A 52687-nucleotide genomic window follows, 5' to 3' on the forward strand; every position below is an offset into this window, starting at 1 on the left:
CCCGGCTGCGCACGGTGCCGCCCGTATCGCCGACCTGCGAGGCCGTCGATCCCGAGATCCCCGAGTCCGGCGCCGTCTATGCCACGCTCGATGACCTGCGCCACTGTGCCGGGCTGGCGCTGGGCAGCCCGACGCGCTTTGGCAACATGGCGTCGCCGTTGAAGTATTTCCTGGATACCAGCAGCGAGCTGTGGCTCAACGGGGCATTGATCGACAAGCCGGCCACGGCCTTCACCTCCACGGCCAGCCTGCATGGCGGGCAGGAAGCCACCCTGCTGAGCATGCTGATTCCGCTGCTGCACCACGGCATGGTCTATGCCGGCGTGCCCTACAGCGAGACGGCGCTGCTCGCCACCACCAGCGGCGGCACGCCCTATGGCACGAGTCATGTTGCGGGCGGTCGCAACGAGCGCGATGTCGACGAGACCGAACGCCATCTGGCCAAGGCGCAGGGGCGGCGCATCGCTCGGCTGGCCAGGGCGCTGCATGCGGAGACGAGCCATGCCTGAAGCAGAGCGTGGCGTCATCGACCGACGCACCCGACAGGCGCGCCTGGGAGTGATCATCAGCCTCGTCGTCCTGTTCTGCCTGGTGGGGCTCGGTGGCTGGCAGCTCCGGGCCAGCGAGTCGGTCGGCTGGGCCCCGATCCTAGTGCGGATGCTGCCCCTGATCCTGTTCCTGCCCAGCGTCCTGACACGCCGCCCGCGCGGCCACCTCTGGCTGGCCTTCGTCAGCGTGCTGTATGTCGCCCAGGGCATCACCATCGCCAACCTGCCCGATCGGTTCTGGTGGGGTGTGCTGGAGTGCCTGGCGGCCGCGGCGCTGGGCATCTCCAGCCTGGCCTACGCGCGCTGGCGGCGGCGTCAGTGCGCCGCCTGAGGCCTTCCAGCGCGCTGATCCTGGCGATGCTCGGGCTGAGCATCGTCGCCAGCCTGCTTCACTGGCCGCTATGGCCGGCCGCCATCCTCAGCTGGCTGGCCACGTTGCGCCTGGCCCGCCAGCTGCCCAGTGCCTCGCGGCGCCAGGCACTGTGGCTGGGGGGCGCCGGCGTGGGCTTCTGGGTGGTGGCCCTGTGGCGCGGCACGCCTGCCTCCCTGCTGCAGGCTCTGGCCATCAACCAGACGCTGCTGATGATGTTTGCCGGCGTGAGCTTCCTGTCGATGGCGGCACCACGGCCGCAGGCTGCCGACGCCCGGCACGACGGTGCCCGGCACGACGGCAGCCTGCTGGGCACGCTGGTGGGCGTTCACCTGTTCGGGGCCGTGATCAACCTGTCGGCGCTGTTCCTGTTCGCCGATCGCATGCAGTTCGAACGGGGGCTTTCCCGACGCCAGGCCATGGTGCTGGGTCGTGCCTTTCCTGCCGCGGCGGCCTGGTCGCCCTTCTTCGTGGCCATGGGGGTGGCACTGACCTATGCGCCGGGGCTGGAGTTCACCGCGCTGCTGCCCTGGGGGCTGGCCTGCGCGGGCGTGCTGCTGACCCTGACCGCCCTGGATGTCCTGCGCGTCGAGGGGCCGTTCCAGGGCTACCCGCTGTCGCCGGGGACCCTGCTGCTGCCGGGCGTGCTGGCGCTGGCCGTGCTGCTCTGGCACAGCTGGCGACCGGAGATGGGCATCCCGCTGATCATCAGCGTGGTGGCACCTGTCGCTGCCCTGCTGCTGGCGCCCCGGGGCGAGCGCCAGGTCCGCCTGCGACAGCAGCTCGATCACGGCCTGGCCCGCCTGATGCCGCAGTTCGCGCTGTTTCTGGCGGCGGGCGTGCTCTCCAGTGGTCTGAGCGCGCTGCTGGCCAGCTGGCCGGACGGACCGGTGCTGCCCTTTGCGCATTTCGGTCACCTGCAGGCCTGGCTGACGCTGGGGGTCATCGTGTCGCTGGCCTTCGTCGGCATCCACCCGCTGGTGGGTGTGACCACGCTGGCGCCCCTGCTGGCTTCCCTGCACCCCGAGCCGACGCTGCTGGGCATGGTGTTCCTGATGGGCTGGGCGCTGGGCACCGGCAGCAGCCCGCTGTCGGGAAGCAACCTGGTGCTGTGCTCGCGCTACGGCGTGGCGCCTCGCGAGATGCTGTGCTGGAACCTGCCCTATGCGGTCGTCGGCTGGCTGGCCTGCGGGGGGATTCTGGCACTCCGGGCCTGGCTCGGCTGAGCAGCCTTATCCCGACTCGCCTATGGTAAGAGCGAAGCCCGCCGATGCGGGTGATCGGCAAGCGACTCGGAGGCGAGCATGAAAGGACTGCGAATCCTGTGGCCCGTGCTGGGCCTGGTCGGGCTGCCCGCCACGGCCGGCGCCGACCCCATCGATGATGCCATCATCTACCGGCAGTCCGCCATGGAGGTCATGGCCTGGCAGCTGCAGCCGATGGCCGACATGGCCAGGGGCGAGACCCCCTATGATGCCGAGACCTTCGCCGAGCGCGCCCGGCATCTCGAGGCGCTGGCTCCCCTGCCCTGGGAAGGTTTCATCGAGGGCTCCTATTCACGCGGGGGCACGGCGGCCTCCGCGACGATTGCGGCGCAGCCGGAGGATTTTCGCGGCAAGGCCGAGGCCTTCGAGCAAGCCGTCCGGGCGCTGACGCAGGCCGCCGGTGACGGCAGCTTCGACGCGGCCAGGGCGGCCCTGGTGGACGTGGCCCGCTCCTGCAAGGCCTGCCACGACGCCTATCGCGAATAGCAAGGCGGGCTCACAGCCACTCCAGGATGGCGGTCAGGGCCAGCACGGCGATTGACGCGCTGGCCCAGGCTCGCCAGCCCGATACCGGCTGGTCATCGCCATCCCGCACAGGCCGGGCCAGGCGCTTGCGGCCGCTGAACATGGCGCCGACCAGGGCCTCGCCGCGCAGGCGATGCAGCAGGATCGCCAGCAGATGAATGCCCACCAGCACAAACAGCAGGTTGCCGTTGACATGGTGCAGGGTCACCAGCCAGGCGATGGCGTCGGCCTCGAAGCGCCTGGCCAGCGGCGCGGAAAATAGGATGCCGTCGCTCATGAACAGGCCGGACGTCGCCTGTAAGGTCAGTGATACCAGCAGCAGCAGGGTCATCCAGCCACCGAGTGGATTGTGACCGACATAAAGGTCGGGCCGGCGCCGGAACCAGCTCGCGGTATAGCGCCAGACCGTCCGCGGCGATCGACAGAGCTCCCGCAGCCGGGCATGACGGCTGCCGACGAGGCTCCACAGCCAGCGAAAGACCAGCAGCGCCAGGATGGTGTAACCGGCCCGCGCGTGCCATTCGACCGGAAAGGCCAGCGGCTGGCCACTGGTCTTGATGGTGTACCAGGACACCAGGATCGCGGCCACCAGCGACCAGTGAAACAGGCGGACGGGCAGGTCCCAGGCCTTGTATACCTTCATGGGGGCTCCTTCCTGTAGCCAGATGGCGCTTTAATCAGCAAAATACAATGCAGCGCGCCCATGCGGCGCCGATGATGACCCATGGACTGAATGGAGTATAGGCGTGTCACCTGCGTTGCATTCCTGGCGGCATGCCGCGATCCAGACCCTTCCGGTGATGTTCGGCTACCTGCCCCTGGGGGCCGCGTTCGGGGTGCTGTACATGCAGCTCGGCCTGCCCTGGTGGGGGGCGCCGCTGATGTCGCTGTTCATCTACGCCGGTGCCGGCCAGTTCCTGGCCGTGACCCTGCTGGCCAATCATGCCGGTCTGGTCGAAGTCGCGGTCGCGTCGTTCATGCTCAACTCGCGGCACCTGTTCTACGGCCTGTCGCTGCTCAAGCGGTTTCGCGGGGCCGGCTGGCGCAAGCCCTACATGATCTTCTCGCTGACCGACGAGACCTATTCGCTGCTGACCAGCCAGGCCCGCCAGCAGGATCTCGGCGTGGCGACGCATCGACTGGCGGCCCGCATCGGGGCGCTCAACCAGCTGTGGTGGGTGCTGGGCACGCTGCTTGGCACCCTGGCCGGCGCCACCTTGAACATCGACGGACGGGGGCTCGACTTCGCGCTGACGGCCCTGTTCATCGTGCTCACGCTGGAACAGGCCGCGCGCCTGCGCCAGGCCCTGCCCTTCCTGATTGCGCTGACCACCGGCCTGGGTGCCATCCTGCTGCTGCCGGAACGACACCTGCTGCTGGGCGCGATCGGTGCCGCCAGCCTGCTGCTGCTGGTGCACTACCGGCTGCACCGTCAGCCACAGGAGGCACGGACATGAGCGACCTCGAGTTACTGGCCTTCATCGGTGTCTGCACCCTGGCGACCTTCCTGACCCGCGTGCTGCCCTTCGTGGCGCTGTCACGCCAGGCCGATCATCCGTTGATACTGCACCTGGGGCGCTACCTGCCGCCGGCGGTCATGGCGATCCTGGTGATCTACGCTCTGCGTCACCTGGCGCCCTGGAGCGCGGGACAGCTGAATGTATCACCGCAGGGCGTACCGCTGATCCTGGCCTCACTGGCCGTCGTTTTCCTGCACCTGTGGCGTCGCAATGCGCTGTTGTCGATCGTCGGGGGAACCGGCCTGTACATGGTGCTGATCCAGCTGGTCTGGCCCTAAAACGGCGGTTGTCGTGCACGCATCCTGAGCCAGGTCACGGTCGGGCCACAACAGTGTCGATGAGCCGTTTTTCGGGTTGAGCCCGCCAGCATCACGGGCGATGATGAAGGGAAACTTCAGGAGAGCACCATGACTACCGACATTGCCGACGTGCGTCGCAACTACAGCGGGGATCACCTCGATATCCGCAACAGCCCCGACTCGCCGGTCACGCTGTTCGAGGACTGGCTTGCCCAGGCGTTGAAGCAGGAAAACGACGACGCCAATGCCATGACGCTGGCCACCGTCGACAGCCTGGGCATGCCGCATGCCCGCATCGTGCTGCTCAAGGGAGTCGATGAACACGGGCTGGTCTTCTATACCAGCTACCAGAGTCACAAGGGCGCGGAGCTGGCCAATGTGCCGCATGCCGCCCTGGTCTTCTGGTGGCCGGTACTGCAGCGCCAGGTTCGCATCGAGGGGCGCGTCGTCCAGGTCGAGGACGGCGAGTCGGATCGCTACTTCCAGAGCCGCCCCCGGGCCAGCCAGCTGAGTGCCTGGATCTCCCAGCAGGGCGTGGAGATCCCCGATCGCGAATGGCTGGAAGAACGGCGCCATCGCTTCGAGCAGCTCTATACCGATCAGTCGATCGACCGTCCGCCTCATTGGGGAGGCTACCGGGTCGTGCCGGAGGTGTTCGAATTCTGGCAGGGACAGTCCGATCGGCTGCATGACCGGCTGCGCTATCGTCGCCATGACAACGACTGGATCAAGGTTCGCCTGGCACCGTGAATCCTGGCCCCGTCCATCGGGCGGGTCGCCTTCCCTTGCCCGGTTCGACGGTTCTCGCTCCATGAAAAACGCCCGGCCATTCGGCCGGGCGTTTTGCGTGAAAGCAGGTGTCGCAGGCGACAATCAGCTGTCGATGCCCTGCGTCCACTGCTTGACCACGTCCGGGTGCTCGTCGACCCACTTCTGGGCGTTCTCGTAGGGGTCGGAATCTTCCTTCTGATTCATCAGCATGACCTGACCCATCTGCTCCGGGGTCCAGTGGAAGTTGTCGAGCAGCTGGTAGACCGCCGGCATGTCTTCCTTCAGGCCCTTGCGCGCGATGCTGTGGATCTCCTCGGCGTCGCCATAGACGTTCTTGGGATCGTCCAGATACTTGAGGTCCCAGCGTGCGAACATCCAGTGCGGCGTCCAGCCGGTCACCACGATATCCTGCTTGTTCTTGATGGCAGCCTGCAGGGCGGCGGTCATGGTCGCGCCGCTGCCGCTCTGCAGGTCCATGGTGTCGTCGAGGCCGTAGGCGTCGATGGCATCCTCGGTCAGCCCCATCAGGCCGGCACCCGGATCGATGCCCACGATCTCGTCATCGACCATGTCCGCCTTCTCGGGCTTGGCCAGCTGGTCGATGGAGTCGATGTCGGTGTAGGCCGGCACGACCAGACCCAGCCGGGTGCCCTCGAGGTTGGCGCCGAGATCGACCAGCTTGTCCTTGGTCTGCTTGTAATAGTTCTCGTGGGTCGTCGGCAGCCAGGCGGCGACCATGCCGTCGGCGTCGCCGTAGGCGACGGCCTGCCACATGGCGGCGGCCGACAATGACGACAGCTTGACGTTGTAGCCCATGTCCTCGAGCACGGCGCGCACCACATTGGTGGAGGCGACTTCGGATGCCCATTCGACATAGGCCAGGGTGACATCACCCTTGCTGCCTTCCTGTGCCTGGGCCAGCCCGCTCACGCCGAGGCCGGCGATCATCATGAGCGAACCGAAACGAACGGCACGGGACATGGTATTGACGGTCTTCATCACTTTCCCCTTCTTGTGGTCTTGAGAATGACGACGACCCCGGCCGGCGGAGCCGCCTCGTGGCCGATCGGAGGATCGGCCACGAACATGGCGTCTTACTGCGCCTTCTTGGTCTTGCGGAAAGATTGGGTCAGCCGGTCCAGAACCATGGCCAGGATGACCACGGCGATGCCCGCCTCGAAGCCGTCGCCCGGACGCAGGCGCTGGATCGCCTTCCAGACCTCGTTGCCCAGGCCGTCGGCGCCGATCATGGCGGCGATGACCACCATCGACAGGGCCAGCATGATGGTCTGGTTGATGCCGGCCATGATGGTCGGCAGCGACAGTGGCAGCTGAACCTTGACGAGCTTCTGGCTACGGGTCGAGCCGAAGGCGTCGGCGGCCTCGATCAGCTCCTTGGGCACCTGGCGAATCCCCAGCGTGGTGAAGCGGATCGCCGGCGGCATGGAGAAGATCACCGTGGCAAAGATGGCCGACACCGAGCCGATGCCGAAGAACGGGATCGCCGGGATCAGGTAGACGAAGGCCGGCATGGTCTGCATGAAGTCCAGCACCGGCATGATGATGGCGTAGAAGCGGTTGGAAATCGCCGCCAGAATGCCCAGCGGGAGCGCGATGACCACGGCCACCAGGGTGGCGATGACCACCAGCGTCAGCGACTCGATCATCGGGTCCCAGAGCCCCAGATTCCAGATCAGCGCCAGGCCGAGTGCCGAGCCGACGGCCAGGCGAACGCCGGACATTCGCCAGCACAGCAGCGCGATCAGCGCGATCAGCGACCAGGCCGGCATCCACATCAGCGCATCGTTGAGCGAGTTGATGCCGCCCTGCGTGACATGGGAGATGCCGCGTGTCACCGCGGAGAATTGGGTCGTCAGGTAGTCCAGTCCGCCCTCGATCCAGTCGCCGAGCGGAAGACGGGGGATATCGATAGCCATCAGCGTTCTCCAGATTCAGCCAGTTCCGCCAGCACGGCGCCCTTCACCACCACGCCCAGCAGGCGCTGATTCTCGTCGACCACGGCGATGGGGCGGCTCTTTTCATTGAACATCGCGAACAGGTTGTTCAACGGTTCATCGGGGCCGACACGCGGAAAGTCGTCGTGCAGGATCGCCTTGATGGACTGCTCCCCGTCCTTGGCGGCCTGGTCGGCGGCATCCGCGTCCACGAGGCCGAGCAGCTTGCGCTCGCGTGTCGTGACATAGATGGAGTCGAGCCCGTTTTCGCTGAGCTTGCGCAGCACCGTGCGCGGGCCGTCGTCCTCGCGCGCCGTGGCACGGACCGGGCGCATGGCATGCCGCGCGGTCAGAATGCGCGACATGTCGACCCCCTCGATGAAGCGAGCCACGTACTCGTCGGCCGGGTTGGTGAGGATATCCTCGGGCGTGCCGATCTGCACGATCTCGCCATCCTTGAGCAGGATGATGCGGTCGCCGATGTTCAGGGCCTCGTCGAGATCGTGGGTGATGAAGATGGTGGTCTTCTTCATCCGGTGCTGCAGCTCCAGCAGCTCCTGCTGCATGTCCTTGCGGATCAGCGGGTCGAGGGCCGAGAAGGCCTCGTCCATCAGCAGCACGCTGGAATCGTTGGCCAGCGCGCGGGCCAGACCGACGCGCTGCTGCATGCCGCCGGACAGCTGGCTCGGCATGGCGTCTTCCCAGCCATCCAGCCCCACCTGCTTCAGGGCGTCACGGGCCTTCTGGGTACGTTCGGCCTTGTCGACCCCGCGGATCTCCAGGCCGTACTCGGCGTTGTTCTGCACCGTGCGATGCGGAAACAGCGCGAAATTCTGGAAGACCATGGAGAAGTGCCTGCGGCGACACTGCAGCAGCTCCTTCTCGTTGAGCTTGGGGATGTTTTCCCCATCGATGATGATGTCGCCTTCGGTGGGCTCGATCAGCCGGTTGAGACAGCGGATCAGGGTGGACTTGCCGGAGCCCGACAGCCCCATGATCACCAGCAGCTCGCCCTCCTTGACGTCGAAGCTGATGTTGGAAAGGCCCAGGGTCTGGCCGGTCTTCTCGAGGATCTCGGGCCGCTTCAGGCCCTGGTCGCGCAACTCGAGTGCCTTCTTCGGCTGGCTGCCGAAGACCTTGCTCAGGCCGCGTACCTGGATCTTGGTCGTTTGGGATTCGCTCATCGACTTCGCCTGTTTTCGTCGTGACCTGTCTCGTCGCGGGATAGGCGATGGCAATGGATTCTGCATTGCAATCGCTTATCCCTGCTCTCATAACGATTACTTATAATTTACGGCGCATCATACATTCTTATTGAAAGGGCTTCAAATCAGAATAGCTGATGATTGATCAACGGTTCAAAAAAACACTGGCTCAACCATGCGCCTGTGCGACGAGCGAGGTCCTCAGACCCTTGGGTTTTCCAGACGGTGGCGTTGCCAGTCGCTGGTGGGTTCGTTGAGTCGCAGGGCAGCGTCGACCACCTGCTCCTCCATGTTGTAGCGGCAGGTGAAGCCGAGTTGCTTCATCAGGGCGCGCATCGGGCCGTTGTCGATCATGATCTTGCCGATCATTTCCAGGGTGCCGAGCCCCCGGCAGTAGCGGATCATCTTCTCCATCAGCAGCCGCCCCAGCCCGTGGCCGTGCAGGTCGTCGCGGATGATGATCGAGAACTCGGTGCGAATGTTGTCCGGGTCGTTCCAGACCCGGACGACCCCCAGCATCTCCTTGCTGCCGTCATCGCGCTGATGCTCGGCGATGAAGGCCATCTGGCGGTCGTAGTTGATCTGGGCCAGGCGTGACAGGTCGCGCTGGGTCAGGTCGGCCTTGTTGTGGAAATAGCGATAGCGAATGCTCTCCTCGGAGAGCTGGGCATGGAAGCTGGTGATCAGGGGAGCATCCTCGCCGCGGATCGGGCGGATCTCGACGGGCATGCCGTCGTTGAGGGTGACCCACTCTCGCAGTTCCTCGGGATAGGGCATGATGGCATGGCGCGCCGGCCTGCCGAGGTCCATGGCGAAGTCGACGGCCACCAGGCCATCGCGGTTGAGCAGCAGCGGGTTGAGCTCGAGACCACGCAGTTCCGGCAGGTCGGAGGCCATCTGCGAGAGCTTGACCAGCAGCTGGCAGAGCCGGTCGATATCGCGCTCGGGGTCGCGGGAATGCTCATGGATCAGGCGTGCGGCGTGGGTGCGCTGGATGAGCTCGTCGGCCAGGGTCATGTTCAGTGGCGGCAGCGCGACATGGCGGTCGGCGAGCACGTTGACCTTGTAGCCGCCGATCCCGAACACGATGACCGGACCGAAGGTCGCGTCCCGGGTGATGCCCGCGCAGAGCTGCATGGAGTGCTTGCCGCGCTGCATGCTCTGCAGGCAATACTCGTGGATACGGCTTTCCGGAAACTTCTCGCGAACCTTGTCGCCGAGACGGCGGATGCCGTCGGCCACCTGCTCCGGGCTCTCCAGGTCCTGCAGCAGGCCGGCGGAGAGCTTGTGGGGATGACTGCGATAGCGAAACGGCACGCAGTTGTGGTCGTGTACCACCTTCAGGGCCATGCGGCCGTCCAGCTGGGCCGCGGCGTCGGCGCCCTCCTCGGGAGTATTGATGTAGCGGCTCGGTGCCGCGGGGATGCCGTAGGCCGCCAGTACCTCCGCGGTCTCCTGATGAGTCAGGCGGTCGCGGTCGCCGGCCTTGGCTTCCTCGATCAGGCGGTGGCAGCGGGTTCGGATGTCCGGCGTGGTCGTGAACGGCAGGCTCGGCGGGGTCTCCTGCAGCAGCGCCTGCACGCGCTGGTAGTCGACCATGTGCATGAAGGCCTTGATGGCCTTCTCGGGCGAGATGTACGTCGGAATCCCTGCCAGGTTGCATTCGTGGCGGGCGCTCAGCGCTTCCTCGAGCCCCATCCAGCTGGTCAGCAGATTGCGCTTGAAGCGTCGGCGGTTGGCGACCAGCGCCTGGGCGGTGGTGCGCGACGGCGCCAGGCGCGTGGGGGCGTGGACCACCAGCACGGCATCGGTATTGGCGTCGGCGGCGACGATTTCCAGCGCCTCGACGAAGCGCTCGGGGGTGGCATGCCCGCCCAGGTCCACCGGATTGCGTCCCGGCAGGCTGAGGTCGAACTCTCCGACGGTGAGCGCCTCGCGGGTCTCCGCGGTGAAGTCGGCCAGGCGCCCGCCGGCGCTGATCAGCTTGTCGATGGCCAGCAGGGCCGGTCCCAGCCCGTTGGCGACGATGGCCAGGCGATCGCCGCGCAGCGGCTTCATGCGGGTCAGTGTCTCGAGAGCGTCGAACAGCGCGTCGGAATCGTCCACCCGGACCACCCCGGCCCGCGACAGGGCGGCATCGATGATCACGTCACGATTGGCCACGCCCGGCGTCGGCGCGACCGCGGCGAGATCGGACTGCGGTGTGCGCCCGCTCTTGATCGCCAGCACCAGGCGGTTGCGGGAGGTGTCGCGCAGCGCGGTCATGAAGTGCTGGGCATCGTGGATGCGCTCGAGGTGCAGCAGCATGGCCTGGCAGGGCGAGTACTGATTGATGTAGTCGATCAGGTCGGGGAGCATCACGTCGACGCTGTCGCCGAGCGTCACCAGGTGCGAAAAGCCGATGCCCCGGCCCGCCGCCCAGTCGATCATGGCGTTGCCGAGCATGCCGGACTGGCCCAGGTAGGCCACGCGTCCGCGCTTGATCGGCTGGCTGGCATAGCTGGCGTTGAGCCGGCGTCCCGGCACGATCATGCCCATGCACTCCGGGCCCAGCACGCGGATGCCCGAGCGCCGCGCGGCGGCCAGCATGCGCTCGCGGATCGAGCCGCCGTCACGTCCGGCATCGTCCAGGTAGGCGCCGCCCGAGAGCACCATGGCCGCCCTGACGCCGACGCGGCCCAGCTGCTCGATCAGTGGCGGTACGGTGTCGACCGGCGAGCAGATCACCGCCAGGTCGGGCACCTCGGGCAGGTCGGCGACATGCCTGACGCAGGTCCGGCCATGCACCGACGCATACCCCTTGGGGTTGACCGCCCAGATGGTGCCGGGAAACTGGCTTTCGGTCAGGTTGCCGATCACCAGCCCCCCCATCGAGTGGGTCTTTTCCGATGCACCGATGACCGCGATGGAGCGCGGTTCGAAGAAATACCGCAAGAAGCGCGTGCTCACGAGTGTCTCCCTTGCCCCGAGGTTGTTCCCTGTGTACGACTTATTGACAGTGTCGTGCAAGCCTCGCCGACCATTACCTTGTTATGGCCTTCAGCCGGAGACCCCCATGATCACTGCCTTCATCACGCATCCGCACTGTGATCTGCATCACATGGGGCCGGAACATCCGGAAAGTCCCAAGCGCCTGGAAAGCATTCGTGCCCACATGGCGCTGGCCGGCGTACTCCAGCAGACCATGCAGTCCGAGGCCCGCCCCGCCACCGACGAACAGATCACGCGCATCCATCCGGCGCGTCATCTACAGGCCCTGAAACGCTGCGTCCCGGAGCAGGGGCTGATCAACCTCGACAACGACACCTTCATGAACCCCGACAGCCTCGAGGCGGCCCGGTTCGCTGCCGGCGCGGCCATCACCGGGGTCGATCGGGTGATGCGCCACCAGGCCGACAACGTCTTCTGCGCCGTGCGCCCGCCGGGCCACCATGCCGAGATCAGCGAGGCGATGGGCTTCTGCTTCTTCAACAATGTCGCCGTGGCCGCCGCCCACGCCCGGGCGCGCTACGGTATCCGCCGGGTGGCCATCATCGATTTCGACGTCCACCAATGTAACGGCACGATCGACATCTTCGGCGGTGATCCCGACACCCTGGTGTGCACCAGCTATCAGTATCCCTTCTATCCCTGGCGGTACCTGCGTGCCAGTTTCGACAACGTCATTGACACGCCGCTCGAGCCCGGGTGCGATGGTCCGGCGTTCCGGCGGCTGGTGGAACGCGACTGGCTGCCCGCCCTGCAGGCCCATCGCCCCGAGCTGATTCTCGTCTCGGCCGGCTTCGACGCGCATCGCGACGATCCCCTGGCGGACATCTGCCTGGACGATGTCGATTACCACTGGATCACCACGCTGATCATGGATGTCGCTCGTGTCCACGCGCAGAACCGCCTCGTCTCGGTGCTCGAGGGCGGTTACTCGCTCGAGGCGCTGGGTCGCAGCGCCACATCGCATGTCCGTGCCCTGCTGGGCCAGCCTTTCGCGCAGGGGTGAATTGGCGTTTCCCGAAATCGGGAAACGCCGAGGCGCCATGGTCGTTCGTGGTCATGCCAATAGCGGGATTCGGCAGCGAATGGGTGCCGGGCTGTGGTAGCATCGAGGAAACTAAGTTTCCTATCGTGAACAGCCACCATGTCAAACACCGATCAGGATGCCGCACTGCGCATCGCTTCCGGGCGCAAGCCCTTCGTCGAACCCCTGCAGCTGGGCGAGCGGCTCAAGGAGATTCGCCTGGCCAATCAATGGACGCTGGAGGATGTCAGCCAGCGAACCGGGCTGGCACGCTCGACCCTCTCGAAGATCGAGAACCATCAGATCTCGCCGACCTTCACGGCCGTGCAGAAGATGATTCGCGGTCTGGACATCGACCTGCCGCAGCTGCTCAGCGCGCCCCGGGCCCAGACCCGCACCATGGGGCGCCGGGACCTGACGCGCGGCGGCGACGGGCAGCGTCACCCCACCCCCACCTACGAGCACGAGCTGCTCTCCCATCAGCTGGCGCAGAAGCGCATGATTCCCTTCAAGACCATCGTCCGGGCCCGCGACTTCGCGGCGTTCAGCGAGTGGGTCCGTCACGACGGCGAGGAATTCCTGATCGTGCTCGATGGCAGCATCATGCTCTACACCGAGTTCTATGAACCCGTGCGCCTCGACCAGGGAGACAGCATCTACTTCGACAGCGACATGGGCCACGCCCTGGTCTCGCTGAGCGAACAGGATGCCACGGTGCTTTCGGTCTGCACCCGAGCCGACGGCACCTGAGCCGCCGAGCCAGAGCGCCCTCGACACCAGATGCTCAGATGGCGAGCGTGCGGGTCAGCGACGGCCACAGTTCGGCGAAATCACGCTCGAGTCGGGCGTAGTCGTCCTCGATCCAGCGGGCCAGCTCGCCCATCCGGTCGGGCCCCCGCAGGCGACGACCGATGCCCCGCAGGGCACGGCAGGTGAACTCCAGGTCGGCATACCGCGACAGCCAGTCCTCGGTGATCAGGGCGGGCACCATACCGGCGAGCCGATCCGGCGCGGGCCGCTGGCCCAGCACCCGATAGCAGCGGGCGATCAGGGCCGGGTCGGCGATGTCCCGGGCCAGGAAGTGGTCCCAGACCATGTCGAGCGCGATGCCGGCATAGCGGCGCCCGTCACGTGGCGCCCGGGCCCGGGCCCGGCACACCACCGGATGCCGATCGACGCCGGCATCCACGCGACGATGATGGCGAATGCCCTCGGCGGTGGCCGCACTCCAGGCCTGCAGATCGCGCCCCTTGACGCCGTCGGCGATCAGGTTGCCGTAGAGGAAGTCATCCGAACCGCCGCGGGCCAGCCAGCCGTGCGCCAGGAAGTTCATGACGTCAGCCTAGAGGCAGTTGGTGGGCTTGGGCAGCCCGGCGAGCCGGGCCGCTACCTTGGCGGGGCTATCCGGAAACAGCCGCATCAGATGCAGCGAGCGGCCCTTTTCCGGCCCGAGCCGTTGCCCGACCGCCTTGACCAGCGGGCGCATGGCCGGGGCCATCTCGTAGCGCCGGTAGAAATCCCGCAGGATATCGAGGATCTCCCAGTGCTCGGCAGTCAGCGTGCGCGCCTCCTCGGCCGCCAGGGCCTCGGCGACGGCGGGCGTCCAGTCCTCCAGGTGAACCAGATAGCCCTCGGGGTCGAGTGCCACGTCGCGACCCTCGACGGTCAGGTGGCGGGCGATGCTTGTGGTGGCCATCAGTACCAGCTCACGGTGCGTTGGGTTTCCGCGGTCAGGGCCACGAAGCCGGCCATGTCCACGGGAATGATCCAGTCGGCCTGCCGTTCGGCCAGGCCGCGTGACGTCAGATCCTCCTGCAGCGCGTAACAGCGCCCTTTCAGGGTCTCGAAGCCGGCAGACTGTGGCGGCACGGCCCCGTAGACGCCCGACTCGATGAGCAGCAGGCGGTCCTCGGGGCCCATGGCGCGCAGCACATCCTGGATCAGGCGGCTGCTGGCCGGGGAGCGGTTGAGCAGGTGCAGTAGCATGGCGCGTTGCAAGCCCGGAGTCAGAAGTTGAAGACGGGTGAAGCCGCCGCGATCACCGCGGGCAACTCCTCGGCGGCCACGGACCGAGCCGGCCATGGCAGCTCCGCCGTGGACAGCCCGCGTTCGGCCAGCGAGGTCGCGTCGACGCGCAGGTCCTCGATGTCGTACATGGCGAGCATGTCGAGCGTGGGGTGCGTGCCCTTCTGCCCCAGCGGCCCTGCCGTCTGTCCCGGGCGCAGCGCCTCGACGCCATCCCCCATGAAAAGCAGCGTGACCGCACGGCCGAAGGCGGCGGCCACCAGGGCCACGTCCAGCCCTTCACGCAGCCAGCTGCCGTCATGCGGCGCATGACGCAGAATCACCAGCAGTGGCATGTCAGCGGTGTCGTCGCTCATGCGGGCTTCTCCTCAGGGGGCGAAGGTCACCAGACGGTCGTGGGTGATGCCCGCTTCGACCAGCTGGCCGATCCCGGCCAGCACGAAGGGGGGCTCGACCGAGAAGGCGGGCTTGCCGTGGCGCTGTGCCTCGCGTTCATCAAGCAGGCCGCGGCGCAGGGCGGCGGCCACGCAGACCAGCAGTTCCGTTCCCTGGTCATTCGCCAGGCGTACCCAGGCGTCGACCAGATGGGGCTCGTCCTGAGGCGGCGCCGCCAGGCGTGACGCATTGTAGACGCCATCGTGATAGAAGAACACGGTCTCCAGCCGGTGCCCCTGCGCGATCAGCGCCTCGCCGAAGCGCAGCGCGGAATGGGTGGCCGCCTGGCTGTAGGGGCCGCCCAGCACGACCAGCGCATAGCGCAGCTTGCCTTGTTCGCTTGCCACTCCTGCCCTCCTGCCTTTCTTTCATGCAACGGCCCCGCCGACGAAGGCGGGGCCGAGCTCGACATACTCCGGGTCGCGTCAGTCGTCGCTCATCACGCCCAGCAGCGACAGCAGGCTGAGGAACAGGTTGTAGATGGAGACATACAGCGTCACCGTGGCGAGGATGTAGTTGGTCTCGCCGGCACGGTGCACGATCTCGCTGGTCTGATAGAGGATCACCGCCGAGGAGAACAGCACGAAGCCGGCGGACACGGCCAGCGCCAGGGCACCGATGTTGAAGAGCATCGCCACGACCATCGCGATGACCAGCACGATGGCGCCGGCCATCAGGAAGTTGCCCAGGAAGCTGAAGTCCTTGCGGGTCACCAGCGCCACGGCGGACAGGCCGATGAAGGTGGCACCGGTCATGGCCAGTGCGGTCATCACCAGCTGGGCGCCGTTGGGGATCGACAGATAGAGGTTCAGGATCGGCCCGAGCGTGAAGCCCATGAAGCCGGTGAAGGCGAAGATGGCCAGCAGTCCGGCGCTCGAGTCCGCGGTCTTGTGCACCAGGAACATCAGGCCGTAGGCGCCCAGGAAGAAGATCAGGATGTTCATCTGACCCACGCCCAGCGCCATGGCACCGGCGGCGGTCACTGCCGAGAACAGCAGGGTCATCGCCAGCAGCAGGTAGGTGTTGCGCAGTGTCTTGTTGGTCGCCAGTACCGACTGACTGCGGTCTGTCGCATGCGAGGAGGGATAGGCCATGGGGTACGGCTCCTGTCGTTTCGATAACGGCAATGATTGGACCCAGCATGCCCACTCGCGGTTCCCCGCGCAAGCCTCTCTCCCCGGCCCGAGAGGCCTCACGGCACCCGGGGCTCGGCACGCCGGATGTGTGCCGAGCCGGTGACAATCGCCAGCGCGTCGTCAGGGCGCCTTGTCACCCTCCAGGTTGAGCTTCAGGGCGATGCCGGCGTCCAGGGCCACGTTGTTGACCTCGAGGGCATGCCGGGTCATTTCCGCCTCCAGACGCTCGAAGGCCTCGGGATCATCACGCTGCATGGCCCGCAGTTGATTCTCGGAGAGATTGCGGGAGCCGATGAAGTCCCTGCCGGTCTTGCGCAGTGCCGTGCCGGCATCGCCGGCAACCATTTCATGAAAGGTGCTGTCGATCTCGCCGGCATTCTGCAATGTAACTTCCATGGCGGTCTCCTTGTGCCGTTTCATGGCGTGCCGGGCACGCCGTAACAGCGTCACTCCGCCCTGGTGACGCGTGCTTCATAGTGTGCGGGGACATTACCGATTTCAGGCTGAAAGCCCGGCTCGGTCACGGTCAGTCGGGCATCGGCCTGGTCGGAGCGCCGATGGATCAAGACGTCGCCCGCGGCGATCTCGTGAATCGCCTCAAGGATGACTCGATCGGCCTCGACGGTCCCGTGCAGGGGCCCCAGACGCTCGCCGGAGCCCTTCTCGATGAACAGCGTGTCATTGTGCGGGGTTTCGGTAGGCATGGCCTTCTCCTTGGCAATCGCGACACGTCACAGCGTGTCATAGAGCGCATCGACTTCCTTCTTGGCCTGCTCGCGTTCCAGCCCGTGGCGCTCCTGCAGCTTGCCGACCAGCTTGTCGTACTCGCCGCCGATCACGTCGAGGTCGTCATCGCTGAGCTTGCCCCAGCGGCGCTTGACCTCGCCCTTTACCTGATTCCAGTTACCTTTGACCTGATCACGGTTCATGATCGTCTCCTTGTCGAGGATGTCCGTCGGTTGCGGGCAGCCATCCCGGCTGCACGGTCTCAACGTAGCAGTCCTGTCGACGCCGCGCCTACCCCGTGATGCAAGAAAGTCTCGATATTGTCTCTCGCTGCTGATCCTCGGAAGCGGGACAACGCAAGGCGCCGAAGGAGTTGACGGCAAAAGAAAAAGTGGTAATATACAGCGCCGTGAGCCGGAGGGATGGCAGAGCGGTTGAATGCACCGGTCTTGAAAACCGGCGAAGGTTAACGCCTTCCCAGGGTTCGAATCCCTGTCCCTCCGCCAACCGCCTATATCAAGGGCGGTTTTTTTGTGTCATGCCATCGCATCCCCTCCTATAAAATCAGCCACTTACCTGCATTCCTTGTATTAAGGCGTATCACCGTCTATCGTCCAAGCATAAATCCTATGTTGGGTACGAAGTGGGGTAAGCGCCATGCCGAGGAAAGCCAGAGAGTTAGCACCCGTCGAGGTGAAGCGCCTGACCACCCCTGGTCTATATGCCGTGGGCGGCGTGGCCGGCCTGCATCTTCAGGTGACGAAATCCGGCGCCCGGTCGTGGATTCTGCGCACCACCATCGCTGGCAAGCGTCGTGACCTTGGTCTTGGTGGATATCCAGACGTGACCCTGGCCCTGGCCCGCGAGAAGGCCCGCGACACCCGCGAGAAGATCGCCCAGGGCATTGACCCGGTAGCCGAGCGCCAGCGCCTTCGGTCCGCCGCCCTGGCTGAACGGCTCAGGGACATGACCTTCGAGAAGGCCGCCGAGGCGGTCGTGGCCAAGAAGCAGGCCGAGGCCCGCAACCCGAAGCACGGCAAGCAGTGGGCGAGCACGCTGGAGACTTACGCCTACCCTGTCCTTGGCCCGATGAGCGTGGCCGACATCGAGCTGGCGCACGTCAAGCAAGTGCTTGAGCCCATCTGGCAGACCAAGACCGAGACCGCGACTCGCGTTCGCCAGCGCATCGAGGCAGTGCTGTCGTGGGCATCCGTCCATGGCCACCGCAGCGGCGAGAACCCTGCCCGCTGGAAAGGCAACCTCGATGCGGTGCTGCCGGCTCCTACCAAGGTCTCGAAGGTGGAGCACCACCGCGCTATGCCAATGGACGACATGCACGACTTCATGCTGGCGCTGGAGAAGCGTAAGGGCATCGCCCCGAGGTGCCTGGCCTTCGTGATCCTGACCGCTGTTCGTTCTGGTGAGGCCAGGGCCGCGACGTGGGACGAGATCGATCTGGCCGAGAAAGTGTGGACCATCCCCGGCGACCGCATGAAGGCAGGCCGGGAACATCGCGTTCCCCTATCGGCGCCAGCCGTCGAGCTGCTGGAGGCCCTGCCCCGCTTCGCTGGCTGCAACCTGATCTTCCCTAACACCCAGGGCCGCAAGCTGTCCGACGCCACCCTGGCCGCCGTCCTGAAGCGGATGAAGCTTCACGAGACAGCCACCGTCCATGGCTTCCGTTCGACCTTCCGCGATTGGGCTGCCGAGCGTACCAGCACGCCACACCACGTTGCCGAGATGGCCCTGGCCCACACGATCAAGAACCACGCCGAGGCCGCCTATCGTCGCGGCGACCTGCTGGCTAAGCGGGCGAAGCTGATGCAGCAGTGGGCCGACTTCCTGGCCACCACGCCAGCCAAGGCCAAGAACGTGACAGCGATCCGCGAGAACAAGGTGGCCGCCGAGTAGCCGGCGCCACCGACCCCGTTGGCTGGCTAGGGCCGATCACCCGAAAGCATGGCAACTCCACCATGCCCGCCGGCCTTCCCACTATGGAGTGAGCGCGAGGAGTAGCGCGATGGCGTTGCAGAAACTGTTGAGAGAGCTGAAGCCCTGGTTGACGCTGGAGGAGGCTGCATCGAGGCTCGCCAACCTGGCCAGCGAAGAGGTTGGGTCCGTTGATCTCTTGAAACTTGGTATTAACGGCAAGCTACCGCTGTTCGTGGAGCTGCGCGGCTCTGTCAATGCCAGGGCGGCAACCATTGAGCCCAGCGAGTCCGAATATCTCAGCGACCGACTGGTGTACGAGCCGCCCTTTCTCGGTGGGCTGCGGGGTATCTTCGAGCTCTGGGACCATGGCGGCATGCCTTGGCATTTCATCAATGTGCATGGCGAGCTGGAGTGTGAGATGGGCGGCATTCACATCTGGTCCCCAGAAACGGGAAAGGTGATTGAGCTCCTTGGGCGAGATGACTCCGGGGCCAAGACCCTGCCAAATGGGTGCAGCATCCTCGTTCGAGCTGATGACATCGACGCCCTGGTCGAAGAGCCCCAGAAGCCTGCCAGTAGCGGCGCAAGTGGTGCTGAGGAGCTGCGAGCACTGGAAGTGCTGGGGCTGCTGGCCGAGGCGCTTTCGCAGCAACATCCTGGCCCGTATGCAGCAGCAGGGAGACCCAACAGGTCTGGGATCATCAGTATCATGCGAGGAGTGGTGGAGGGCTATGAGAAGCCGTCCGATCCTGATGCCGACCCAATAAACCTATATGGGTTTGGCAAAAGTACGCTCGACGAGGTTTTGAAGGCTGCCATCAGAGCCTGGGAGGCAAAGAAGGATAGCTAGTCCTGATTTTTCCAACTGGAATCAGATTTCTCCAACTGGACCAGCCCGCCCGCTCACGACTCCACGATACCCCATGTAAACCCAACGCATGAGGTATCACGCTGTGACTATCGAGAAAGCCCGCACCTTCCTGACTGCCAAGCAAGTCGCCGCCCGCTATGACGTGGGGGTGGCGACTATCTGGCGCTGGTCACGCGACCGTGACGACTTCCCGAAGCCCAAGAAGCTGGGCGACAACTGCACCCGCTGGCGCCTCTCCGACCTGGAGCATTGGGAAGACGAGCGGGAGGTCGCATGATGCTTGCGTCGATCATCCCGTATCGCTATGCTCAGGGGGCTGCTGCAAATTCAGCAGCCGGGCGTGAGAACCCGAGTTCACAAAGGCGCACCAGCGCCCCATCGACAGGCGCTTTTTTTGCGTCCGTCGGTTATGGCGGCTGTGCGTGGGACGCTTCCGAGCGTGCCGGTTTCCTTTGTGGCCGGTTTCTCACCCCGCGTACAGTCGCCACCCAGCCCCGTGAGAAGGGCCGTGGCGACTCCGAACACAAAGGAGTCTCACCCATGGCCAAGCTGTGCCTATTCCCTACCCGCAATCCGTCTGCACGCGCCGCCGCTCATCGAGCAATGGCTCGCGCTGCTCTGTTCGCAGACTCAAGCGCCGCCGTCCGGCTCAAGCGCTTCAACCACCACACCGAGAAAGCCCGCCGCCTGGAAGCCGCTGCACGCGGCCAGGAGGCGGCGCAATGAATCGTTCTGACGCCAACGAAATCGTCTTCGGTTACGAAGTGTCCGCGACCCGCTTTGAGCACGTGTCTGCGCTGTTCGAGGTAATCGCTCGCCTGGTCGACAGCGACAAGCCCGACCTAAGCACAGCCGCGACGCTGGCCCGACTGGGAATCGACGTTGCCGACCTGGCCGGCTGTGAGGCGAAAGAGGCCGGAGAGGCTGCCGAGCGTGAGCTTCAGCGCGTCATCAAGGAGGGGGAGTCATGACGGCCACCACCAACCTGATTGCCCTGCTGGACGACATCGGCCAGCGTGAGGACGGCCTCGGCTTTGCCGCCCGTGGCCACTCCCGCCGGCTCAAGCGCCCGCTCCGCTACCTCCGCACCCGAGAGGATCACCTTCACGCCCTGGAGGGCTTCAGCGAGCTGGTGGAAGCCCTGGAGCTGCTGGAACGCGACACGACCCGCCGCCTGGCAGACCTGATTATCGGCGCCTGGCAAGACGCCTATCGCATCGACCGGGAGGGAGGTGCCCAATGATCCCGCAAACGACAGCGCCCCGGCACAAGGCCGGGGCACCAAAGGCGAGCTTGAAGAGGGCTCGGGGAAAGCATAGCACGGGTGCAGTCGATCATCACGACACCATCGAGGCAGCACTGGCCGATGCCCTTGCCGGTTACGGCGTCACACTGACCCCCAGGGCGTCAGGCCGCTTCGAGCGATTCGACACTCCCGACAAGCCCAAGGGCAACGGCAACGGCTGGTATCGCATCCATGGCCCCCAGGCGGCGAGCTTTGGCATTTGGCATCTGGACGTGTCCGAGGTGGTGACGCTGCACGGCGCCAGCGACCCCGAGGCCGCCGCCCAGGCCCGGCTGGACGCCATGCGCGACCGCGAGCGGCAAGAGCGAGAGCGCCAGCAGCAGGCAGCCAAGACGGCAGACGAGGCCCGGCGCTGGTGGGCCGATGCCGGCCCCGGCGATCCTGCCCACCCCTGGCTGGCCGGCAAGCGATTGCCCCCGTACAACCTGCGCCAGCGCGGCGAGATGCTGCTGGTGCCGCTGTACTTCGAGGGCGAGCTGGTGAATTTGGAGCGCATCTTTCCCGACGGCAGCAAGCGCCCCCTTAAGGGCGGGCGCGTCAAGGGCGTGGCGAGCCTGATAGGCCGCCTGGCTGGCGCCGAGCGCGTGCTGGTGGCCGAGGGCTGGTCTACCGCTGCCGCCTTGCATGAGGCCATGGGCTGCCCTGTGGTGGTGGCCCGCAACGCCGACAATCTGGCCCCCGTGGCGCGGCGCCTTCGCCAACGCCTGCCGGATGAGGTGGGCATTACCATCTGCGGCGACGATGACCGGCACCTGCCGGCCCAGGGGCTCGCCAACAAGGGGCGAGTCGCTGCCCGCCACGCTGCCCTGGCTATCGACGCCACACTGCTGATGCCGAGCTTCTGTGCTAGGTGCGAGACCTGCACAGACTTCGCCGACACTCGCCTTTGCTGGCTAGGAGGAGGTCGTGGCCAACCCTATGCATACCTCGCTTGATGTGTCCCATCTGTCCCACCTGTCCCAGCCCAGCAACCACGCGGCTTCTAGCTGGGACAGCACAGAGACTCCACCTGTCCCGATGTGTCCTATCGGACACGAAGTGGACCCTGCACAACAGGCCCATGACAGCGAGCCAGAAGAAACAAGGGAACCACGCCGCCCAGCCTTTGCCACCTACCTGACACTCACCCGCTACGGGTCGCCTGGCCTTTACTACCACGGACAGCGACAGCCAAGGGGTGACGGCGATCCCGAGTCGTTCGACGTATGGGTGTGCAGCCCCATTGAGTGTCTGGCTGCCACTCACGATGAGCGTGGCGACAACCATGGTCTGCTGCTGCGGTTCAAGCCGCCGTATGGAGGCTGGCGCCAGTGGGCAATGCCGCTACGTTTGCTCAAGGGTAGTGGCGAGGAGTTGCGCGGCGAGCTGTTGGACATGGGGGTCAGGATCAATCCCGACGCCCACAAGTGGCTGAACAAGTGGCTGGCTCAGTCTGCACCCGAGGACAAGGTGATAGCGGCAACCCGTGTTGGCTGGCACACCCTGGAGGGAGGTCGAGCGTTTGTCATGCCGCGGCGCACCATCGCCCAGGGTGGGCTGGCCCGCCGGGTCTCTTTCCAGTCCGAGTTCGCCTCTCATGACGACTACGCCACAGCCGGCACTCTGGAGGGCTGGCGCGACAACATTGGCCAGCTATGCAGCGGCAATCCACTAATGGTTCTCGCTGTGTCCACCGCCCTGGCCGGCCCGCTGCTGTACTTGACCCACCGGCAGGCCGCCGGCATCCACCTGGTGGGCGATAGCAGCAACGGTAAGACTACGTTACTGGAAGTCGCGGCCAGTGTTTGGGGTGCGCCCGACTTCAAGCGAACCTGGCGAGCCACCGGCAATGGACTAGAAGGCATCGCTGCGGCACTAAGCGACACGGCGCTGGTGCTGGATGAGATCGGCGAGGCCGATGGCCGGGAGATCGGCGCCACCGTCTACGCATTGGGAAATGGCGTCGGTAAAGCCCGCGCCAGCCGCAACGGCACCGCCCGTCGCCCCCATCGCTGGCGCATCGCAGTGCTGAGCAGCGGCGAGCGCACCTTAGCCGCCCACATGAGCGCGGCAGGCAAGCGCCCCCACGCTGGGCAGGCTGTCCGACTGCTGGACATACCCGCCAAGCGCAAGCATGGCGCTTTCGACCACCTGCACCGCTTGGACGATGGCCGCGCCTTCGCAGACCACCTCAAGAGCGAGGTCACGCGCCACTATGGTCGCGTTGGTCCTGCCTTCATCGAAAAGCTGGTGAGCGAGGAGCGAGACCTGGCCGGCGAGGTAGACCGCTTCGCTCAGATTCCTGGCTTTGATGCGGCCCGCCCGCTGCAAGGCCGGGCTGCAAAGGCACTAGCGCTGATAGGGCTGGCCGGGGAGTTGGCAGCCGAGTATGGGCTGGTCGGCTGGAAGCAAGGCGAAGCCATGGCCGCGGCTGTTGACGCCTTCCAAGCGTGGGCTGCCGAGCAAGGCGGAGCGCGGACCGAGCATGAGCAAATCCTGGCCAATGTGTTCGGCTTCATCGAGCGTCACGGCGATGCCCGCTTCAGCAACGTAGATGCAGACCCAGCCCACGGCCCTGTAGTTCACAACCGTGCCGGCTGGTGGCGTGACGATGCCGATGGACGAGCCTTCCTGTTCAACAGGGAGGGGCTGAACGAGGCGCTAGGTGGCTTCGACCTGAAGCGCGGTACCGAAGCCCTGGAGGTCGCTGGTTGGATAGTCGAACGAGAGAGTGCGGCTCGCTCCATTCGAATCTACATCAACGGCACCCGCCGCCGTGTCTACGTAATCCGCCCTACTGAAAGCGAGGAGATCCAAGCATGAGCCTGGATGACGTTTACCGCGCCTTCGCCGGGACACCACAGGACACCACCTGTCCCGAAGGTGTCCCGCCGCAAACCCGCATGGTTGAGCCATTGGGACAAATGGGACATGTAGGACACCATAGAGATGAGGGACAGCAAGAAGAGGCCGGACCACTTCGCGAAATAGACACCCTGCTGGCCGCCCTGTCCGAGGCAGGCCACAACCTTGGGCACGACCTGGAGGCCAGGCTGCGTCGTGCCATGGCCAAGATGAGCCGTCAGGCACGAGCAGAGCTGGCCGCCGCCATCGACGATGCCTTCGAGGCTGGCACCAGCATCGAACAGGCTCGGCTGAGCATCAGCCGGCACCTGCCGGGAGGAGGCGACCTTGACCCCGCTTCAGCCGAGCAGTGGGTGGAATGGATCGCGACACGCTGCCCGATCAATGCCGATGACCGACGCTATCTTGGCGACCTGCTGCGCCTGTTGCCCGCTCGACGACGGGCAACGGCGGCATGCTGGTACTCACGAGCCTGGCTTCAGGCCGCTGATGCCGAGCCCCTACCCCAGCGCCGCGACAATGCCGCCCGGCGGGCCGCCAACGCCACGCTGCGGCCCGTTCGACGAGGGGGTGGCCAGTGATCGCGATTCAAGAAGCCCACCGCCTGCGCGCCAGCCTGCGCAGCCTGAGAGCCCACGACGCCCTGGTCGATGCCGAGCTACTGCTGAAGGCGCTGGCGCGTGAGGACCGCGCCAATGCTGCCGCCGCACTGCACCGCATCGACGCCCAACTGCCGCAAGGCGCGCTGGCTGGGCTTGTGCGAATCCGGATCCGCAGCCTGGCCGGCATAGTCGCCGCGATGCAGGACGACGCCCCGACACCACCACCCGCCGCCTGACCCTGGAGGACACCACCATGAGGACCATCACCATGAGGACCATCACCCGCGACTCACTGGCCCAGGCCGCCCAGGAGGGCACCGGCATCGCGCACCTGAGCCCAGGCCAGGCATGGGCGGCGCATCACCTGGCCATGCCCCCGGAGCGCCTGGAGAAGCCGCTGGCGCCGCATATCACCGAGCTGCTGGAGAGTGTCGAGCGCCTGGCCCAGCGCCGATTCTTCGGCGACGTGGCCCCGGGCGATGCCGAGGCGATGATCCACCGCGCCCATGACGAGGATCACCCCATGTTCCTGCGCTTGCCGATCCTTGAGACGCTACGCGAAGGGATGAGCGAACACTTCCCCGACCTGAAGCCCGCCGGGTACGACGATCAGGGCAACCCGGTATACAGCCTGGCCGATCTTGCCGAGGCGCTGGGTGCCAGTGAGGAGGACTTGCTGGCCCATGCCGAGGAAGCCGGCTTTGCCGATCAGCTACGCACCACGCCACCCAAGCCGCTGCACTGACGACACCGCTTGCAGCGCCCGGTCCGGCTTCCACTTGGTCCTTACACCCCGCTTCGGCGGGGTTTTTCATGCCCGGAAAACTCGCCAAGAACCGGAAACCCAAGGCGCTAAGGTGAAGGCTCCACCAACCGGAGATTCGCAATGCGACGCGAAGAGCTGACAGAACTTGCCGACGACCTGGAAGAGCTACGGGATGCCCTCTGCGACGTGGCGGAAGGCGACGTTATGCCTGCTGACATCGCGATGCGCGGCCATATCGCCCTGGACTTCCTCATCAATCACCTGGAGAGCCTGGCTGATGACTGACCACACGCCTGACGAGGCGCTCATCAACGCCGATATCGAGTTCGACCTAGCCGATGCTCGCGCCGTACTCGAAGCCGTTCGTGACGAACTGGACTGCGCCGTTATCGATGCTGATGACAGACCATTATCTGCGTCGCGCCTGATCCTGATGCAGGCCGGTATCGAGCAAGCCCTGGGCGTCGTGCTGCACTGCCAAGCGCACCACGCGGCATACGGCAGCGAGAAGTAGGGATGACTGGCATCGGCAGCATCAAGGGGAGCGCCCAAGAGCTACGGGAGCGCCAGTCGGCAGACGCACGCCAGCGGGAAGGGGCGAAGTGGATACTCAACCCCAATGAAATCAGTGGCGACTACGACGCTTCGCGCATGCTTGAGACCACGCTGGGCGGCGTGAGGCGCAAAATTACCAATGACGACCTGGCTGCCTTCCGCCACAACGCCCGCGTGGCCGGCCAGCGTTTCAAGGGCGGCATCAATGTACGGGGAGTGGTCGATCTCAGCACCAACGAAGATCGCAAGCGAGCTCGCACCCAGATCCGTATGGCGGTTGCCGCCGCCAGCCGCCCCGTCAGCACCGGCGCCCTGGAGGTGAGGTTCATCACCAACGCCAGCGGCCTGACGAAAGGCGCCCCCAATCGCTACCAGCCTGTGGTCGAGTTCCTGGATTTTTCGTCTGTGGTGGCCGACGGCAGCCTGACGCCTCAAAAGGCCGCCGTGCGCCTGCGCCAAGGCGGCATCCGGTTCAACTGCGATTGCGACCACCACCGCTATCGCCTGCGCTACATCGCCACCATTGGCGGGTACAACGCCGGGCGCGATGAGGCTGGCTTTCCCAAGATCACCAACCCCGGGCTTAGCGGTGTGGCCTGCAAGCATGTGCTGCGCGTCATGGCCGAGATCGAGGGCGGCAGCGCCGTGCAGATGTTTCTGGCCAAGGCCGTCGAAAAGGTCAGGGCCGGCATGACGGGGAGGCAGTACACGTCGGAGAAGGAAGCCGAGCGCCAGGCCCGAAAGCAGGATTCTCGCCCGATGGCGGCGAACGCTCAGGACACCGGCGACCGCGACTTCGACCGCGCCCGCCGCGCCCTGCGTCGACAGAGCCGAGCGACCACCACCAAGCCCAAGCGCACGGCCAATGGTAGCAAGCGTATGCAGGCACTGGGCGCTTCGCCAGCCGCCCGCGACAAGCTGATGGCCACCACCCGGGATCTCGGCCTGACGCCAGAAGAGGCGGTCGCCATCCTGCAAGCAGCCGCAAAAGGGAAGTCATGATGACGCCCCGTGACCCGCTACAGCGCGACCAGCTCGAGGAGCGGCTTCACCGTCGCGCCCTGGCCGGCGATCGCACCGCCTTCCTGCGCCTGCGCGGCCTGCGTCGCCTGTGGCGCGCCCAAGACACCAACCGCAAGAGCAAGACCCGCAACCAAGGAGAGACCCATGACTGACACCAACCGTGACGCCCTGATGGGCAAGGCCCGCTGCCTGGACGACCTCAACTCCGCCGCGTTCCGCGAATGGCTTGGACTGACCCGCCAGGCTGACCGCCTGCGCCGCGACCTGAGCAACGTCCGCGCTCCGGGCCGCTTCGTCGCCGCCGTCGCCCAGCACGGCAGCCCCTCAGAGGCCCTGCGTGCCGCCCAGTACGAGGTCGAGGCACTGACCGAACGTCTCCACGAGGCCGCCGTCGCCGGCTCAGATGCCGAGCAGGACCGCCGCGAACTCGACGCGCTGCTGAATCCCGTGACCAGCGACCTGATCACCAAGGGCCGCACGCTGCGCGAGCGCAAGAGCGCCCTGGAGGGTGAGCGAGGCCATATCGAGCGCGCCCGCACTGCCCGCGAGAAGGCCATCGGCGACCTGGTGGAGGCCGGGCTGCCGCGCCGTATGGCGGACCGTCAGGCCAAGCCCACCCTGGCCGACATCGAGGCCCTGGAGCACGAGCTGGCCGAGATCCCGGGCGAGATCGAACGCAACGATGCCCTGCTGACCAGCTACGCGGGCCGGATGGAGCTGTACCTGGCTGAGACCACCCACGAGGAGGAGGCCGCGTAAGCGGCCCCGTCGACACGGGAGAAGGACATGACTGACAACAACGTGACGCCGCTACCTTCCGAGCTCCACGCCGCTGCTAGCCAGGCCGTGGATGACGCCCTGGCCGAACTGGCGAGCCTGCCGGCGACCGCGCGCTATCAGGTCGACCTGGAGCGGTTCGGCTCACCTGAAGGAGCGCTCAAGGCGGTGGCGATGCGCGCCCGCGAGGCGCAAGCCCTGCTGGAAGCCGCCAAGGCGATCGCGAAGCAGCAGAAGGGGGAGTGACATGGCTATGGTTGTCACCGGCGCCGCGCCGGGCGAGATAGGCCCAAAGTGGGACGGCATCAACGATACGCTGGTCGCCTCGATTTTCGAGGTGGATCACCACGGCGACAAGTTGCACGAAAATGGTGCCGTCCTGCGCTGCCTGTTCGTCGACGACGCCAATCTTGAGGCGACCTTCAACTGGCAGTCGCCATTCGAGAATGCTGGAACGGGCGGCCTGACACCCAGCCTGTCTGCAATGCTCCAAAGCGGCATGATTCAGCCAATCATTGAAAGCGTGAGGGGGGTGCTATCCAGCGAGGAGCGCGAGAAGTTCGATACAGCCACGCCCGGTAGCTGGGCAGACAAGACAGCCGGAGCCGCCGAGCATGCGCGCGGTCGCACGGGCATCACCAAGCTGAACTCCACTCAGGTGTTCACCGGCATGGCGCCCGTCAAGCTGACGGTCAACATCATGCTCCGTGCCTGGCAGGACCCGGAGGCCGAAGTGGAGGCCGCCATCAATCTGCTGATGGACTGGGCGTTGCCGCGTCACCTGGCCGCCGAGGGCACGCTGCTGACCGCGGCGCTGGACTGGGCCGGCTCTGACAACAAGACAGCGGAATCCCTGGTCGAGGCCGCTTTGCCTTCCGAAGTTCCTGCTCTGCTGGCGATCAAGTACAAGAAGCGGACCTTCGCGCCCCTGGTGATCGAGAGCATCGGCCTTCCCCTCAACTCGCCGTCCGACAAGGACGGGCGCTTCGTCCAGATCCAGATTCCTGTCACCTTCGCCACCTTGACCGCATGGGACGGCGCAAGCTGGGAGGGAGCGCAGCCACCGAACGGGTTCGGCGCGCGCCACGGCGGCCTGTACGGGAATGTGCAGGGTTCGCCGAGGAGGTGAGGCAGTGGCTGCGAAGATGACCACGAAGCAATGGGAGAAGGCCCGCAAGCTGTGGGAGGCGGACGCGCGGCCAGGTTACGCCTGGCTCCAGCGTGAGCTGAACCTGCCCGTGTCTCGCGTGGCCGTCAGTCGGCGTGCCAAGGCCGAGGGCTGGGAGAAGCGTGCCATTGAGGAGGAGTCCGCCCTTCCGAGTGCTGAGACTGAGGTTACTCCAGAGGTTACGGTTACGCCCGAAGTTACGCAGGAGGTTACGCCCGTAACCAAGGGGCGCGGCCGGCCCAGCGAGTACCGGCCCGAGTATGCCGAGCAAGCCGAGCGCTTGATGCTGCTGGGCTTCACGCGGGAGAAGCTGGCCGCCTTCTTCGAGGTGGACGAGCGCACCATCTATCGCTGGCAGCAGCAGCACGCCGATTTTCGTCAGGCCATATGGCGGGGTGGCGCCCTGGCCGATGCCGAGGTGGCTCATGCGCTGTTCCATCGAGCAAAGGGGGCCGTGGTACCAGAGACGCACGTGGCCCAGCACCAAGGCCAGGTGATCCTGACGGACCTGGAGCGCCACTACCCTCCTGAGACCGCCGCCGCGCGGCTGTGGCTGAAGAACCGTCAGCCGGAGTTCTGGAAGGACAAGGTAGAGCTCGAGGAGAAGCCCAGCATCGCGCTGGTGGACAAGGAGGCGATGAGAGGGCGCATCGAGGCCGCGCTGGAGAAGGCTGCGCAGGTCGAGCGAGAGATGAGGGGGCGTGCCGAGCGGCTGGGGCTAATGTTGGACGATGGTACGTATCCCGACACCGGCAGCACCTACGTCGCCGACTACATACGGAGCCAGGACGATGAGTGATATTTCTACCAACCGCCATGTGCTGGCGCGGGAAACTGCCCGAACGCTGGCGCTTTCGGTCGAAGGGGCGCTGATGCAGCGTCTTGCCGAAGGCGACGTTGATGTCGAGCGCCTGCAAACATCACTGCTGGCTGTTGCCTCCGGCATCGCACCAACCCGGCGTCGCCTCATCAACCATGGGATGAGCAAGGAGTTTTGGCAGGAGGTTCGCAGGCGCTGGGAGGTCGACCCCCGCGACGGCTATGCCTGGCTGTCGAAGGAGTTGAACGGCAAGGTGAGCAATACAGCGATCCGCAAGCATGCCATCGAGGAGGGGTGGAGCAAGTTGGCTTAGGGGGTGTCTATCTCCGCTGTAGCTTTTAGGCTACAATGCTCCCGATGATGGAGCTGACGCACTACCTCACCGCTGACGGCCACGATCCGTTCCAAGCCTGGCTAGATGCTACAAAGGCCAAGGACCGCCAGGCAGCCATGCGCGTGCTGACCCGCCTTAACCGCCTGGCCGCCGGCAATGCCGGCGACACCAAGGCCGTTGGTGATGGAGTGCTAGAGCTGCGGATCGACTATGGCCCTGGCTACCGGGTGTATTACGCTAAGGTTGGCAGGCGTCTGGTGATGTTGTTGATCGGGGGCACCAAGAAACGCCAGCAGGCCGACATCGAGCAGGCCAAGGCGTTTCTGGTCGACCACCGGAGGAGAGCCCGGAGATGAAACGACACGACGATGCTGTGATTGAGATGCTGCGCGATGACCCTGACATGGCGCTCGACTACCTGCGCACCGCCTTCGACGAGTTGGACGAAGAGGGGGGTGAGTCTGCCTTCCTGCTGGCGCTGCGTCATGTGGTGGAAGCCCAGGGCGGCATGGCGGCTGTTGCCGAGCGTGCCAAGGTCTCACGCGAGAGCCTGTACCGGGCACTATCGCCCAAGGGGAACCCGACGCTGCGAACCATGACCGCCGTGATCAAGGCGACCGGCATCCACTTCCACGACCTGACGCGGCATGCATCCTGAAGCGCGCCCGATGACTGCATCTGGAGGCCCCAGAGCAATGGCTGGCGACCATCGCCAAACCCCGCTTATAGGGCATCGTCCAGCATCACCCTAGCGCCTTCCTGTTCGTGGGGCTGGTTGTGGGGTATGTGGAAATCAGTCACTTAAGATGTTGATTTAAAACGCCCAGAGGCGGACTGTCCCTCCGCCACTTCGAACATGTCGCCCCGAGATTTCAGTCACCTACTGGTCTCGGGGCGTTTTCGTTTCGGGCTATCCCACTGGACTGTTACAGTCATGGATCCGGATCGAGCCCTGCACGCAGGAGCTCGGCCAGGCCATCGCGCCTGCCCCCTTTCCCCCTTGACGTCATCGAGTCGGTCATGCCCCACCCAGGACGCATTCGCAGGCGACTACGGCAGCTCATCATCCGCGAGCAGGCCAGACGAGCCCATCCGTCGCCGCACCGCAGGGCGGGAACGCACGCTACCCGCCAGCAGTTCCTGGAGGCCACCCGAAACGTCGGAGTCATCGTCGTGGCCACCTGCTTCACCGCCGGCTGGGTCATCACCAACCCGAGCGTCAACACGGATGGCGTCGGTTGGGGCGTGCTCATGGGGCTCGTGTTGATCTTCATCGGCGCGTTCGGCTATGGTTACGTGGAACGCGACAAGGCCTCCGACGAGCGAGGTAACCCTCATGAGTGAATGGATGCTGGCGAGCCTGCTTATGACGCTGGGCGTCGTCTCATGCCTCATGGTCTGGAGCCAGAACCGTGAGCGACACGGCAAGCTTTCCCTTCCCGACAGCGTGCTCGACTGGATTGCCAGACATGTCGCCTGACGCTGACGGCACGCTGTGACAAGACAACACGCGGGAACAAGATAACGAAGGGCTGCCAATGGCAGCCCTTCTTGTTTGCCGCTCCTTTTTGCCCATGGCCCCTCACACCTCACCCACTACAAATGCCGTTTGGTCCTCGCCGTGGGCGTGGCCGTGGCCGGATCGTCGGGCCAGGGATGCTTGGGATAGCGGCCCCGCATGTCCTTGCGTACCTCGAAATAGCCCTGGGCCCAGAAGCTGCCCAGGTCGCGGGTGACCTGCAGGGGGCGCCCCGCCGGCGAGAGCAGGTGCAGCAGCACCGGCACGCGCCCGCCGGCCAGCCGGGGCGTTTCCGCCAGCCCGAACAGCTCCTGAAGCTTGACCGCCAGTACCGGTTCGTCACCGGTGTAATCGAGCCGCACGCGTGAGCCGCTGGGCACGCGAAGATGGCTCGGCGCCAGGTCATCCAGCGCCTGCCGCCGGGGCCAGTCGAGCCGGTCGTGCAGAATCCGCGCGAACGGCAACGCATCGAGCCGGTCGAGCCGCCGTATCCCGCCAAGATACGGCAGCAGCCAGGTTTCCAGGCTCGCCAGCAGCGCCTCCTGTGACCAGTCGGGCCAGTCATCGCCGAGCGCACGTCGCAGCAGGGCGACGCGGGCGCACAGCTGCTGCGCTTCGCCATCCAGCGCCAGGTGCCCCCGACGCCGGACCGCCCTCAGCAGGGCCTCGTGAACGGCGTCTTCGGGCAGCTCCTGCAGGGGGCGCCGCGCCAGGATCAGTTCGCCCAAGGCTCTGACCTCCTCGCCCACCACGCGCGCCTCGGTGTCGTCCCACGTCAGACGGGGCCGGTAGTCGCGCGTCTCGGGGAACAGCGCGGCAAGCCGCTCGCTTTCGATCCGGGCCGCGCGGAAGATCCGGGCACCCTGAGCCCGACCGTCGAGGTCCACCGCGACCAGGGTCTCGGCATGGGCCAGCGGGTGGCGCTCGTCGAGCCAGGCCTGATTGCCCGCTGCCAGCTTGAAGCGCCCGGGCGCCTGGCGCAGCGCCACGCGCTCCGGGTAGGCCATGGCCAGCAGCTCGCCCAGCGGGGCCAGGGTGTCCACGCGCAACCCGCATCCCAGCCGATCGGCCAGACGCCGCGCCTCGCGGTACCAGTTCCCGGTCGGATCCTGCGCCTGACGTTCGGGGCGCCGCGCCACGACCGCCGCCAGATCGGGCTCGTCACCCGTCGCCCCGCGCCCCTCGAGCAGTGCCACCAGCCAGCAGGCCAGCGGCCGGGCGTCGAGCGGGCCGGCGCGTTCGAGCATCACGGCCAGCCGCGGGTGCGCCGGATGGCGCGCGCAGGCCCGCCCCAGCGCGGTCAGGTGGCGATGCTCGTCCAGCACGCCCAGGCGCTGCAGCAGGGCCTGCCCCGCCGTCAACGCGGCGGCCGGCGGCGGTGTCACCCAGCGAAGCTGGCCGGCGTCGTCGATCCCCCAGCGGGCCAGCTCGAAGGCCAGCGGCGCCAGGTCTGCCTGCTGGATCTCGGGCTCGCCGTGGGCCGGCAGCGGCTGCTCCCGGGCCCAGAGCCGGTAACAGGCGCCGGGCCCCTGCCGCCCTGCCCGTCCCCGGCGCTGGTCGGCACTGGCCTGATTGACACGGCGCGTGGCCAGGCGCGTCAGGCCACGCCGAGCCTGGAAGACCGGCACGCGCTCGAAGCCGCTGTCGATGACGGTGTGCACCCCCTCCACCGTGACGCTGGATTCGGCAATCGCCGTGGCCAGGACGATGCGCCGCCGACCTTCGGGATCACGGGCGATCGCCTGCTGCTGGGTGTCGATCGGCAGGCGCCCGTGCAGTTCGCGTACCACCACGCCGTCGGGAAGCGGCTCGAGCTCCCGGGCCAGGCGCCGAATCTCGCCGACACCGGGCAGGATGACCAGCAGGTCTCCCGCTTCGCGGTCGAGCGCCTCGCGCACGACTTGGGCCTGCTCCCGCGCCGCGACGTCACGGGCGTCGAGGGGGCGGTAGTGCGTCGTCACCGGGAACTGCCGTCCGGGGCATTCGATGAGCGCCGCCTCGCCCAGCACTGCCTGCAGGGCCTGGACGTCGAGGGTGGCCGACATGACCAGCAGCCGCAGGTCGTCGCGCAGCCCGGTCTGGGCATCCAGCGCCAGGGCCAGCCCCAGGTCCGTCTCCAGGCTGCGCTCGTGAAACTCGTCGAAGAGCAGCCCGGCGACGCCCTCGAGCAGCGGATCGTCCTGGAGCAGGCGCGTCAGCACGCCCTGGGTGACCACCTCCAGGCGCGTCGCCTCGCTGGTGCGGCTTTCACCGCGCATGCGATAGCCGACCGTCTGTCCCACCGGTTCACCGAGTTGCGCGGCCATGTGGCGAGCGGCCAGTCGGGCGGCGACACGCCGGGGCTCCAGCAGCAATAGCTTGCCACCGCGACACCACTCGGCGTCGAGCAGGGCCAGCGGCACTCGCGTGGTCTTGCCGGCCCCGGGCTCGGCGATCAGGATCGCGCGGGTATGCGTTGCCAGCGCGTGCTGGATGTCATCGAGGCGGGACTCGATGGGAAGGTCTTGCGGCACTCTCATGGTCTCGTCGTCTCTCGCCAGGCTGCCGGGGTGCGACCATGGTACACACTGTCCGCCCTCGGTGGCGGTTGCGCCCGGTGTGTCACGCTTTGTATCGTCGGCGGTTCACCCACGAATAACGCATTCCATAATGCCCTGCAGGTGATGATATGCCCGTGTACGCAGTGAACTACGATCTTCAGCGCCCCGATGCCTACGATGGCTTCTACGATATCCTCGAGTCCGTGCCTCACGTTAGCGTCATGGATGGCTTCTGGCTGCTCGAGACCGAGGGCGACGCCGGTGCCCTGCGCGACCGGCTCAAGGCCCAGGTCCATCAGGATGATGCCATCTTCGTGATGCATGTCGACGAGGACTGGGCCGGGGCCGGCACGCGCTGCGGCGCCTGGCTGAATGCCGAGGCACGTTGACGCAGGTTATGGACCGGATGCCGGGGGTGGCGCCTATGGTGCCACTCTGGAAATGCCATTCCCTCATGCAGGCAGGAGACCCCATGTTGCAGCAAGCCCTGTCCGTCCGCGAGCTTCGGGGCTCGTCGGATGACACCACCACGCGTTACGAACTCTACGACAGCGACACCGGCACGCCGCTGGGTACCTTTCCCAGCCAGGCCGCGGCTCAGGACGAGATGGCTCGTCTGAAGGCCTCGAACCGTGCCGCGCTCGCCCCAGCCGAGGGTCGGGAGGACCCGGGCACCGGCTGAATCGCTCCCGGCGACGCCTCAGTAGAGGCGCAGCCCCACCCGGGTCACCCGATTGCCCTGCATCTCGCTGACCACCCAGTGAATCCCGTGCCAGTCGACGTCGTCGCCGATCACGGGATGCCCCCCCACCCGCAGCGACATGAACTCGCCCAGCGTCATCTCATGCTCCCCCGGGCTGAGCGTCAGCCCGTAGGCATCCGCGACATCGCGCATCAGCGCCTGGCCGTCCAGGGTGAAGGTGCCGAAGAAGGCGCGCTCCTGCTTGAGCCGGGCGTCGCCATTGAACAGCCGGTTGAGGGCCGGGAGGTCGGCGCTGCGGCCGATCACGCAGAGCACGTCGCCCAGCCGCAATCGGGTGCTGCCCTTGGGATGGAGCATGGTGCGCTGGCGAAACAGCGCCGAGATCAGGGCGCCGGAAGGGAAGCGCAGCAGGCGGATGGGCACGTCCTCGAGGGCGTCGTTTTCCACCTGGTAGACGAACATCTCGTAGTCGTTTTCCGGCAGCACCCCCAGGGGGCCGCGCCGATTGGGGGTGACCCGTGGCGGAATCTGGACCCGGGTCCAGCGTGCCACCAGCGACAGGGTGCCGCCCTGGACCAGCAGCGACATCAGCACGGCGAAGAAGGCGATGTTGAAGTAGACCGCGGCGTTCTCGACCCCGCCGATGACCGGAAAGATCGCCAGCACGATCGGCACCGCACCGCGCAGGCCGACCCAGGCGATGAAGATCACCTCGCGCCACCGGAAGCGGAAGAACGGCTTGATGGCCAGCACCACGGCCAAGGGGCGGGCCAGGAAGATCAGCACGAACGACAGCGCCGCGCCGGGCAGCGCATAGGACAGCATCTCCCGCGGGCTGACCAGCAGGCCCAGCACCAGGAACAGGCCGATCTGGCTCAGCCAGGCGAAACCGTCGTGCACGGGCAGGATGAAGTTGAGGTGACGTCCGGGACGGTTGCCGATCATCAGGCCGGTCAGGTAGATGGCCAGAAAGCCGCTGCCGCCCAGGGCGCTGGTCACGCCGAACACGCACAGCCCCAGGCCCAGGGTCAGCAACGAATAGAGGCCGGGGGCCAGGTCCAGCCAGCTCAGCAGCCGGGCGATCAGCCAGCCGGCGCCCACGCCGACCGCCAGCCCCAGACCGAACTGGTTGACGAACATGCCCAGGGTATCGAGCGGCCCGCCGATCTCGCCGGTCAGCAGCGCGACCAGGGTCAGGGTCAGGAAGATCGCCATGGGGTCGTTGGTACCCGACTCGATCTCCAGGGTCGCGCCCACGCGCTCGTTGAGGTTGACGCCCTGCCCGCTCAGCATCGAGAACACCGCCGCGGCATCGGTGGAGCCGACGATCGCGCCGACCAGCAGGCCCTCTGCCGGCGTCAGGTCCAGCAGCCAGGTGGCGAACAGGCCGACGATGCCGCTGGTCAGGAAGACCCCGATGGTGGCCAGCGACAGCGCCGGCTTGAACCCCACGCGGAAGGTCTTGAGCCGGGTGCGCAGGCCGCCGTCGAGCAGGATCAGCGCCAGGGCCAGGTTGCCGATCAGAAAGGCCAGCGGGTAGTTGTCGAACTCGATGCCCAGCAGGCCGTCCTCGCCGACCAGCATCCCCAGGGCGAGGAAGATCAACAGCAGCGGCACGCCGAACAGCGACGAGAGCCGGCTGGCCAGAATGCTCAGGGCCAGCAGGGAGCCGCCGAAGAGAAACAGGGTATTGACGCTATCCATGGCCGATCCTTGCCCAGACAGAACGCCATTATGCCATGGTCGTAGAAGCGTGAGCAGGTGGCTGCCCTTCTGGCCTCTCCCGGACGGCAAGGATAGACTGGTTCGCCGCCCGTTCGGCGGGCGTCTCATCGCGATCTACAAGGAACCCTTCATGCTGGAGCGACGCCTTTCGACACTCCTGATGAGTGTCTGGCTGGTGATCAGCCCCTCGGTACTGGCGGCGACCACGGTCGACGCCGGTGCCGCCTCCTCGGCACGGCAGGTCGCCGGTTTTGAAACGGCGCCGGCAGCGCCCCTCCAAGACAACCCCCTGCTCCGTCAGCTGGCCGAGGGCACCGAAGCGGCCTTTCTCGCCGCCCCGGATGAGCCGTATTTCACCCGCAGCGAGCCGGAACCGATCACGCCGCCGCCGACGCACACCCTGCGCGTGATGCTGGACTGGTACATCAATCCCTATCACGCGCCGCTGATCGTGGCCCGGGAACGCGGGCTCTTCGACCGCGAGGGGCTCGACGTGACCCTCTCGGCCCCGGCCGACCCCAGCGTGCCGGCCAAGCTGGTCGCCGCCGACCGGGCGGAGCTGGCGCTGACATCGCAGCCGACCCTGCATCATCTGGTCGCCAGGGGCATGCCGCTGGTCAGGGTCGCCACCCTGATCCCGCTGCCCCTGAGCGGCTTGCTGGTGCGCGATGATGCCGGCATCGACTCGCTGGCCCGGCTCAAGGGCAAGACGATCGGCTATGCCACCGAGAGCGTGGCCCAGGTCTACCTCGATGCCCTGCTCGATCAGCAGCCGCTGACCGCCAATGACGTGACGCTCAAGCCGCTCGACTTCGCCCTGGGCCGGGCGCTGGCCGATGGGGACGTCGACGCGATCATCGCCCCCCTGCGGCCGACCGAGCGTGACGGCCTGGCCAGACAGGGCGTGGCGACCCATGAACTGACCACCGAGGACAGCGGGCTGCCGCTGTACGATGCGCTGATCATCGTGGCCAATCGCGACACGCTCGCTCAGCACCGCCGCGATATCTCGCATTTCCTGAAGGCCCTGGAGCAGGCCACCGTGTGGATCATCCAGCACCCCGACGCGGCCTGGAACCTGATCCGCAAGGCCGAGCCGGCACTGGACACGACGGCCAATGCCGATGCCTGGCCGAACGTGGTGCGCTACTTCGCGCTGCGCCCGGCCCTGCTCCAGCCGGAGCGCTACCGTGGCTTCGAGCGCTATCTGAACAAGCGGGGGCTGCGGGACGAGGTCACGCCGTTGTCGAATCTCGCGGTCGAACTGGACACGCCGTGAACTCGACCACCTGGCGTCCGACACGCCGCCCGTGACAAGCCCCTCACGGACGGTGTCTCGCCAGCCGACGGGGGATCAGTGTGACTCGCCCGCCTCCAGGAAGGCATCCACCGCCTCGCGGAACGGCTTGGGCACCTCGGCATGGACCCAATGGCCGGCCTCGAGAGTGACGATCTCGACATTCGGCAGGATGGCACGCAGGGCCGGCAGGGTGCTGTCCGGTACATAGGGCGATTGGGCGCCGCGGATCTCCAGCGCCGGTCCTTCGTAGGGGCTGTCGCCGGCGGGCACGTCGATGATGGCGTCATAGTCGGCGGCGATCTCGTCGAGGCCGACCCGCCAGCGCATGACGCCGCCCTCCCGCACCAGATTGGTGGCCAGGAACAGCCGGGTGGCCGAGCTGTCGATCTCCTCGGCCATCAGGGCATCGGCCTCCTGGCGCGATGCGGGTCGGCTACGCTCGACGCGGCGCATGGCGGCGAAGATGCTGTCATGGCCATGTTCATAGGCGATCGGCGCGATGTCGGCCACGATCAGCGAGGCGACGCGTCGTGGCGCCAGGCGTGCCACGCTCATGGCGACCTTGCCGCCCATCGAGTGTCCCAGCAGGTCGCAGTCCGTGATCTGCAGCCGGTCCAGCAGCGCGATCACGTCATCGGCCATGGCGGCATAGCTCATGCCCGCCACGTGAGGCGAACGGCCGTGGTTGCGCAGGTCGACGGCCACGACCCGGCGCCGGCGCTGCCACTGCTTGGCATGAGAGCGCCAGTTGTCGGCGCTGCCGAACAGACCGTGCAGGATCACCAGCGGGCGCGTGTCTTCCGGGCCATCCGCCTGATAATGAAGCTCGACGGTGTCACTCATGGAGGTCCTCCCCTTGCGGTCGCGGGATGATGGGCCGCCCCGCGGATGCGAGGCGACGACAAGTCAGATGCCCTCTCGTGTAGGCTGTGCGCCCCAGGACAGCAGCCGGCGAGTCAGGACACCCAGCAGCAGGCCGTACATGGGCAGGAACAGCAACAGCGAGATGGTCAGCTTGACGGCGTAGTCCACCCAGGCGATCTCGACCCAGTGACTGGCCATGAAGGCGTCCGGGCCATGATGGAAGGCAATCGCGAAGAAGGCGAAGGTGTCCGCCAGGTTGCCGAACAGCGTCGAGACCGCCGGAGCCACCCACCAGCGCGCACTGCGCCGCAGGCGATCGAAGACCTGGATGTCCAGCAACTGCCCGATCACGTAGGCCATGAAGCTGGCCAGGGCGATCCGCGCCACGAACAGGTTGAAGGTGCCCAGGGCGGCCAGGCTGCGGAACTCCCCCTTCTCGAACAGTACCGAGAGCAGATAGGAGATCACCAGCGCCGGCAGCATGACCCGCGCGATGATGCGGCGTGCCGAGGTCTTGCCGAACAGACGCACGGTCAGGTCGGTGGCCAGGAAGATGAACGGGAAGCTGAAGGCGCCCCAGGTGGTGTGCAGGCCGCCCATGGTGAACGGCAGTTGCACCAGGTAATTGCTGGCGGTGATGACCAGGATGTGAAAGGCGGCCAGAGCGGTCAGACAGCGACGGTACTGGCCGGGACTCAGTGACAGCATGCGACAGGCATCCTTTTTGGGTGATGGCACGAGGGGTGAGGGAACCCTCGGGTGCGGACCTGCCGGCCCGCGGCAGTTCAGGGGCGCGAATTATACGCGAAATCGATCGTGACGTCGTGGCATGTGCCTGTCGAACCGGGGCCGACAAGCGTCAGCGGGGGCGCCTGTCGGCCAGAAAGCGATCGATCAGCGCACGCGAGATCGAATAGCTCGGCGGCAGCTGCGGCAGTCGGCGCGGCGTGAACCAGGCGGCGTCGGCGATTTCCACGCCATCGATGCGAATGCGCCGGCTGGTGGCCTCGGCGAAGAAGCCCAGCATCAGGGAATGCGGAAATGGCCACGACTGGCTGCCGAAGTAGCGCAGTCGGCCGATCGTCACGCCCACTTCCTCGAACACCTCGCGATGCACGGCCTCCTCGGCCGCCTCACCGGGCTCGATGAAGCCCGCCAGCGTCGAGTAGCGGCCCGGAGGAAAGCGCGGGCTGCGGGCCAGCAGCAGGTCATCGCCATGGGTCACCAGGGTAATGATGCAGGGCGAGATGCGGGGGTAGTTGCGATGCCCGCAGTGGTCGCAGTGCATGGCGAATTCGCCGCTGATGCGCCGGGGGGAATGCCCGCAGCGCCCGCAGAAGCGGTGGTTGCGCTGCCAGGCGACGACCTGCAGGGCCGTCGACAGCAGCGCGAAGCGCGACTCGTCCCAGCCGTTCAGCCACTGGCGCGCCGAGGGCCAGTCCCGAGGCTCGGGCTCGGCGAGCACGGCGATGGCCTGCTCTTCCCAGAACCCCAGGGGCTGCGCCGCGGCCGGCCAGGTGGCCACCTTGGTGAAGGGCTGGTCATCCTGTCCGGCGGCGATCCCGTTGGCGCTGTCCACCCGGATCAACAGGCCGCCGGTGCAGGTCTCGGCGTCGGGGAGCTCGCGGCGAAACGTCATGAGGATGGCATGCCGTCCCAGAGGCATTGCCCCGCCTTGTCGCGAATGGCGGCCAGCTTGGCGTCATGGGCGGCCCACTCCTGTTCGCTGGGACGCACCACGGCGAGCGACGGCCGGTCCGCGCTCAGCCGCCGGACACGGGCGGTGCCCGGGCTGGCGTCGCCTCCGTCTTCGCTGCCGTCGGCATCGAGCAACAGGGCGGTCTGTCCGCCGGTCATCGCCAGATACACATCGGCGAGAATCTCGGCATCCAGCAGCGCCCCGTGCAGCACGCGGTGACCGTTGTCGATCGCGTAGCGCTTGCAGAGGGCGTCGAGGTTGTTGCGCTGGCCGGGGTGCTTGTCGCGGGCCAGCTGCAGGGTATCCAGGATGCCGCAATGCTCGGCGACCGGGCCGAGCTTCGGCTCGCCCCGGTGGGCGTTGAGCCGCGAGAACTCGTGATCGATGAAGCCGACGTCGAACGCAGCGTTGTGAATGACCAGCTCGCCGCCCCGGATGAAGTCCCAGAAGGCATCCGCGATCTCGGCGAAGACCGGTTCGTCGGCGACCTGCTCGTTGGTGATGCCGTGCACCTCAATGGCCTCGGCATCGATCGTGCGTTCGGGATTGATGTACTGGTGGTAGGTCCGGCCGGTCAACCGCCGGTTGACCATTTCCACGGCGCCGATCTCGATGAGGCGGTGGCCCTCACGGGGATCGATGCCGGTGGTTTCGGTGTCGAGTATGATCTGGCGCATGGTGTCTCGCTGACTGCAAAGCAAGGAAAAGTGTGACAGGGGTGGATCAGCCCGTGGCGGCCACGGCGGCGTCGATGGCCTCGTTGGCCAGGGCATCGGCGCGCTCGTTGCCCGGATGGCCGCTGTGTCCCTTCACCCAGTGCCACTCGATCTGATGGCGGCGGGTCTCGTCGAGCAGTTCCCGCCAGAGCTGCGCATTCTTGACCGGCTGCCGCGAGGCGGTCTTCCAGCCGCGCTTCTGCCAGCCGTGGATCCACTCGGTGATGCCCTTGCGCAGATATTCGGAGTCGGTGTAGAGCGCGACGCGACAGGGGCGCTTGAGTTCCCGCAGCGCCATCAGCGCCGCCTTGAGTTCCATGCGGTTGTTGGTGGTTTCCGCCTCGAAGCCGTTGAGCGTCTTCTCGTGGGGGCCCGATTCCAGCAGTGCCCCCCAGCCTCCGGGCCCGGGATTGCCGCGACAGGCCCCGTCGGTATGGATCGTGACGGTGGGTAACGGGTGATCAGTCAAGCTCGGCAATCCTCTCGTGTTGGCATTCGTCGTGCTCCTCCGGCGTACGGGCGACCCGCGTCGCGTGGCCGATCAGGTGGCCGCCGGGAACGCTGGCAGGCAGCCGTGGCCTGACCACCTGCACGCGCTGTACCCGACGACAGGCCTGGATCATGTAGCTGTCCCCCAGTGGCAGGTTGTAGCGCCGCCCGAAGGTCTCCAGCCCCGGGCTGCCGGGCTGACCGCCGGGCAGCCGGAAGGCACAGTAGTCTACTCGCTGGATTTCGAAGTCGACAAACGCCAGCCAGTCGCGCAGACGGCCGGGGGAACGCCAGTGTCCTCGCCACGGCAGCCACTCGCGTCGCCCCGGCCAGGGGCGGCGCCACCCCTCGATGCCCATCGGCGACCAGCCGAAGAGGATCAACCGGCCATCGTCGGCGACCAGGCGCGTGAGTTCCTGCAGGAGCCGGTGTGGCTCCGGGATGACTTCCAGCAGATGATGAACGACGACCAGCGACAGGCTTTCGTCGGGCAGCGGGAAATGGTCGGGCAGACAGACCACATGCCGATCATCCTCGGCCAGTTCCCGCGTGGGGGCCCAGCTGAGTGCGTGGCGGATCGGGCACATGTCGGTCAGGCGCGGAGCCATGCCGACCTGCAGGCTGTGCTGGCCGAACAGCCGCTCGCAGACCGGCCCCAGGCAGGCTCGCTCGGCCTGCCAGTGCGACTGCCCGGCGGGTGTCGACCAGTAGCGTCGGCCTTCTCGCACCAGCCGGGCCAGCTGAATCGACGGCTCCGAATTTGACACGGCGGCTCGATCCCCCCAAGGTTTATGCCATTTCACGCAGCCAGCATCTGCGGGGTCCCCTGTGGGTGACGACATCCCCGGCATCGATGCCACACGCCGCCGGCTGCCGACAACCTTGCTGAGGTGAAATACCCCATGATGAGCGTGACACCGATTCCGGCCTTCTCGGATAACTATATCTGGCTATTGCGCCAGGACGCCACTCCCGACGTCGCGGTCGTCGACCCGGGCGATGCGAGCCCGGTCAGCGAAGCGCTCGAGCGCGAATCTCTGGCGCTCGACACCATCCTGGTCACGCATCACCACCCCGACCATACCGGGGGCGTCGCCGAGCTGGTCAAGCGCTATGGCTGCCGGGTCGTCGGCCCTGCCGGCTCCCGCATCGACGGCATCGACGAGCCGTTGAGCGATGGCGATGCCTGCCGCATTCTCGGGCGGCGCTTCGAGGTGCTCACGGTACCGGGCCACACCCTGGATCACATTGCCTTCTTCGCGTCCGGCACGCCGCCGCTGCTCTTCTGCGGTGACACGCTGTTTTCCGCCGGCTGCGGGCGGCTCTTCGAGGGCTCGCCCGAACAGATGTTCGATTCCCTGGCCCGCCTGGCGGCCCTGCCGGAAGACACTCTGGTCTTTGCCGCCCACGAGTACACCCTGGCCAACCTGCGCTTCGCCCAAGCCGCGGAGCCGGACAACGCGCTGCGCGACCGCTTCCTCGCGGAATGCCAGCAGGCGCGTTCGCTCGATCGCCCCACCCTGCCCAGCACGATCGGCAGGGAGCGCCAGATCAACCCGTTTCTGCGTGCTGCGGAACCGGGCGTGCGTCAGGCCGCTTCCGCCCAGGGCGATGCCGGCTCGTCGCTGGCGACCTTCGCCACCCTGCGTGCCTGGAAAGACCGCTTCTAATCCGTCCCATGGACGCTCACTCCTGCGCCCACGAGGCTTCAACGACATGACCAACCGACCCTTGTCCCGCCGAGGCCGACACCTGGCGGGTGGTCTGCTTCTGACACTGACCTCACTGGCCGGTGGCGTGCATGCCGCGGCAATGCCACCCGAGTCATCCGGGTCGTTCTGGGATGCGCTGATGGTACATGCCCAGCCCCGGGATGTCTGGGAGCAGCTCCGCCAGGGCTTTGCGTGGTCCTTCGATGCCCGCGAACCTCGGGTAAAGCACTGGATCGACTACTACCGGCGTCACCCCCGCGGGGTGGCGGAAATCGCCGAGCGCGCGCGCCCCTGGCTCTACTGGATCACCCAGGAAGTCGAACAGCGCGACATGCCCGCCGAGATCGCGCTGCTGCCGTTCATCGAGAGTGCCTACAAGCCCACCGCCAAGCATCCGGGCGGCGCCACCGGCCTGTGGCAGCTGATGCCGGGTACCAGCGATGCCCTGGGGGTCCGGCGGGACTGGTGGTATGACGGCCGTGTCGACGTGATCCGCTCGACCAAGGCGGCGCTCGATTACCTGCAGCAACAGGCCGACCAGTGGTATGACGGCGACTTCGAACTGGCCCTGGCCGCCTACAATGCCGGCGCCGGCACCGTGAATCGGGCGATTCGCCAGGCGCAGGCACGCGGCGGAAGCGGCGACTACTGGAGCCTGCATCTGCCGCGGCAGACCATGAACTATGTGCCCAAGCTGCTGGCCCTGTCGCGGATCATTGCCTCCCCCCAACAGTACGGGGTCCAGCTGCCCTCGATCCCCGACCGCCCGGGCTTCGCCAGGGTCGAGATTCCCGGTCAGATCGACCTGTCACGAGCCGCGAAGCTGGCCGGCATCGCCCCCGTTCGGCTGCGTCGCCTGAACCCCGGGCTGCTGCAGAACATGACCCTGCCGTCCCGGTCGCCGGCCCTGCTGGTCCCGGCGACGGCGCGCGACACCTTCGTGGCCGCGCTGGATCGCCAGCCCGACGCCGCCCTGGCTCGCTGGCAACGCTATCGAGTGCGCCGTGGCGACACGCTTTCCGCGATTGCCGCACGCCAGGGCGTGCCCATCAGCGTGCTGCGGCGGGAGAACGACCTGCGAGGCAACATGATTCGCATCGGTCAGATCCTGAGAGTGCCTGCCGGTCGCATGACGGCCCAGGCCGATCCGGACGAACGGCTCGTGGTCAAGGTGCGCCCCGGCGACAGCCTGAGCCGCATCGCCGCCCGACACGATGTCACCGCTGCGGAGATTGCCCGCTGGAACGGCCTGGACACGGCGGCATATTTACATCCCGGCCAGCGGCTGACACTGTATTCGCACTGACCGCTCGGGACCGGCCTCGGAGAGCCGCCGGGAACCTCTATCTCCCGGCGGGGTCGAGAAGACGCCCCGGCACGTCGATGTCCGGCGTGGCGAGGGCATCGCGGGTGAACGCGTGACCAGAAGGAAACCATCCATGCTACGAAGCGCCCTGGCGGCGTTGCTTGCCGTTTCGCTGTTGACTCCTGCTTCCTTCTCGTTTGCGGCCTCTGCTGCCGAGGTACCCACGGTGACGGGGCTGTCGCTGTATGATCAGCCGGCCCTGAAACCCGGCTTCACCCATTTCCCCTACGTCAATCCCGAGGCACCGCAGGGCGGCGAACTGGTACGCGCGTCGGTCGGCAGCTTCGACTCCACCAATCCCTTCATCGTCAAGGGAACCCCGGCCAGTGGCTTGATGGCGGTCTATGACACCCTGCTGGCCAGCAACCCCGACGAGCCCTTCTCGATGTACGGCCTGCTGGCGTCGGGGGTACGACTCGATCCCGACCGGCGCTGGATGGAGTTCGACATCAATCCCGGGGCACGCTTTCACGACGGCACGCCGGTCACCGCCGAGGACGTGGTATTCAGCTTTCGCCTGCTGCGGGACGAGGGCCAGCCCTTCTACGCGGCCTATTATGCCGATGTGACCTCGGCACAGGCGCTGGATGACGACACCGTGCGCTTCGACTTCGCCAAGGCCAACTCGCGTGAGCTTCCACTGATTCTCGGCCAGCTGCCCGTCCTGCCCAAGCACTACTGGGCGAACCGGGACTTCACCCGCCCCACCCTCGACAAGCCGCTGGGCTCCGGCCCCTACCGCATCGCCGCCATCAAGCCCGGCCAGCGTATCGTCTACGACCGGGTCGACGACTACTGGGGACGCGATCTGCCGGTCAACCGGGGGCGGCACAACATCGCCCGCCTGGTCTTCGACTATTACCGGGATCAGACCGTGGCCCTCGAGGCCTTCAAGGCAGGCAACCTCGACCTGCGCATCGAATCCAGTGCCAGCAACTGGGCGACGGCCTATGACTTCCCGGCCGCCGAGCAGGGCTTCGTCAAGAAGCTGCTGGTGCCGGATGGGCAACCGGCGGGCATGCAGGCCTACGTGATGAACCTGCGGCGCGAGAAGTTCCAGGACCCGCGAGTCCGGGAGGCCCTGAACCTGGCGTTCTACTTCCCCTGGCTCAACGACAACCTCTTCTACGGGGCCTACAAGCGCACGCGCAGTTACTTCGAGAACTCGCCGATGGCGGCCGGCGGCAAGCCCGGCCCGGGTGAGCTGGCGCTGCTCGAGCCCTATCGCGATCAGTTGCCCGATGCCGTCTTCGACAAGCCGCTGCCCATCGCGGAGCCGGAAGACCTGCGCCCTCGGCTGCGCAAGGCGCTGGGCCTGATGCGCGATGCCGGCTACGAGATACAGAACGGCCAGATGGTGAATCGCGAGACCGGCAAGCCCTTCACGCTGGAAGTCCTGCTGTATGACACTCAGTTCGAGCGCATCGTCCAGCCTTTGCTCAAGAATCTCAAGCGCATCGGCATTCAGGGCAAGATTCGCACCGTCGACGTCAACCAGTACCTGAACCGGTTGCGCAGCTTCGACTACGACATGGTCATCGCCACCTTCCCGCAGTCGATCAATCCCGGCAACGAACAGCGCGAGTACTGGACCTCGGCCTATGCCGACCAGCCCCAGAGCCGCAACCTCATCGGCTTGAAGAACCCCGCCATCGATGCTCTGGTCGATGACCTGATCCGGGCCGACTCCCGTCAGGCCCTGGATACCGCCGCCAGGGCCCTGGATCGTGTGCTGCGCTGGGGCTTCTACGTGATTCCGCAGTTCCACCTCGGCGCGACACGCATCGCGCTGTGGGACAAGTTCGGCCACCCGCAGCCATCTCCTGAATACGGCCTTGATTTCGATGCCTGGTGGGTCGACCCCGACGAAGGCCCGCGTATCGAAGCCCGTCAGCACGGAGGGTAGGCATCGGTGGCTGCATACATCGTCAGGCGCCTGCTGTTGATGATTCCCACCCTGCTGGGGATCATGCTGCTCAACTTCGTGATCGTCCAGGCAGCACCGGGCGGACCGATCGACCAGATCATCGCCCGCTATCAGGGCATGGACAGCAACGCCAGTACCCGCCTGGACGCCGGCGGCGGTGATCCCTCGGCCGGCGGCGATGCCGCCTCGCGAGGCGCTCGTGGCGTGGACCCGCGCTTCATCGCTCAGCTCGAGCAGCAGTTCGGCTTCGACGAACCCGCCTACCAGCGCTTCTTCGACATGATCGTGGACTACGCGACCTTCGACCTGGGCGACAGCTTCTTTCGCGACCGGCCGGTGCTCGATCTGATGCTCGAGCGACTGCCGGTCTCGATCTCGCTGGGACTGTGGACGACGTTGCTGGTCTACTTCATCTCGATCCCGCTGGGTATCCGCAAGGCGCTGCACCACGGCTCGCGCTTCGACGTGTGGTCCTCGGGGCTGGTGATCCTCGGGTACGCCATCCCCGGTTTCCTGTTCGCCATCCTGCTGATCGTGCTGTTCGCCGGGGGCAGCTACTACGACCTCTTCCCCCTGCGCGGGCTGACCTCACCGGACTTCGATCAGCTGTCGCTGTGGGGCAAGGTCACCGATTACCTCTGGCACATCACCCTGCCGGTACTCGCCGCCTCGATCGGCAGCTTCGCCACGCTCACCATGCTCACCAAGAACAGCTTCCTCGACGAGATCCACAAGCAGTACGTGCTGACGGCCCGGGCCAAGGGAGCCAGCGAGCGGCGGGTCCTGTACGGGCATGTCTTCCGCAATGCCATGCTGCTGATCATCGCCGGCCTGCCCTCGGCCCTGGTGGGCATCTTCTTTACCGGATCACTGCTGATCGAGGTCATCTTCTCGCTCAACGGCCTGGGTCTGCTCGGCTTCGAGGCCGTCATGCAGCGCGACTACCCGGTGATCTTCGGCACGCTGTACCTCTATACCCTGATCGGCCTGATTCTCAAGCTGGTGTCGGACCTGACCTACATGTGGGTCGATCCGCGTATCGATTTCGAGACACGGGAGGCCTGATGACCCAGCACGGTTCCACGTCCCGGCTCTCGCCCATCACACGCCGTCGCCTGCAGGCCTTTCGAGACAATCGTCGTGCCTGGTGGTCCTTCTGGCTGTTCCTGTTTCTGTTCGTGTTCAGCCTCGGCGCCGAGCTGATCGCCAACGACAAGCCGATCGTCATGCGCTATCAGGGCGAATGGTACGTGCCGCTGCTGGTCGACTACCCGGAAACCGACTTCGGTGGCTTCCTGCCCACCACGGCGGAGTATCGTGATCCCTTCGTGAAGGAGGGGATCGAGACCCACGGCTGGATGCTCTGGCCGCCCGTTCCCTTCAGCTACGACACCCTGGATCAGGCGCTTGACCATCCCGCTCCCTCGCCGCCCGACGCTCGCCACTGGCTGGGTACCGACGACCAGGGGCGCGATGTGCTGGCCCGGGTGATCTACGGTTTCCGTCTGTCGGTCCTGTTCGCGCTGGCCCTGACGATCGGCTCGCTGGTGCTGGGAGTGGTCTTCGGCGGGATTCAGGGGTATTTCGGTGGCAAGGTCGACCTGATCGGTCAGCGGCTGTCGGAAATCTGGTCCGGCCTGCCGGTGCTGTTCCTGCTGATCATCCTGGCCAGCCTGGTCGAGCCCAACATCTGGTGGCTGCTGGGCATCATGCTGCTCTTTTCCTGGCTGGGCCTGGTGGATATCGTGCGTGCCGAGTTCCTGCGTGCGCGCAACCTGGAGTACGTGCGCGCGGCCCGGGCCATGGGACTGCCTGCTCACCTGATCATGTGGCGGCATGTGCTGCCCAATGCCATGGTCGCGACCCTGACCTTTATCCCCTTCCTGTTCACGGGGGCCATCACGACCCTCACGGCACTGGATTTTCTCGGCTTCGGCCTGCCGCCGGGATCGCCGTCGCTGGGCGAGCTGGTCGCCCAGGGCAAGAACAACCTGCAGGCGCCCTGGCTGGGCATCACCGCCTTCGTCAGTCTCAGTCTCATGCTGTCGTTGCTTGTCTTCATCGGCGAGGGGTTGCGCGATGCCTTCGACCCCCGGCATATCCAGAAGCCGGCAGGCAAACCTGCCGGCACGCTTCAGCCAGCCGCCGAATCGGACGCCCTACCCCTGCCACAGGAGCCCACCGATGAACGCTGAACCGGTACTGCAGCTCGACGAGGTCTCCATCGCCTTCGACAGGACCACCGTGGTCGATCGCCTCTCTCTGCAGGTCGGCGCCGGCGAGACCCTTGCACTGGTCGGCGAGTCCGGCTCGGGAAAGTCCGTGAGTGCCCTGGGCGCCATGGGCCTGCTGCCGGCCAATGCTCGGATCGAGGGGCATTGCCGGCTCGAGGGACGTGATCTGGCATCCCTGACCCCGCGCGATTGGCAGCGTCTCAGGGGCAATCAGGTCGGCTTCATCTTTCAGGAGCCGATGACGTCCCTCAACCCGCTGCATACCATCGGCAAGCAGATTGGCGAGACACTGCGGCTTCACCAGGGACTGCGGGGGCGAGAGGCCCGGGCCAGGGCGCGGGAGTTGCTGGCCCAGGTACACCTGCCGCGCGTCGAGGAATTGCTCGATGCCTGGCCGCATCAACTGTCCGGCGGGCAACGCCAGCGGGTGATGATCGCCATGGCCATCGCCAACCGGCCTCGTCTGCTGATCGCCGACGAACCCACCACTGCACTCGACGTGACCGTCCAGCAGGAAATCCTGCAGTTGCTGGGTGAATTACAGTCCCGGCACGGCATGGCTATGCTGTTCATCACCCACGATCTCAACCTGGTGCGACGTCATGCGGATCGTGTCTGTGTTCTCTACCAAGGCCGCGAACAGGAAACCGGCAGCGTCGCCCGGGTCTTCGACGCGCCCCGCAGTGCCTATACACGAACCCTGCTGGCCGCGGAACCCGAGGGCCGGCCGGTGTCCCGTCCGACATCGGAAGTCCTGCTCGAGGCACAGCGACTCTCGGTCACCTTCCGCCGGCCCAAGCGGTTGTTTGCCCGGCGCCCACCGGGCTTCGCGGCCGTCAAGCCGCTGGATCTGTCGCTCGCCCGAGGCGAAACCCTGGGCATCGTCGGGGAGTCCGGCTCCGGCAAGACCACTCTGGCGATGGCCCTGCTGCGGCTGGTCGAGAGTGAAGGTCACATCACCCTCGGCGAGACACGGCTGGATCGGCTGACCGGCGGGGACCTGCGTCGTCAGCGGCGCCGTGCCCAGATCGTCTTTCAGGACCCCTACGGGGCGTTGTCCCCCCGCATGCCGGTCGCCGACATCATCAGCGAAGGACTGCGTTATCACCATCCCGAGGTGGACAAGGAGACAGTGAGAGAACGCGTCCTGTCGACGCTGCGTGAAGTTGGTCTTCCCCGGGAAGTCGCTGCCCGTTACCCGCATGAGTTCTCCGGCGGGCAACGCCAGCGAATTGCCGTGGCCCGGGCAATCATTCTGGAGCCCGAATTGCTGGTGCTCGACGAGCCCACATCCGCTCTCGACCGCACCGTTCAGAAGCAGTTGATTCGTCTGTTGCGCAACCTTCAGGAACGACGAGGGCTGAGCTATCTGTTCATCAGCCATGATCTGGCGGTGGTACGCGCCATGGCTCACCGCATTATCGTGATGAAGGATGGTGCCATCATGGAACAGGGAAAATGTGAAGAAGTACTACGTTCACCAACCGCCTCCTACACACAATCGCTACTTAAGGCATCTTTTTTGTAGTTAATTCAGTTTGAAGAAAAGATAACGGTATAAAACCTTACTCGGCAAAGATGGCGATTTCATCAGGGCGCAAGTGGCGGCACTCCCCGGGCTCTAGATCCGGATCGAGAACCAGCGGGCCGATGGATTCCCGATGCAGGGCCGCCACGCGATTGCCCAGCGCGGCCACCATGCGCCGAACCTGGTGATAGCGCCCCTCGGTAAGCGTCACCCTGGCCTGCGTGGGCGACAGCCAGTCGAACTCGGCTGGCTGGGTCGGCCGTTCCTCGCCATCCAGCTGAATGCCCTCGGCAAAGCGACGCCGGGCACGCTCTGCCTCGTCGGCATTCAGCGCAGATGCCAGTGTGACCTGGTAACCCTTGGGGCAGGCCTTGCGGGGAGACGTCACCCGATGCGACCACTTGCCGTCATCGGTCAGCAGCACGATGCCGGTCGTGTCGACGTCCAGCCGCCCGACTGGATGCAGACGCCCCACATTGGGCAGGTCGATCAGCTCGAGAACGGTCGGATACTGGTCCGGACGCGTCGTGCACTCGACCCCCAGCGGCTTGTACAGCATGAGATAGCGATTGCCGCTCAGGGTCAGCGTTTCGTCCAGCCAGCGGACGTCGTGCGCCTCCCCCACCTGAGTGGCCGGGTTCTTGATCACTGCTCCATCGACCGTGACCTCGCCACGGTGCAGCGCCTTCTTGGCCAGACTGCGGGTGAGATCCGTGGTATCACACAGGAACTTGTCGAGCCGCATTACCTCTCCAGTTGAAAACGATCGGCATCCATCCAGGCGGGGAACTTGTCACGGAACCGCGACAGCGCCTCCCTGTCCAGAGTGCCGGTGCGAATGAAGGGCTGGTCCCGCGCCTCGTCGATCAGCGGGTCTCCCTTGAAGTCGACCAGCATCGAGTCGCCGGCATAGGCCAGCCCCTTGGCATCCTCGCCGACGCGGTTGACGCCGATGACGTAACACAGATTCTCGATCGCTCGAGCCTGCAGCAGGGTCCGCCAGGGGCCGCGTCGGGGAGCGGGCCAGTTGGCCACGCAAAGCAGCGCATCATACTCGAAGTGCTCGTCCTGTGCAGGCTGCTGACGCAGCCAGACCGGAAAACGCAGGTCGTAGCAGACCGTCAGCAGAATGCGAAACCCCTTGAGTTCGACGATCGAACGCTGCTGACCCATGCCGTATCGCTCGTGCTCGCCGGCCATGCGAAACAGATGACGCTTGTCGTAGTGCACCACCTCGCCATCCGGCGTCGCCCATATCAGGCGATTGTAGTACTCCCCTTCCTCGGTCACGGCCACGCTGCCGGTCACCACGCAGCCGCGCCGCCGCGCCTGCTCACGCATCCAGGCAACGCTGCGGCTGCTGGCCATGGGTTCGGCCATCTCCCGCGAGTTCATGGTGAACCCGGTGGCAAACATCTCCGGCAGCACGATCAGATCGCTCGTCGTCGCATCCAGGCTGCCGAGCTGCTCATCGAGCCGTCGGCAGTTGGTCTCCGGGTCTTCCCAGCGCAGGTCCGCCTGGACGAGTGTCGTTCGAAGGTTGCTCATGGACACCTCTTTCTTGAAGACAGGGGGGACGGCCCGTGAACGCGTCGCGAAGCACCCTGCCATGCTAACATTAGCTGCCGCCGGCGTGATGACACGCTGGGCGGCCATTCGTCTTCACGCTCGACAGGACAAGGATCACCATGACACCGGCCATGCCTTCCGACAAGGATGCCACCCACGGCGTTCTCTTTGGTCTCGGCGCTTACCTGATGTGGGGCTGCTTCCCGCTGTTCTTCGCGCTGTTCGAGGGAACGCCGGCCTGGGAAATCCTGATCCACCGTGTGCTCTGGTCCTGTGTCTTCCTTGCAGGCCTGATTGTACTGCTGCGTCGCTGGCAGCCGGTTATCGGCGCACTGCGCCGCCCGCAACGCCTGGGGCGTGTGCTGGCCTGCGCGCTGCTGATCGGTCTCAACTGGGGAATCTACATCTACGCCGTGGAAACCCGTCATGTGCTTCAGGCCAGTCTGGGATACTTCCTGACGCCTCTGGTCAACGTGGCACTGGGCATGCTGGTACTCAAGGAACGGATGTCACGCTGGCAGGCGCTGGCGGTGGGACTGGCAGCGATTGCCATCGCCGTGCAGCTGATCCTGCTGGGCCAGCTGCCCTGGATCACGCTGGTGCTGGCACTGTCCTTCGGCACCTACGGCCTGCTGCGCAAGCAGGTACCTCTGGACGGGCTCTCGGGGCTGTTCGTCGAAACCCTGCTGCTGCTTCCGCTTGCCCTGCTGGCACTGGGCTGGCTGAGCGCCGAAGGCGCCTCGCATTTCCTGCAGGGCGACCCTCGGACCACGCTGCTGCTGATCGCCAGCGGCGTCTTCACCGCCCTGCCGTTGATGGCCTTCGCGGGTGCCGCGCGCCGCCTGCGGCTGGCGACGCTCGGTTTTCTCATGTATCTGAACCCGACCATGCAGTTCTTCATTGCCCTGCTGGTCTTCCATGAGCCCCTGTCGCCGATCCAGCTTGCCACATTTGTGTTGATCTGGATTGGTCTGGCCGTCTACTCCTGCTCAGCCTGGCAGGGGCG

At 66.1% G+C, this 52687-nt stretch carries 67 protein-coding genes and 1 tRNA gene (2 of these 68 cut by a window edge); 44 read left to right on the forward strand and 24 right to left on the reverse strand.

What is annotated here, in order from left to right; all coding sequences use genetic code 11:
- From wrbA to KGQ91_RS12500, 4 genes are all read left to right on the forward strand, one after another.
- Window positions 1-509 carry the 3' portion of an NAD(P)H:quinone oxidoreductase gene (gene wrbA, locus KGQ91_RS12485; RefSeq protein WP_163648628.1) on the forward strand. Its footprint begins 112 nt before the window's first position, so only the last 509 of its 621 coding nucleotides appear in the window; its start codon lies beyond the left edge, outside the window; the stop codon is at window positions 507-509.
- Entirely contained in the window at window positions 502-879 is a 378-nt protein-coding gene (locus KGQ91_RS12490) for a DUF2069 domain-containing protein (protein ID WP_224414914.1), read from the forward strand. The genes wrbA and KGQ91_RS12490 overlap by 8 nt, the downstream gene beginning before the upstream one ends.
- Window positions 867-2144: a hypothetical protein gene (locus tag KGQ91_RS12495; protein WP_224414913.1), complete on the forward strand. Its 1278-nt coding sequence runs from the start codon at window positions 867-869 to the stop codon at window positions 2142-2144. Before KGQ91_RS12490 ends, KGQ91_RS12495 begins: the two co-directional genes overlap by 13 nt.
- A 78-nt stretch (window positions 2145-2222) precedes the next feature.
- Window positions 2223-2669, forward strand: coding sequence for a c-type cytochrome (locus tag KGQ91_RS12500; protein ID WP_224414912.1), 447 nt, complete (start codon window positions 2223-2225; stop codon window positions 2667-2669).
- 10 nt (window positions 2670-2679) lie between these two features.
- Here KGQ91_RS12500 and KGQ91_RS12505 read toward each other — a convergent pair whose 3' ends face one another.
- On the reverse strand, window positions 2680-3351 hold the full coding sequence (locus KGQ91_RS12505; RefSeq protein ID WP_224414911.1) for a cytochrome b/b6 domain-containing protein: 672 nt from the start codon (window positions 3349-3351) through the stop codon (window positions 2680-2682).
- 103 nt (window positions 3352-3454) lie between these two features.
- Between KGQ91_RS12505 and KGQ91_RS12510 the strand changes: the two genes are divergently transcribed.
- From KGQ91_RS12510 to pdxH, 3 genes are all read left to right on the forward strand, one after another.
- Window positions 3455-4165, forward strand: a complete 711-nt coding sequence (locus tag KGQ91_RS12510) for an AzlC family ABC transporter permease (protein ID WP_224414910.1) — start codon at window positions 3455-3457, stop codon at window positions 4163-4165.
- Entirely contained in the window at window positions 4162-4506 is a 345-nt protein-coding gene (locus KGQ91_RS12515) for a branched-chain amino acid transporter permease (RefSeq protein WP_163648624.1), read from the forward strand. Before KGQ91_RS12510 ends, KGQ91_RS12515 begins: the two co-directional genes overlap by 4 nt.
- A gap of 129 nt (window positions 4507-4635) precedes the next feature.
- On the forward strand, window positions 4636-5277 hold the full coding sequence (gene pdxH, locus KGQ91_RS12520; RefSeq protein ID WP_224414909.1) for a pyridoxamine 5'-phosphate oxidase: 642 nt from the start codon (window positions 4636-4638) through the stop codon (window positions 5275-5277).
- A gap of 123 nt (window positions 5278-5400) precedes the next feature.
- Here the strand turns inward: pdxH and KGQ91_RS12525 are convergent, their stop codons facing one another.
- The 4 genes from KGQ91_RS12525 to KGQ91_RS12540 form a co-directional block, all read right to left on the reverse strand.
- Window positions 5401-6297, reverse strand: coding sequence for a glycine betaine ABC transporter substrate-binding protein (locus KGQ91_RS12525; protein ID WP_163648622.1), 897 nt, complete (start codon window positions 6295-6297; stop codon window positions 5401-5403).
- Between the two features lie 95 nt (window positions 6298-6392).
- On the reverse strand, window positions 6393-7235 hold the full coding sequence (locus KGQ91_RS12530) for an ABC transporter permease (RefSeq protein ID WP_163648621.1): 843 nt from the start codon (window positions 7233-7235) through the stop codon (window positions 6393-6395).
- Entirely contained in the window at window positions 7235-8437 is a 1203-nt protein-coding gene (locus KGQ91_RS12535; protein WP_163648620.1) for a quaternary amine ABC transporter ATP-binding protein, read from the reverse strand. The genes KGQ91_RS12530 and KGQ91_RS12535 overlap by 1 nt, the downstream gene beginning before the upstream one ends.
- Window positions 8438-8659: 222 nt before the next feature.
- Entirely contained in the window at window positions 8660-11407 is a 2748-nt protein-coding gene (locus tag KGQ91_RS12540; protein WP_224421095.1) for a bifunctional acetate--CoA ligase family protein/GNAT family N-acetyltransferase, read from the reverse strand.
- Between the two features lie 106 nt (window positions 11408-11513).
- On the opposite strand from KGQ91_RS12540, the gene KGQ91_RS12545 reads away from it, so the two are divergent.
- Together KGQ91_RS12545 and KGQ91_RS12550 are read left to right on the forward strand one after the other, a co-directional pair.
- Entirely contained in the window at window positions 11514-12452 is a 939-nt protein-coding gene (locus KGQ91_RS12545; protein WP_224414907.1) for a histone deacetylase family protein, read from the forward strand.
- Between the two features lie 138 nt (window positions 12453-12590).
- Entirely contained in the window at window positions 12591-13220 is a 630-nt protein-coding gene (locus tag KGQ91_RS12550) for a helix-turn-helix domain-containing protein (RefSeq protein ID WP_224414906.1), read from the forward strand.
- Window positions 13221-13254: 34 nt separating this feature from the next.
- Here KGQ91_RS12550 and KGQ91_RS12555 read toward each other — a convergent pair whose 3' ends face one another.
- From KGQ91_RS12555 to KGQ91_RS12595, 9 genes are all read right to left on the reverse strand, one after another.
- Window positions 13255-13803, reverse strand: coding sequence for an acyl carrier protein phosphodiesterase (locus KGQ91_RS12555; RefSeq protein ID WP_224421096.1), 549 nt, complete (start codon window positions 13801-13803; stop codon window positions 13255-13257).
- A gap of 9 nt (window positions 13804-13812) precedes the next feature.
- Window positions 13813-14166 (reverse strand): TusE/DsrC/DsvC family sulfur relay protein, encoded by a 354-nt coding sequence (locus tag KGQ91_RS12560; RefSeq protein WP_224421097.1) that lies wholly within the window; start codon window positions 14164-14166, stop codon window positions 13813-13815.
- On the reverse strand, window positions 14166-14456 hold the full coding sequence (gene tusB / locus KGQ91_RS12565; protein WP_224421098.1) for a sulfurtransferase complex subunit TusB: 291 nt from the start codon (window positions 14454-14456) through the stop codon (window positions 14166-14168). The genes KGQ91_RS12560 and tusB overlap by 1 nt, the downstream gene beginning before the upstream one ends.
- A 20-nt stretch (window positions 14457-14476) precedes the next feature.
- Window positions 14477-14851 carry a DsrE family protein gene (locus tag KGQ91_RS12570; protein ID WP_224421099.1) on the reverse strand — a complete coding sequence of 125 codons (375 nt, stop codon included), beginning with the start codon at window positions 14849-14851 and terminating at the stop codon, window positions 14477-14479.
- 12 nt (window positions 14852-14863) lie between these two features.
- The gene (gene tusD / locus KGQ91_RS12575) at window positions 14864-15256 is read right to left on the reverse strand and encodes a sulfurtransferase complex subunit TusD (protein ID WP_224421413.1); all 393 of its coding nucleotides are present in this window, start codon (window positions 15254-15256) and stop codon (window positions 14864-14866) included.
- A 99-nt stretch (window positions 15257-15355) separates the two neighbouring features.
- Complete coding sequence (locus KGQ91_RS12580) at window positions 15356-16024, reverse strand: Bax inhibitor-1/YccA family protein (RefSeq protein WP_224421100.1); 669 nt, start codon at window positions 16022-16024, stop codon at window positions 15356-15358.
- 162 nt (window positions 16025-16186) lie between these two features.
- Entirely contained in the window at window positions 16187-16462 is a 276-nt protein-coding gene (locus tag KGQ91_RS12585) for a hypothetical protein (RefSeq protein WP_163648611.1), read from the reverse strand.
- A gap of 50 nt (window positions 16463-16512) precedes the next feature.
- The gene (locus KGQ91_RS12590) at window positions 16513-16770 is read right to left on the reverse strand and encodes a hypothetical protein (RefSeq protein ID WP_224414900.1); all 258 of its coding nucleotides are present in this window, start codon (window positions 16768-16770) and stop codon (window positions 16513-16515) included.
- Window positions 16771-16797: 27 nt separating this feature from the next.
- The gene (locus KGQ91_RS12595) at window positions 16798-16995 is read right to left on the reverse strand and encodes a CsbD family protein (protein WP_224414899.1); all 198 of its coding nucleotides are present in this window, start codon (window positions 16993-16995) and stop codon (window positions 16798-16800) included.
- Window positions 16996-17208: 213 nt separating this feature from the next.
- Between KGQ91_RS12595 and KGQ91_RS12600 the strand changes: the two genes are divergently transcribed.
- The 25 genes from KGQ91_RS12600 (at window position 17209) to KGQ91_RS12720 (ending at window position 31270) form a co-directional block, all read left to right on the forward strand.
- A tRNA-Ser gene (locus tag KGQ91_RS12600) sits at window positions 17209-17298 on the forward strand.
- Window positions 17299-17449: 151 nt separating this feature from the next.
- Window positions 17450-18703 carry a tyrosine-type recombinase/integrase gene (locus KGQ91_RS12605; RefSeq protein ID WP_224421101.1) on the forward strand — a complete coding sequence of 418 codons (1254 nt, stop codon included), beginning with the start codon at window positions 17450-17452 and terminating at the stop codon, window positions 18701-18703.
- A gap of 109 nt (window positions 18704-18812) precedes the next feature.
- Window positions 18813-19574, forward strand: a complete 762-nt coding sequence (locus tag KGQ91_RS12610) for a hypothetical protein (RefSeq protein ID WP_224421102.1) — start codon at window positions 18813-18815, stop codon at window positions 19572-19574.
- Between the two features lie 103 nt (window positions 19575-19677).
- Window positions 19678-19872, forward strand: a complete 195-nt coding sequence (locus KGQ91_RS12615; RefSeq protein WP_224421103.1) for a helix-turn-helix transcriptional regulator — start codon at window positions 19678-19680, stop codon at window positions 19870-19872.
- Between the two features lie 263 nt (window positions 19873-20135).
- Entirely contained in the window at window positions 20136-20321 is a 186-nt protein-coding gene (locus KGQ91_RS12620; protein ID WP_224421104.1) for a hypothetical protein, read from the forward strand.
- The gene (locus KGQ91_RS12625; protein WP_224421105.1) at window positions 20318-20566 is read left to right on the forward strand and encodes a hypothetical protein; all 249 of its coding nucleotides are present in this window, start codon (window positions 20318-20320) and stop codon (window positions 20564-20566) included. Before KGQ91_RS12620 ends, KGQ91_RS12625 begins: the two co-directional genes overlap by 4 nt.
- Entirely contained in the window at window positions 20563-20838 is a 276-nt protein-coding gene (locus KGQ91_RS12630) for a hypothetical protein (RefSeq protein WP_224421106.1), read from the forward strand. The genes KGQ91_RS12625 and KGQ91_RS12630 overlap by 4 nt, the downstream gene beginning before the upstream one ends.
- Window positions 20839-20888: 50 nt before the next feature.
- Window positions 20889-21836 (forward strand): toprim domain-containing protein, encoded by a 948-nt coding sequence (locus KGQ91_RS12635; protein WP_224421107.1) that lies wholly within the window; start codon window positions 20889-20891, stop codon window positions 21834-21836.
- A gap of 103 nt (window positions 21837-21939) precedes the next feature.
- Window positions 21940-23703 (forward strand): DUF927 domain-containing protein, encoded by a 1764-nt coding sequence (locus tag KGQ91_RS12640; RefSeq protein WP_224421108.1) that lies wholly within the window; start codon window positions 21940-21942, stop codon window positions 23701-23703.
- Complete coding sequence (locus KGQ91_RS12645) at window positions 23700-24326, forward strand: hypothetical protein (protein ID WP_224421109.1); 627 nt, start codon at window positions 23700-23702, stop codon at window positions 24324-24326. The genes KGQ91_RS12640 and KGQ91_RS12645 overlap by 4 nt, the downstream gene beginning before the upstream one ends.
- Window positions 24323-24583 (forward strand): hypothetical protein, encoded by a 261-nt coding sequence (locus KGQ91_RS12650; protein WP_224421110.1) that lies wholly within the window; start codon window positions 24323-24325, stop codon window positions 24581-24583. The genes KGQ91_RS12645 and KGQ91_RS12650 overlap by 4 nt, the downstream gene beginning before the upstream one ends.
- 32 nt (window positions 24584-24615) lie before the next feature.
- Window positions 24616-25092 (forward strand): hypothetical protein, encoded by a 477-nt coding sequence (locus KGQ91_RS12655; RefSeq protein ID WP_224421111.1) that lies wholly within the window; start codon window positions 24616-24618, stop codon window positions 25090-25092.
- Between the two features lie 141 nt (window positions 25093-25233).
- Entirely contained in the window at window positions 25234-25398 is a 165-nt protein-coding gene (locus tag KGQ91_RS12660; protein WP_224421112.1) for a hypothetical protein, read from the forward strand.
- The gene (locus KGQ91_RS12665; protein WP_224421113.1) at window positions 25391-25627 is read left to right on the forward strand and encodes a hypothetical protein; all 237 of its coding nucleotides are present in this window, start codon (window positions 25391-25393) and stop codon (window positions 25625-25627) included. The genes KGQ91_RS12660 and KGQ91_RS12665 overlap by 8 nt, the downstream gene beginning before the upstream one ends.
- A gap of 2 nt (window positions 25628-25629) precedes the next feature.
- Window positions 25630-26670 (forward strand): hypothetical protein, encoded by a 1041-nt coding sequence (locus tag KGQ91_RS12670; protein ID WP_224421114.1) that lies wholly within the window; start codon window positions 25630-25632, stop codon window positions 26668-26670.
- Complete coding sequence (locus KGQ91_RS12675; protein WP_224421115.1) at window positions 26670-26843, forward strand: hypothetical protein; 174 nt, start codon at window positions 26670-26672, stop codon at window positions 26841-26843. Before KGQ91_RS12670 ends, KGQ91_RS12675 begins: the two co-directional genes overlap by 1 nt.
- On the forward strand, window positions 26836-27450 hold the full coding sequence (locus tag KGQ91_RS12680; RefSeq protein WP_224421116.1) for a hypothetical protein: 615 nt from the start codon (window positions 26836-26838) through the stop codon (window positions 27448-27450). The genes KGQ91_RS12675 and KGQ91_RS12680 overlap by 8 nt, the downstream gene beginning before the upstream one ends.
- A 27-nt stretch (window positions 27451-27477) precedes the next feature.
- Window positions 27478-27714 carry a hypothetical protein gene (locus KGQ91_RS12685; protein ID WP_224421117.1) on the forward strand — a complete coding sequence of 79 codons (237 nt, stop codon included), beginning with the start codon at window positions 27478-27480 and terminating at the stop codon, window positions 27712-27714.
- Between the two features lies 1 nt (window position 27715).
- Window positions 27716-28597 carry a hypothetical protein gene (locus KGQ91_RS12690; protein WP_224421118.1) on the forward strand — a complete coding sequence of 294 codons (882 nt, stop codon included), beginning with the start codon at window positions 27716-27718 and terminating at the stop codon, window positions 28595-28597.
- 4 nt (window positions 28598-28601) lie between these two features.
- Complete coding sequence (locus KGQ91_RS12695) at window positions 28602-29435, forward strand: hypothetical protein (RefSeq protein ID WP_224421119.1); 834 nt, start codon at window positions 28602-28604, stop codon at window positions 29433-29435.
- On the forward strand, window positions 29428-29769 hold the full coding sequence (locus tag KGQ91_RS12700; RefSeq protein WP_224421120.1) for a hypothetical protein: 342 nt from the start codon (window positions 29428-29430) through the stop codon (window positions 29767-29769). The genes KGQ91_RS12695 and KGQ91_RS12700 overlap by 8 nt, the downstream gene beginning before the upstream one ends.
- A gap of 44 nt (window positions 29770-29813) precedes the next feature.
- Window positions 29814-30146, forward strand: coding sequence for a type II toxin-antitoxin system RelE/ParE family toxin (locus KGQ91_RS12705; protein ID WP_224421121.1), 333 nt, complete (start codon window positions 29814-29816; stop codon window positions 30144-30146).
- Window positions 30143-30448 carry an addiction module antidote protein gene (locus tag KGQ91_RS12710; protein WP_224421122.1) on the forward strand — a complete coding sequence of 102 codons (306 nt, stop codon included), beginning with the start codon at window positions 30143-30145 and terminating at the stop codon, window positions 30446-30448. The genes KGQ91_RS12705 and KGQ91_RS12710 overlap by 4 nt, the downstream gene beginning before the upstream one ends.
- A gap of 362 nt (window positions 30449-30810) precedes the next feature.
- Complete coding sequence (locus KGQ91_RS12715; RefSeq protein WP_224421123.1) at window positions 30811-31134, forward strand: hypothetical protein; 324 nt, start codon at window positions 30811-30813, stop codon at window positions 31132-31134.
- Window positions 31127-31270 (forward strand): hypothetical protein, encoded by a 144-nt coding sequence (locus tag KGQ91_RS12720; protein ID WP_163648575.1) that lies wholly within the window; start codon window positions 31127-31129, stop codon window positions 31268-31270. The genes KGQ91_RS12715 and KGQ91_RS12720 overlap by 8 nt, the downstream gene beginning before the upstream one ends.
- Window positions 31271-31386: 116 nt before the next feature.
- Here KGQ91_RS12720 and hrpB read toward each other — a convergent pair whose 3' ends face one another.
- Window positions 31387-33828 carry an ATP-dependent helicase HrpB gene (gene hrpB / locus KGQ91_RS12725; RefSeq protein WP_224421124.1) on the reverse strand — a complete coding sequence of 814 codons (2442 nt, stop codon included), beginning with the start codon at window positions 33826-33828 and terminating at the stop codon, window positions 31387-31389.
- 149 nt (window positions 33829-33977) lie between these two features.
- On the opposite strand from hrpB, the gene KGQ91_RS12730 reads away from it, so the two are divergent.
- A complete protein-coding gene (locus KGQ91_RS12730; protein WP_224421125.1) occupies window positions 33978-34238 on the forward strand; it encodes a hypothetical protein in 261 nt (86 codons plus the stop codon).
- A gap of 83 nt (window positions 34239-34321) precedes the next feature.
- Window positions 34322-34531, forward strand: a complete 210-nt coding sequence (locus KGQ91_RS12735) for a hypothetical protein (RefSeq protein ID WP_224421126.1) — start codon at window positions 34322-34324, stop codon at window positions 34529-34531.
- Between the two features lie 18 nt (window positions 34532-34549).
- On the opposite strand, the gene KGQ91_RS12740 is transcribed toward KGQ91_RS12735, so the two are convergent.
- Window positions 34550-36256, reverse strand: a complete 1707-nt coding sequence (locus KGQ91_RS12740) for a potassium/proton antiporter (protein ID WP_224421127.1) — start codon at window positions 36254-36256, stop codon at window positions 34550-34552.
- Window positions 36257-36407: 151 nt separating this feature from the next.
- On the opposite strand from KGQ91_RS12740, the gene KGQ91_RS12745 reads away from it, so the two are divergent.
- Window positions 36408-37556, forward strand: coding sequence for an ABC transporter substrate-binding protein (locus tag KGQ91_RS12745; RefSeq protein WP_224421128.1), 1149 nt, complete (start codon window positions 36408-36410; stop codon window positions 37554-37556).
- Window positions 37557-37631: 75 nt separating this feature from the next.
- Here the strand turns inward: KGQ91_RS12745 and KGQ91_RS12750 are convergent, their stop codons facing one another.
- The 6 genes from KGQ91_RS12750 to KGQ91_RS12775 all read right to left on the reverse strand — a co-directional run bounded on the left by KGQ91_RS12750 (window position 37632) and on the right by KGQ91_RS12775 (window position 42112).
- A complete protein-coding gene (locus tag KGQ91_RS12750) occupies window positions 37632-38420 on the reverse strand; it encodes an alpha/beta fold hydrolase (RefSeq protein ID WP_224414894.1) in 789 nt (262 codons plus the stop codon).
- Window positions 38421-38483: 63 nt separating this feature from the next.
- Window positions 38484-39149: a 7-cyano-7-deazaguanine/7-aminomethyl-7-deazaguanine transporter gene (locus tag KGQ91_RS12755; protein ID WP_224414893.1), complete on the reverse strand. Its 666-nt coding sequence runs from the start codon at window positions 39147-39149 to the stop codon at window positions 38484-38486.
- Window positions 39150-39300: 151 nt separating this feature from the next.
- Complete coding sequence (gene nudC, locus KGQ91_RS12760; protein WP_224414892.1) at window positions 39301-40107, reverse strand: NAD(+) diphosphatase; 807 nt, start codon at window positions 40105-40107, stop codon at window positions 39301-39303.
- Entirely contained in the window at window positions 40077-40817 is a 741-nt protein-coding gene (dnaQ, locus tag KGQ91_RS12765; protein WP_224414891.1) for a DNA polymerase III subunit epsilon, read from the reverse strand. The genes nudC and dnaQ overlap by 31 nt, the downstream gene beginning before the upstream one ends.
- A 46-nt stretch (window positions 40818-40863) precedes the next feature.
- On the reverse strand, window positions 40864-41325 hold the full coding sequence (gene rnhA / locus KGQ91_RS12770) for a ribonuclease HI (RefSeq protein ID WP_205596229.1): 462 nt from the start codon (window positions 41323-41325) through the stop codon (window positions 40864-40866).
- Window positions 41318-42112, reverse strand: a complete 795-nt coding sequence (locus tag KGQ91_RS12775; RefSeq protein ID WP_224414890.1) for a methyltransferase domain-containing protein — start codon at window positions 42110-42112, stop codon at window positions 41318-41320. The genes rnhA and KGQ91_RS12775 overlap by 8 nt, the downstream gene beginning before the upstream one ends.
- A gap of 135 nt (window positions 42113-42247) precedes the next feature.
- Between KGQ91_RS12775 and gloB the strand changes: the two genes are divergently transcribed.
- From gloB to KGQ91_RS12805, 6 genes are all read left to right on the forward strand, one after another.
- Window positions 42248-43015 (forward strand): hydroxyacylglutathione hydrolase, encoded by a 768-nt coding sequence (gloB, locus tag KGQ91_RS12780; protein ID WP_224414889.1) that lies wholly within the window; start codon window positions 42248-42250, stop codon window positions 43013-43015.
- A gap of 46 nt (window positions 43016-43061) precedes the next feature.
- Complete coding sequence (locus tag KGQ91_RS12785) at window positions 43062-44363, forward strand: LysM peptidoglycan-binding domain-containing protein (protein WP_224414888.1); 1302 nt, start codon at window positions 43062-43064, stop codon at window positions 44361-44363.
- Window positions 44364-44496: 133 nt separating this feature from the next.
- Window positions 44497-46329, forward strand: coding sequence for an extracellular solute-binding protein (locus tag KGQ91_RS12790; RefSeq protein ID WP_163648595.1), 1833 nt, complete (start codon window positions 44497-44499; stop codon window positions 46327-46329).
- A 6-nt stretch (window positions 46330-46335) separates the two neighbouring features.
- Window positions 46336-47415, forward strand: a complete 1080-nt coding sequence (locus KGQ91_RS12795) for a microcin C ABC transporter permease YejB (RefSeq protein ID WP_163648594.1) — start codon at window positions 46336-46338, stop codon at window positions 47413-47415.
- Complete coding sequence (locus tag KGQ91_RS12800) at window positions 47415-48545, forward strand: ABC transporter permease (protein WP_224414887.1); 1131 nt, start codon at window positions 47415-47417, stop codon at window positions 48543-48545. The genes KGQ91_RS12795 and KGQ91_RS12800 overlap by 1 nt, the downstream gene beginning before the upstream one ends.
- Complete coding sequence (locus KGQ91_RS12805; protein WP_224414886.1) at window positions 48535-50112, forward strand: ABC transporter ATP-binding protein; 1578 nt, start codon at window positions 48535-48537, stop codon at window positions 50110-50112. Before KGQ91_RS12800 ends, KGQ91_RS12805 begins: the two co-directional genes overlap by 11 nt.
- A 37-nt stretch (window positions 50113-50149) precedes the next feature.
- Here KGQ91_RS12805 and KGQ91_RS12810 read toward each other — a convergent pair whose 3' ends face one another.
- Together KGQ91_RS12810 and KGQ91_RS12815 are read right to left on the reverse strand one after the other, a co-directional pair.
- On the reverse strand, window positions 50150-50857 hold the full coding sequence (locus KGQ91_RS12810; protein WP_224421129.1) for a pseudouridine synthase: 708 nt from the start codon (window positions 50855-50857) through the stop codon (window positions 50150-50152).
- Entirely contained in the window at window positions 50857-51660 is an 804-nt protein-coding gene (locus tag KGQ91_RS12815) for an amidohydrolase (protein ID WP_224421130.1), read from the reverse strand. The genes KGQ91_RS12810 and KGQ91_RS12815 overlap by 1 nt, the downstream gene beginning before the upstream one ends.
- Before the next feature lie 140 nt (window positions 51661-51800).
- Between KGQ91_RS12815 and rarD the strand changes: the two genes are divergently transcribed.
- On the forward strand, window positions 51801-52687 hold the 5' portion of the coding sequence (gene rarD / locus KGQ91_RS12820) for an EamA family transporter RarD (RefSeq protein ID WP_224421131.1). 22 nt of this gene lie beyond the right edge of the window; the window shows 887 of its 909 coding nt (coding positions 1-887); the start codon lies at window positions 51801-51803; its stop codon lies off the right edge, out of view.

The sequence above is a fragment of the Modicisalibacter tunisiensis genome, from assembly GCF_020148005.1.
GTDB classification, from domain to species: Bacteria; Pseudomonadota; Gammaproteobacteria; order Pseudomonadales; family Halomonadaceae; genus Modicisalibacter; species Modicisalibacter tunisiensis.

Excerpts from the sequence above, each read along its gene's own strand:
- KGQ91_RS12490 (WP_224414914.1), top strand. The coding sequence starts at position 502 with ATGCCTGAAGCAGAGCGTGGCGTCATCGACCGACGCACCCGACAGGCG.
- KGQ91_RS12500 (WP_224414912.1), top strand. The coding sequence starts at position 2,223 with ATGAAAGGACTGCGAATCCTGTGGCCCGTGCTGGGCCTGGTCGGGCTG.
- KGQ91_RS12505 (WP_224414911.1), bottom strand. The coding sequence starts at position 3,351 with ATGAAGGTATACAAGGCCTGGGACCTGCCCGTCCGCCTGTTTCACTGG.
- KGQ91_RS12515 (WP_163648624.1), top strand. The coding sequence starts at position 4,162 with ATGAGCGACCTCGAGTTACTGGCCTTCATCGGTGTCTGCACCCTGGCG.
- pdxH (WP_224414909.1), top strand. The coding sequence starts at position 4,636 with ATGACTACCGACATTGCCGACGTGCGTCGCAACTACAGCGGGGATCAC.
- KGQ91_RS12525 (WP_163648622.1), bottom strand. The coding sequence starts at position 6,297 with ATGAAGACCGTCAATACCATGTCCCGTGCCGTTCGTTTCGGTTCGCTC.
- KGQ91_RS12530 (WP_163648621.1), bottom strand. The coding sequence starts at position 7,235 with ATGGCTATCGATATCCCCCGTCTTCCGCTCGGCGACTGGATCGAGGGC.
- KGQ91_RS12535 (WP_163648620.1), bottom strand. The coding sequence starts at position 8,437 with ATGAGCGAATCCCAAACGACCAAGATCCAGGTACGCGGCCTGAGCAAG.
- KGQ91_RS12545 (WP_224414907.1), top strand. The coding sequence starts at position 11,514 with ATGATCACTGCCTTCATCACGCATCCGCACTGTGATCTGCATCACATG.
- KGQ91_RS12550 (WP_224414906.1), top strand. The coding sequence starts at position 12,591 with ATGTCAAACACCGATCAGGATGCCGCACTGCGCATCGCTTCCGGGCGC.
- KGQ91_RS12555 (WP_224421096.1), bottom strand. The coding sequence starts at position 13,803 with ATGAACTTCCTGGCGCACGGCTGGCTGGCCCGCGGCGGTTCGGATGAC.
- KGQ91_RS12560 (WP_224421097.1), bottom strand. The coding sequence starts at position 14,166 with ATGGCCACCACAAGCATCGCCCGCCACCTGACCGTCGAGGGTCGCGAC.
- tusB (WP_224421098.1), bottom strand. The coding sequence starts at position 14,456 with ATGCTACTGCACCTGCTCAACCGCTCCCCGGCCAGCAGCCGCCTGATC.
- KGQ91_RS12570 (WP_224421099.1), bottom strand. The coding sequence starts at position 14,851 with ATGAGCGACGACACCGCTGACATGCCACTGCTGGTGATTCTGCGTCAT.
- KGQ91_RS12580 (WP_224421100.1), bottom strand. The coding sequence starts at position 16,024 with ATGGCCTATCCCTCCTCGCATGCGACAGACCGCAGTCAGTCGGTACTG.
- KGQ91_RS12585 (WP_163648611.1), bottom strand. The coding sequence starts at position 16,462 with ATGGAAGTTACATTGCAGAATGCCGGCGAGATCGACAGCACCTTTCAT.
- KGQ91_RS12590 (WP_224414900.1), bottom strand. The coding sequence starts at position 16,770 with ATGCCTACCGAAACCCCGCACAATGACACGCTGTTCATCGAGAAGGGC.
- KGQ91_RS12595 (WP_224414899.1), bottom strand. The coding sequence starts at position 16,995 with ATGAACCGTGATCAGGTCAAAGGTAACTGGAATCAGGTAAAGGGCGAG.
- KGQ91_RS12605 (WP_224421101.1), top strand. The coding sequence starts at position 17,450 with ATGCCGAGGAAAGCCAGAGAGTTAGCACCCGTCGAGGTGAAGCGCCTG.
- KGQ91_RS12610 (WP_224421102.1), top strand. The coding sequence starts at position 18,813 with ATGGCGTTGCAGAAACTGTTGAGAGAGCTGAAGCCCTGGTTGACGCTG.
- KGQ91_RS12620 (WP_224421104.1), top strand. The coding sequence starts at position 20,136 with ATGGCCAAGCTGTGCCTATTCCCTACCCGCAATCCGTCTGCACGCGCC.
- KGQ91_RS12625 (WP_224421105.1), top strand. The coding sequence starts at position 20,318 with ATGAATCGTTCTGACGCCAACGAAATCGTCTTCGGTTACGAAGTGTCC.
- KGQ91_RS12630 (WP_224421106.1), top strand. The coding sequence starts at position 20,563 with ATGACGGCCACCACCAACCTGATTGCCCTGCTGGACGACATCGGCCAG.
- KGQ91_RS12645 (WP_224421109.1), top strand. The coding sequence starts at position 23,700 with ATGAGCCTGGATGACGTTTACCGCGCCTTCGCCGGGACACCACAGGAC.
- KGQ91_RS12655 (WP_224421111.1), top strand. The coding sequence starts at position 24,616 with ATGAGGACCATCACCCGCGACTCACTGGCCCAGGCCGCCCAGGAGGGC.
- KGQ91_RS12660 (WP_224421112.1), top strand. The coding sequence starts at position 25,234 with ATGCGACGCGAAGAGCTGACAGAACTTGCCGACGACCTGGAAGAGCTA.
- KGQ91_RS12665 (WP_224421113.1), top strand. The coding sequence starts at position 25,391 with ATGACTGACCACACGCCTGACGAGGCGCTCATCAACGCCGATATCGAG.
- KGQ91_RS12670 (WP_224421114.1), top strand. The coding sequence starts at position 25,630 with ATGACTGGCATCGGCAGCATCAAGGGGAGCGCCCAAGAGCTACGGGAG.
- KGQ91_RS12675 (WP_224421115.1), top strand. The coding sequence starts at position 26,670 with ATGACGCCCCGTGACCCGCTACAGCGCGACCAGCTCGAGGAGCGGCTT.
- KGQ91_RS12680 (WP_224421116.1), top strand. The coding sequence starts at position 26,836 with ATGACTGACACCAACCGTGACGCCCTGATGGGCAAGGCCCGCTGCCTG.
- KGQ91_RS12685 (WP_224421117.1), top strand. The coding sequence starts at position 27,478 with ATGACTGACAACAACGTGACGCCGCTACCTTCCGAGCTCCACGCCGCT.
- KGQ91_RS12690 (WP_224421118.1), top strand. The coding sequence starts at position 27,716 with ATGGCTATGGTTGTCACCGGCGCCGCGCCGGGCGAGATAGGCCCAAAG.
- KGQ91_RS12700 (WP_224421120.1), top strand. The coding sequence starts at position 29,428 with ATGAGTGATATTTCTACCAACCGCCATGTGCTGGCGCGGGAAACTGCC.
- KGQ91_RS12705 (WP_224421121.1), top strand. The coding sequence starts at position 29,814 with ATGATGGAGCTGACGCACTACCTCACCGCTGACGGCCACGATCCGTTC.
- KGQ91_RS12710 (WP_224421122.1), top strand. The coding sequence starts at position 30,143 with ATGAAACGACACGACGATGCTGTGATTGAGATGCTGCGCGATGACCCT.
- KGQ91_RS12715 (WP_224421123.1), top strand. The coding sequence starts at position 30,811 with ATGCCCCACCCAGGACGCATTCGCAGGCGACTACGGCAGCTCATCATC.
- KGQ91_RS12720 (WP_163648575.1), top strand. The coding sequence starts at position 31,127 with ATGAGTGAATGGATGCTGGCGAGCCTGCTTATGACGCTGGGCGTCGTC.
- hrpB (WP_224421124.1), bottom strand. The coding sequence starts at position 33,828 with ATGAGAGTGCCGCAAGACCTTCCCATCGAGTCCCGCCTCGATGACATC.
- KGQ91_RS12730 (WP_224421125.1), top strand. The coding sequence starts at position 33,978 with ATGCCCGTGTACGCAGTGAACTACGATCTTCAGCGCCCCGATGCCTAC.
- KGQ91_RS12735 (WP_224421126.1), top strand. The coding sequence starts at position 34,322 with ATGTTGCAGCAAGCCCTGTCCGTCCGCGAGCTTCGGGGCTCGTCGGAT.
- KGQ91_RS12740 (WP_224421127.1), bottom strand. The coding sequence starts at position 36,256 with ATGGATAGCGTCAATACCCTGTTTCTCTTCGGCGGCTCCCTGCTGGCC.
- KGQ91_RS12745 (WP_224421128.1), top strand. The coding sequence starts at position 36,408 with ATGCTGGAGCGACGCCTTTCGACACTCCTGATGAGTGTCTGGCTGGTG.
- KGQ91_RS12750 (WP_224414894.1), bottom strand. The coding sequence starts at position 38,420 with ATGAGTGACACCGTCGAGCTTCATTATCAGGCGGATGGCCCGGAAGAC.
- KGQ91_RS12755 (WP_224414893.1), bottom strand. The coding sequence starts at position 39,149 with ATGCTGTCACTGAGTCCCGGCCAGTACCGTCGCTGTCTGACCGCTCTG.
- nudC (WP_224414892.1), bottom strand. The coding sequence starts at position 40,107 with ATGCCTCTGGGACGGCATGCCATCCTCATGACGTTTCGCCGCGAGCTC.
- dnaQ (WP_224414891.1), bottom strand. The coding sequence starts at position 40,817 with ATGCGCCAGATCATACTCGACACCGAAACCACCGGCATCGATCCCCGT.
- gloB (WP_224414889.1), top strand. The coding sequence starts at position 42,248 with ATGATGAGCGTGACACCGATTCCGGCCTTCTCGGATAACTATATCTGG.
- KGQ91_RS12785 (WP_224414888.1), top strand. The coding sequence starts at position 43,062 with ATGACCAACCGACCCTTGTCCCGCCGAGGCCGACACCTGGCGGGTGGT.
- KGQ91_RS12790 (WP_163648595.1), top strand. The coding sequence starts at position 44,497 with ATGCTACGAAGCGCCCTGGCGGCGTTGCTTGCCGTTTCGCTGTTGACT.
- KGQ91_RS12800 (WP_224414887.1), top strand. The coding sequence starts at position 47,415 with ATGACCCAGCACGGTTCCACGTCCCGGCTCTCGCCCATCACACGCCGT.
- KGQ91_RS12805 (WP_224414886.1), top strand. The coding sequence starts at position 48,535 with ATGAACGCTGAACCGGTACTGCAGCTCGACGAGGTCTCCATCGCCTTC.
- KGQ91_RS12810 (WP_224421129.1), bottom strand. The coding sequence starts at position 50,857 with ATGCGGCTCGACAAGTTCCTGTGTGATACCACGGATCTCACCCGCAGT.
- KGQ91_RS12815 (WP_224421130.1), bottom strand. The coding sequence starts at position 51,660 with ATGAGCAACCTTCGAACGACACTCGTCCAGGCGGACCTGCGCTGGGAA.